This window comes from Streptomyces fumanus (assembly GCF_014655295.1).
GTDB classification, from domain to species: Bacteria; Actinomycetota; Actinomycetes; order Streptomycetales; family Streptomycetaceae; genus Streptomyces; species Streptomyces fumanus.
In genome coordinates this window covers 1-57,671 of sequence record NZ_BNBI01000020.1, presented here as the reverse complement: position 1 = coordinate 57,671, position 57,671 = coordinate 1, and the positions used below count along the sequence as shown (strand labels likewise).

Annotated in this window: 51 protein-coding genes (1 of these 51 running past the window's edge); 34 read left to right on the top strand and 17 right to left on the bottom strand. The window is 72.6% G+C overall.

The features are described 5' to 3' along the window. Positions 1-527 carry the 3' portion of a class I SAM-dependent methyltransferase gene (locus IE316_RS32535; protein ID WP_190208145.1) on the top strand. 154 nt of this gene lie to the left of the window's left edge, so 527 of the gene's 681 nt are visible here — the last part of the coding sequence; the start codon falls outside the window, past its left edge; it ends in the stop codon at positions 525-527. A 60-nt stretch (positions 528-587) separates the two neighbouring features. Here the strand turns inward: IE316_RS32535 and IE316_RS32530 are convergent, their stop codons facing one another. Further along, positions 588-2,462 (bottom strand): CocE/NonD family hydrolase, encoded by a 1,875-nt coding sequence (locus IE316_RS32530; protein WP_229910645.1) that lies wholly within the window; start codon positions 2,460-2,462, stop codon positions 588-590. Positions 2,463-2,958: 496 nt separating this feature from the next. Further along, positions 2,959-3,597 (bottom strand): RNA-binding S4 domain-containing protein, encoded by a 639-nt coding sequence (locus IE316_RS32525; RefSeq protein ID WP_229910644.1) that lies wholly within the window; start codon positions 3,595-3,597, stop codon positions 2,959-2,961. A 54-nt stretch (positions 3,598-3,651) separates the two neighbouring features. On the opposite strand from IE316_RS32525, the gene IE316_RS32520 reads away from it, so the two are divergent. The 7 genes from IE316_RS32520 (at position 3,652) to IE316_RS32490 (ending at position 11,199) form a co-directional block, all read left to right on the top strand. After that, positions 3,652-4,467 (top strand): uracil-DNA glycosylase, encoded by an 816-nt coding sequence (locus IE316_RS32520; protein ID WP_190208143.1) that lies wholly within the window; start codon positions 3,652-3,654, stop codon positions 4,465-4,467. Between the two features lie 9 nt (positions 4,468-4,476). Next, positions 4,477-5,445 carry a prolyl aminopeptidase gene (gene pip / locus IE316_RS32515; protein ID WP_190208142.1) on the top strand — a complete coding sequence of 323 codons (969 nt, stop codon included), beginning with the start codon at positions 4,477-4,479 and terminating at the stop codon, positions 5,443-5,445. Positions 5,446-5,536: 91 nt separating this feature from the next. Beyond that, positions 5,537-6,316 carry a nucleotidyltransferase domain-containing protein gene (locus IE316_RS32510; RefSeq protein ID WP_190208141.1) on the top strand — a complete coding sequence of 260 codons (780 nt, stop codon included), beginning with the start codon at positions 5,537-5,539 and terminating at the stop codon, positions 6,314-6,316. Between the two features lie 247 nt (positions 6,317-6,563). Continuing rightward, positions 6,564-8,432: an FUSC family protein gene (locus IE316_RS32505; RefSeq protein ID WP_229910643.1), complete on the top strand. Its 1,869-nt coding sequence runs from the start codon at positions 6,564-6,566 to the stop codon at positions 8,430-8,432. A 223-nt stretch (positions 8,433-8,655) separates the two neighbouring features. Next, entirely contained in the window at positions 8,656-10,014 is a 1,359-nt protein-coding gene (locus IE316_RS32500; protein WP_190208139.1) for an amidohydrolase, read from the top strand. 141 nt (positions 10,015-10,155) lie between these two features. After that, positions 10,156-10,845, top strand: a complete 690-nt coding sequence (locus IE316_RS32495) for a DUF899 domain-containing protein (RefSeq protein ID WP_190208138.1) — start codon at positions 10,156-10,158, stop codon at positions 10,843-10,845. Between the two features lie 168 nt (positions 10,846-11,013). Continuing rightward, the gene (locus IE316_RS32490) at positions 11,014-11,199 is read left to right on the top strand and encodes a DUF8839 family protein (RefSeq protein ID WP_190208137.1); all 186 of its coding nucleotides are present in this window, start codon (positions 11,014-11,016) and stop codon (positions 11,197-11,199) included. 26 nt (positions 11,200-11,225) lie between these two features. Here IE316_RS32490 and IE316_RS32485 read toward each other — a convergent pair whose 3' ends face one another. Continuing rightward, entirely contained in the window at positions 11,226-11,666 is a 441-nt protein-coding gene (locus tag IE316_RS32485; protein WP_190208136.1) for a hypothetical protein, read from the bottom strand. After that, a complete protein-coding gene (locus IE316_RS32480; protein WP_373311378.1) occupies positions 11,657-12,472 on the bottom strand; it encodes an ATP-binding protein in 816 nt (271 codons plus the stop codon). Before IE316_RS32480 ends, IE316_RS32485 begins: the two co-directional genes overlap by 10 nt. A 261-nt stretch (positions 12,473-12,733) precedes the next feature. Between IE316_RS32480 and IE316_RS32475 the strand changes: the two genes are divergently transcribed. The 3 genes from IE316_RS32475 to IE316_RS32465 all read left to right on the top strand — a co-directional run bounded on the left by IE316_RS32475 (position 12,734) and on the right by IE316_RS32465 (position 14,805). Further along, positions 12,734-13,594 carry a Sco1979 family transcriptional regulator gene (locus IE316_RS32475; RefSeq protein ID WP_190208134.1) on the top strand — a complete coding sequence of 287 codons (861 nt, stop codon included), beginning with the start codon at positions 12,734-12,736 and terminating at the stop codon, positions 13,592-13,594. After that, positions 13,595-13,870: a DUF397 domain-containing protein gene (locus IE316_RS32470; protein ID WP_190208133.1), complete on the top strand. Its 276-nt coding sequence runs from the start codon at positions 13,595-13,597 to the stop codon at positions 13,868-13,870. It begins immediately after the preceding gene. 131 nt (positions 13,871-14,001) lie between these two features. Beyond that, positions 14,002-14,805, top strand: coding sequence for an SAM-dependent methyltransferase (locus IE316_RS32465; protein ID WP_190208132.1), 804 nt, complete (start codon positions 14,002-14,004; stop codon positions 14,803-14,805). Positions 14,806-14,952: 147 nt separating this feature from the next. On the opposite strand, the gene IE316_RS32460 is transcribed toward IE316_RS32465, so the two are convergent. Beyond that, positions 14,953-16,443: a glutamate synthase subunit beta gene (locus tag IE316_RS32460; protein WP_190208131.1), complete on the bottom strand. Its 1,491-nt coding sequence runs from the start codon at positions 16,441-16,443 to the stop codon at positions 14,953-14,955. Between the two features lie 308 nt (positions 16,444-16,751). Between IE316_RS32460 and IE316_RS32455 the strand changes: the two genes are divergently transcribed. After that, positions 16,752-17,384 (top strand): nucleoside/nucleotide kinase family protein, encoded by a 633-nt coding sequence (locus tag IE316_RS32455; protein ID WP_190208130.1) that lies wholly within the window; start codon positions 16,752-16,754, stop codon positions 17,382-17,384. Positions 17,385-17,406: 22 nt separating this feature from the next. Here IE316_RS32455 and IE316_RS32450 read toward each other — a convergent pair whose 3' ends face one another. Further along, the gene (locus tag IE316_RS32450) at positions 17,407-18,534 is read right to left on the bottom strand and encodes a magnesium and cobalt transport protein CorA (RefSeq protein WP_190208129.1); all 1,128 of its coding nucleotides are present in this window, start codon (positions 18,532-18,534) and stop codon (positions 17,407-17,409) included. 244 nt (positions 18,535-18,778) lie between these two features. On the opposite strand from IE316_RS32450, the gene IE316_RS32445 reads away from it, so the two are divergent. After that, positions 18,779-19,573 (top strand): methyltransferase domain-containing protein, encoded by a 795-nt coding sequence (locus tag IE316_RS32445; protein WP_190208128.1) that lies wholly within the window; start codon positions 18,779-18,781, stop codon positions 19,571-19,573. A 185-nt stretch (positions 19,574-19,758) separates the two neighbouring features. On the opposite strand, the gene IE316_RS32440 is transcribed toward IE316_RS32445, so the two are convergent. Both IE316_RS32440 and IE316_RS32435 read right to left on the bottom strand, forming a co-directional pair. After that, positions 19,759-20,727: a carbohydrate kinase family protein gene (locus IE316_RS32440; RefSeq protein ID WP_229910642.1), complete on the bottom strand. Its 969-nt coding sequence runs from the start codon at positions 20,725-20,727 to the stop codon at positions 19,759-19,761. After that, positions 20,724-21,632, bottom strand: coding sequence for a pseudouridine-5'-phosphate glycosidase (locus IE316_RS32435; protein WP_190208127.1), 909 nt, complete (start codon positions 21,630-21,632; stop codon positions 20,724-20,726). Before IE316_RS32435 ends, IE316_RS32440 begins: the two co-directional genes overlap by 4 nt. A 99-nt stretch (positions 21,633-21,731) precedes the next feature. Here IE316_RS32435 and IE316_RS32430 point away from each other — a divergent pair, with 99 nt between their 5' ends. Next, the gene (locus IE316_RS32430; RefSeq protein ID WP_190208126.1) at positions 21,732-22,160 is read left to right on the top strand and encodes a VOC family protein; all 429 of its coding nucleotides are present in this window, start codon (positions 21,732-21,734) and stop codon (positions 22,158-22,160) included. Positions 22,161-22,192: 32 nt separating this feature from the next. On the opposite strand, the gene IE316_RS32425 is transcribed toward IE316_RS32430, so the two are convergent. Both IE316_RS32425 and IE316_RS32420 read right to left on the bottom strand, forming a co-directional pair. After that, positions 22,193-22,747, bottom strand: a complete 555-nt coding sequence (locus tag IE316_RS32425; protein WP_190208125.1) for a methylated-DNA--[protein]-cysteine S-methyltransferase — start codon at positions 22,745-22,747, stop codon at positions 22,193-22,195. Between the two features lie 149 nt (positions 22,748-22,896). Next, the gene (locus tag IE316_RS32420) at positions 22,897-23,784 is read right to left on the bottom strand and encodes a glycerophosphodiester phosphodiesterase (RefSeq protein ID WP_190208124.1); all 888 of its coding nucleotides are present in this window, start codon (positions 23,782-23,784) and stop codon (positions 22,897-22,899) included. A gap of 279 nt (positions 23,785-24,063) precedes the next feature. Between IE316_RS32420 and IE316_RS32415 the strand changes: the two genes are divergently transcribed. From IE316_RS32415 to IE316_RS32395, 5 genes are all read left to right on the top strand, one after another. Further along, a complete protein-coding gene (locus IE316_RS32415) occupies positions 24,064-24,933 on the top strand; it encodes an MHYT domain-containing protein (protein WP_190208123.1) in 870 nt (289 codons plus the stop codon). Positions 24,934-24,973: 40 nt separating this feature from the next. Further along, positions 24,974-27,121: an excinuclease ABC subunit UvrB gene (gene uvrB, locus IE316_RS32410; RefSeq protein ID WP_190208122.1), complete on the top strand. Its 2,148-nt coding sequence runs from the start codon at positions 24,974-24,976 to the stop codon at positions 27,119-27,121. A 142-nt stretch (positions 27,122-27,263) separates the two neighbouring features. Continuing rightward, on the top strand, positions 27,264-27,842 hold the full coding sequence (locus tag IE316_RS32405) for a TerD family protein (RefSeq protein WP_190208121.1): 579 nt from the start codon (positions 27,264-27,266) through the stop codon (positions 27,840-27,842). A gap of 61 nt (positions 27,843-27,903) precedes the next feature. Next, positions 27,904-29,949, top strand: a complete 2,046-nt coding sequence (locus tag IE316_RS32400) for a TerD family protein (RefSeq protein ID WP_190208120.1) — start codon at positions 27,904-27,906, stop codon at positions 29,947-29,949. A 285-nt stretch (positions 29,950-30,234) separates the two neighbouring features. Beyond that, the gene (locus tag IE316_RS32395; RefSeq protein WP_190208119.1) at positions 30,235-31,224 is read left to right on the top strand and encodes a TerC/Alx family metal homeostasis membrane protein; all 990 of its coding nucleotides are present in this window, start codon (positions 30,235-30,237) and stop codon (positions 31,222-31,224) included. A 145-nt stretch (positions 31,225-31,369) separates the two neighbouring features. Here IE316_RS32395 and IE316_RS32390 read toward each other — a convergent pair whose 3' ends face one another. Beyond that, a complete protein-coding gene (locus IE316_RS32390) occupies positions 31,370-32,644 on the bottom strand; it encodes an MFS transporter (protein ID WP_190208205.1) in 1,275 nt (424 codons plus the stop codon). A 201-nt stretch (positions 32,645-32,845) separates the two neighbouring features. Between IE316_RS32390 and aroQ the strand changes: the two genes are divergently transcribed. Then, positions 32,846-33,319, top strand: a complete 474-nt coding sequence (gene aroQ / locus IE316_RS32385; RefSeq protein WP_190208118.1) for a type II 3-dehydroquinate dehydratase — start codon at positions 32,846-32,848, stop codon at positions 33,317-33,319. A gap of 75 nt (positions 33,320-33,394) precedes the next feature. Here the strand turns inward: aroQ and IE316_RS32380 are convergent, their stop codons facing one another. Then, complete coding sequence (locus IE316_RS32380) at positions 33,395-34,051, bottom strand: MBL fold metallo-hydrolase (RefSeq protein ID WP_190208117.1); 657 nt, start codon at positions 34,049-34,051, stop codon at positions 33,395-33,397. A 53-nt stretch (positions 34,052-34,104) separates the two neighbouring features. Beyond that, positions 34,105-34,791, bottom strand: coding sequence for a maleylpyruvate isomerase family mycothiol-dependent enzyme (locus IE316_RS32375; RefSeq protein ID WP_190208116.1), 687 nt, complete (start codon positions 34,789-34,791; stop codon positions 34,105-34,107). Between the two features lie 224 nt (positions 34,792-35,015). Here IE316_RS32375 and uvrA point away from each other — a divergent pair, with 224 nt between their 5' ends. Then, positions 35,016-38,093 (top strand): excinuclease ABC subunit UvrA, encoded by a 3,078-nt coding sequence (uvrA, locus tag IE316_RS32370; protein ID WP_190208115.1) that lies wholly within the window; start codon positions 35,016-35,018, stop codon positions 38,091-38,093. Positions 38,094-38,160: 67 nt separating this feature from the next. Here uvrA and IE316_RS32365 read toward each other — a convergent pair whose 3' ends face one another. Then, positions 38,161-38,745 (bottom strand): YceI family protein, encoded by a 585-nt coding sequence (locus IE316_RS32365; RefSeq protein WP_190208114.1) that lies wholly within the window; start codon positions 38,743-38,745, stop codon positions 38,161-38,163. A 101-nt stretch (positions 38,746-38,846) separates the two neighbouring features. Here IE316_RS32365 and IE316_RS32360 point away from each other — a divergent pair, with 101 nt between their 5' ends. Continuing rightward, a complete protein-coding gene (locus IE316_RS32360) occupies positions 38,847-39,713 on the top strand; it encodes a helix-turn-helix domain-containing protein (protein WP_190208113.1) in 867 nt (288 codons plus the stop codon). A 4-nt stretch (positions 39,714-39,717) separates the two neighbouring features. Here the strand turns inward: IE316_RS32360 and IE316_RS32355 are convergent, their stop codons facing one another. Both IE316_RS32355 and IE316_RS32350 read right to left on the bottom strand, forming a co-directional pair. Further along, positions 39,718-40,626, bottom strand: a complete 909-nt coding sequence (locus IE316_RS32355) for a carbohydrate kinase family protein (protein WP_190208112.1) — start codon at positions 40,624-40,626, stop codon at positions 39,718-39,720. Beyond that, complete coding sequence (locus tag IE316_RS32350) at positions 40,607-41,770, bottom strand: LacI family DNA-binding transcriptional regulator (protein ID WP_190208111.1); 1,164 nt, start codon at positions 41,768-41,770, stop codon at positions 40,607-40,609. The genes IE316_RS32355 and IE316_RS32350 overlap by 20 nt, the downstream gene beginning before the upstream one ends. A 275-nt stretch (positions 41,771-42,045) precedes the next feature. Between IE316_RS32350 and IE316_RS32345 the strand changes: the two genes are divergently transcribed. Then, positions 42,046-42,474 (top strand): Rieske (2Fe-2S) protein, encoded by a 429-nt coding sequence (locus IE316_RS32345; protein WP_190208110.1) that lies wholly within the window; start codon positions 42,046-42,048, stop codon positions 42,472-42,474. A 69-nt stretch (positions 42,475-42,543) separates the two neighbouring features. On the opposite strand, the gene IE316_RS32340 is transcribed toward IE316_RS32345, so the two are convergent. Further along, positions 42,544-43,527, bottom strand: coding sequence for a hypothetical protein (locus IE316_RS32340; protein ID WP_190208109.1), 984 nt, complete (start codon positions 43,525-43,527; stop codon positions 42,544-42,546). A 301-nt stretch (positions 43,528-43,828) separates the two neighbouring features. On the opposite strand from IE316_RS32340, the gene uvrC reads away from it, so the two are divergent. The 11 genes from uvrC to IE316_RS32285 form a co-directional block, all read left to right on the top strand. Further along, positions 43,829-45,994, top strand: coding sequence for an excinuclease ABC subunit UvrC (gene uvrC, locus IE316_RS32335; protein WP_190208108.1), 2,166 nt, complete (start codon positions 43,829-43,831; stop codon positions 45,992-45,994). After that, positions 45,991-47,160: an RNase adapter RapZ gene (gene rapZ, locus IE316_RS32330; RefSeq protein ID WP_190208107.1), complete on the top strand. Its 1,170-nt coding sequence runs from the start codon at positions 45,991-45,993 to the stop codon at positions 47,158-47,160. Before uvrC ends, rapZ begins: the two co-directional genes overlap by 4 nt. Next, positions 47,157-48,224, top strand: coding sequence for a gluconeogenesis factor YvcK family protein (locus IE316_RS32325; RefSeq protein WP_190208106.1), 1,068 nt, complete (start codon positions 47,157-47,159; stop codon positions 48,222-48,224). Before rapZ ends, IE316_RS32325 begins: the two co-directional genes overlap by 4 nt. Then, positions 48,215-49,204, top strand: coding sequence for a DNA-binding protein WhiA (whiA, locus tag IE316_RS32320; RefSeq protein WP_190208105.1), 990 nt, complete (start codon positions 48,215-48,217; stop codon positions 49,202-49,204). The genes IE316_RS32325 and whiA overlap by 10 nt, the downstream gene beginning before the upstream one ends. 382 nt (positions 49,205-49,586) lie before the next feature. Beyond that, positions 49,587-52,541, top strand: a complete 2,955-nt coding sequence (locus IE316_RS32315; RefSeq protein ID WP_190208104.1) for a M14 family metallopeptidase — start codon at positions 49,587-49,589, stop codon at positions 52,539-52,541. Between the two features lie 225 nt (positions 52,542-52,766). Next, positions 52,767-53,774: a type I glyceraldehyde-3-phosphate dehydrogenase gene (gene gap, locus IE316_RS32310; protein WP_190208103.1), complete on the top strand. Its 1,008-nt coding sequence runs from the start codon at positions 52,767-52,769 to the stop codon at positions 53,772-53,774. A 124-nt stretch (positions 53,775-53,898) separates the two neighbouring features. Beyond that, positions 53,899-55,110 carry a phosphoglycerate kinase gene (locus tag IE316_RS32305; protein ID WP_190208102.1) on the top strand — a complete coding sequence of 404 codons (1,212 nt, stop codon included), beginning with the start codon at positions 53,899-53,901 and terminating at the stop codon, positions 55,108-55,110. Between the two features lie 6 nt (positions 55,111-55,116). Further along, positions 55,117-55,893 (top strand): triose-phosphate isomerase, encoded by a 777-nt coding sequence (gene tpiA, locus IE316_RS32300; RefSeq protein WP_190208101.1) that lies wholly within the window; start codon positions 55,117-55,119, stop codon positions 55,891-55,893. A gap of 113 nt (positions 55,894-56,006) precedes the next feature. Continuing rightward, positions 56,007-56,237 (top strand): preprotein translocase subunit SecG, encoded by a 231-nt coding sequence (gene secG, locus IE316_RS32295; RefSeq protein ID WP_190208204.1) that lies wholly within the window; start codon positions 56,007-56,009, stop codon positions 56,235-56,237. A gap of 206 nt (positions 56,238-56,443) precedes the next feature. Then, positions 56,444-56,779 (top strand): RNA polymerase-binding protein RbpA, encoded by a 336-nt coding sequence (locus IE316_RS32290; RefSeq protein WP_190208100.1) that lies wholly within the window; start codon positions 56,444-56,446, stop codon positions 56,777-56,779. 141 nt (positions 56,780-56,920) lie between these two features. Continuing rightward, the coding region (locus tag IE316_RS32285; RefSeq protein WP_506005156.1) for a phosphoglucose isomerase-related protein at positions 56,921-57,671 on the top strand (751 nt) is incomplete at its 3' end.

The following is a 57,671-nucleotide window of genomic DNA, read 5'->3' as shown; positions in this document are numbered from 1 at the left end:
TGGGCCGCGTGACCCACCCGCTGCTGGAGCGGGGATTCACGGTCACCGCGGTCGACGAGTCCCCGGAGATGCTGGAGCGGGTCCGAGGGGCGCGGACGATATGCGCCCCGATCGAGGACCTGGACCTGGGCGAGCGGTTCGACGTGGTGATGCTGGCGTCGTTCCTGGTGCACACCGCCGACGCCGAGGTGCGGCGCGGCCTGCTGCGCGCCTGTGTCCGGCACGTCGCCGAGGACGGCTGTGTGCTGATCCAGCGGGAGGGGGAGGACTACCACCGCGACCTGCCGCGCGAGCGCGTGGACCCCAGCGGCTTCACCGTGCGCATCGCCTCCTCCGAACCGGTCGGGGACGGAGTCCACTCGGTGCGCGCGGAGTACGAGTTCCCCGACGCGGTCTGGACGCAGACCTTCCGTGCCCGGCCGCTGACCCGGGAGCAGTTCGAGACGGCCCTCGCCGAGGCGGGCCTGCGGGTGGACCGCTATCTGACGGAGGACCGGATATGGGTACGGGCCGTGCCCGCGGCCTGAGCCACGGGCACGGCGGAGAACGGGATCAGGCCGGAGTCCGGCCCGGAGGCGGAGCCGGGGTCACAGGCGCCGACCGGGGACCACGGTGAACGAACCGCGACCGGGCGGCAGTTGCACGGTGTACTGGCTCAGGTAGGTGTCCAGGAACGGCGAGCGCGCACCCTGCGTGGGGATGTCGTCGGCCGGGTCGTCCAGGTCCAGGGCGAGCCGTGCGTTCTTGACGGTGATGGTCTCGCCGGAGGGCGTGTCACGCCACGAACCGGTCTGGATGGACCCGATCTCCACGGCCAGCACATGCCCGGCCGCCAGCGTCCAGTCGGTCGACTTCAGGTCGACGGTCAACCGGCCCGAGTCCACCAGGGACACCTGCTCGTCGAACATGACGGCGGTGCCGTCCGGGGCGACGTCGTACAGCTTGAGCATGATGTTGCCCTCGCCCCTGGCGGTCAGCGACACCTGCGGAGTGCCCGTGACGCGTACGGACTTCTTGACCGGCTTGGACCACACGAAGAAGCTCGACGTGACATCACCGGCCCGCTGGCGCTTCGCCTGCGCCTCGGCCAGTCCCTTCGGGGCGGTCGGTTCCGTCCTCGGCGCGTTCTCCATGTCCCACTTGCCGGACGGCTGGGGGGACGCCTTGGGCGCGGGCCGGCCCGACGCGGTCAGCGCCGCCCGGGCGGACGCGCCGCCGTCGTCCACGTAGGAGCCGTTGCCCAGCGGCAGGGTGACGGAGCGTTCGACGACCGGCCAGGTCCGCTGGGCGCGCCAGGCGCCGGTGTTGTCCTCGACGGCGTAGGCCGGGTAGCGCACGGACGGCTTGACGCCCTTGAGGTACTGGTCGAAGAAGGAGAGCGTCTCGGCGTACCAGCCCTCGCGGCCCATGGCCAGCCGGCCGTCACTCACGCGGTCACCGCCGCGGACGTGGTCCCACTGGCCGAGCCAGCCGCGCTCGGGGCCGTGGTGGTTGTCGAGGTACTCCTCCATCTCCTCGGGCTTGGTGTTGTTCTCGATGAAGCCCTGGGTGACGAAGAGCGGGGTGTCGCTGCCCTTCGCCATCCTCGCCAGATCACGGGAGGTCCAGTGCTCGTCCCACTGGTCGGATATTCGGTAGCCGGCCGCGTTCTCGGTGAGGCACTCCGGGTGGGCGTCCTCATAGCGGGCGTTGGCCCGGTAGCGGGGGTCGTCGTCCGCCAGGGGGTCCAGGGTGGCGATGCCGTTGTAGGCGTTGGCGGTGCCGGTCACGTTGGGGCGGGGCACACCGTTGGAGTAGATGTACTGGTACATGTCCCAGACGGGTTCCTGGGCGACGACGGCCTTCAGCGCGCGCTGGTCCAGGTTGTTGCCGATGAGACCGGTCACGGCGTCGTACGACTTGCCGTACATGCCCACCGCGCCGGTGGACCAGGGCTGCTTGGCCGCCCAGTCGATCGCGGCCTTCACATCGGCCTGCTCGCCGGGGCCGGCCCAGTCCAGGCAGCCGGTGGAGCCGCCGAAGCCGCGCAGGTCCACCATGACGAAGGCATAGCCCTCGTCGAACAGGTCGGCGCCCTCGATGAAGTCCTGGAAGCGGGCCGAGGGGCCGGTGTGCGTGAAGCCCTCGGGACCGGTCTGCCCGGTGTGCGAGAAGTAGGGGCCGACCGACAGGATGACCGGCACCTTCTTGTGCTTGGGCAGGGACTCGGGCAGCAGGACGTCGGCGTGGAGTTCGGTGCCGGAGCCGTCGGAGGACGGGAAGTAGTGCTGGGTCCAGACCGAGCCCTCGGGGACGCGGTCGTTCTCGTCGTGAGTGACCGGATCGGCCGCGGCGGTGGCCGGTGACGCCGCCCCGCCGGACGCCGCGGTGGCGGGGCCGGCGAGTCCGGTGAGTCCGGCGGTCAGGGCGAAGGTGGCGACGAGCGCCGAGGCGGCCCGGACGGCCGTACGACGTGCTCTCACATGCTCCTCCTTGGGTGATGGATGGAGGTGGTGCGGTGCCGCGTGGCGGTGCGCGTGAGGTACGGGCATACCGGCGGCACGGGTGGTGCGGTGCAGGTCTAGCAGCGATTCCGGCTCACGTCGACGGTGCGGTGGCCATCTCCCGTGAGCGGCAAGGGGGTTGGACGGGGACATCACGGCATGAGTCGGACCCGGGCGGGGCGGCCGGGGAACGCCGTGATCATCTTTGAGGGGGTGTGTCGCCGGGGTGTGTCCGGGGGGTTACCGGTGGGGGTGATCGGTCATGTCCGCGGCCAGGACGGCTCGTTGGCCGCCTGGTTGCCCAGTTGCTTGCTGTGCTGGGCCCTTGCGGGGCCGGTCCTGCGGTCCTGTCGGTCCTGCGGTCCTGTCGGTCCTGCCGGTCCTGCCGGTCCTGCCGGTTCCGTCGGGCATGACGTGCCAGCCGCGCGTGAGAGGGCGGTAGAGGAGCGGAAGGGGCAGGGCGGCGGGTGGCAGGTCAGTGGCCGCCGGGGCGGCTCTTGAGGCTGTTCAGGGCGCGCAGGCGTTCCAGTTCCCGCCGGTCGCGCTTGGTGGGCCGGCCGGCGCCGCGGTCGCGGATCCCGGCGGGGGCGACGGCCTCGCGGGGCGGGGGCGGCGGGGAGTTGTCGATGTAGCACTGGGTGGCGACGGGGGCGCCGACGCGCTTGCGGATCAGCCGCTTCACGACGACGACGCGTTCCCGGCCCTCCTGCCGCAGCCGTACTTCGTCGCCGATGCGCAGGGAGTAGGCGGGCTTGACCCGCTCGCCGTTCACCCGGACATGCCCGCCCCGGCAGGCGGTCGCGCCGACGGAGCGCGTCTTGACCAGGCGGACGGCCCAGATCCAACTGTCGACGCGGACCGTCTCACCGTTCTTCGGCCCCGCCGCCTCGGCGGCGGCGATGGCGGCGGCGACCTTCGGGTCGACGGGAGCGGACGCGGGGGAGCCGCTGGCACCGGAGGCGGTGGTTCCGGCGGCGGCGGCTTCGGAACCACCGCTTCCGGCACCGGCACCGGCACCGGTCGCCGTGTCGGGCCGGTCGTCGGCCGTCGCCTCGGTGGAGCCCGGCAGGCGGGGTGCCGCGTCGTTCCTGTCCTCGTCACGCTCGGATGCCATGCCCCGACCTTAACCGCCCGGCCGCCGCGGATGCCCGGGTTCTACCGTGGAGGCATGGACACCAGCGGCCTCACCGTTCTCGACCAGCGCGTTTCGGAGTGCCGGGCCTGTCCCCGGCTGGTCGCCTGGCGGGAAGAGGTCGCCCGTACCAAGCGCGCGGCCTTCGCCGACTGGACGTACTGGGGACGCCCGGTGCCCGGTTTCGGGCCGCCGGACGCCCGGCTGCTGATCGTCGGCCTCGCCCCCGCGGCCCACGGCGGGAACCGTACGGGACGGATGTTCACCGGCGACCGCTCCGGTGACGTCCTGTACCAGGCCCTGTACGACGTGGGCCTCGCCTCGCAGCCGACCGCGGTCGCCGCCGACGACGGACTCGAACTGTTCGGCGTCCGCGTCACCTCCCCGGTGCACTGCGCCCCGCCCGCCAACAAGCCCACCCCCGGCGAACGGGACACCTGCCGCCCCTGGCTGGTGCGGGAACTGCGACTGCTGCGGCCGACCCTGCGGGCCGCGGTGGTCCTGGGCGCCTTCGGCTGGCAGGCCGCGCTGCCCGCGTTCGCCGAAGCGGACTGGAACGTGCCCCGGCCGCGCCCCAGGTTCGCCCACGGCACACGGATCACCCTCGACAGCACCGGCGGCGGCGACCGACTCGACCTCTTCGGCTGCTTCCACGTCAGCCAGCGCAACACCTTCACCGGCCGGCTCACCCCCGCGATGCTGCGCGAGGTGCTGACCGAGGCGGCCCGGACAGCGGGCCTGCCCACCACCGGGGGCCCGCAGCCGGTCGGGGGCCCGCAGCCGGTCGGGGGCCCGCGACCGGCCGGGGGCCCGGGTGAAAACGGGGCGACGCAAGCGCCCGGCGCGGGTTAGCGTGCTCCGATGGATCACCGTCCGGAGATCGAACCGTACGACCACGGCATGCTCGACGTGGGCGATGGCAACCGGATCTACTGGGAGACCAGCGGCAACCCGCGCGGCAAACCCGCCGTCGTGCTGCACGGCGGGCCGGGCTCGAGTTCCAGTCCGGCCCTGCGGCGCTACTTCGACCCGGCCGCGTACCGGATCGTGCTGTTCGACCAGCGCGGATGCGGCCGTTCGACACCGTCGGCCGCCCGCCACGACACCGACATGAGCGTCAACACGACCGCCCACCTCATCGCCGACCTGGAACTGCTGCGGCGGCACCTCGGCATCGAACGGTGGCTGGTCTGGGGCGTGTCCTGGGGTTCCGTGCTCGGGCTGCGGTACGCGCAGACGCACCCCGACGCGGTGACGGAACTGGTGCTCGCGGCGGTCGCGACCGGCTCGAACCCCGAGGTCACGCTGATGACCAAGGGACTGGGCAAGCTCTTCCCGGCCGCGTTCGAGGAGTTCCTCGCCCTGGTTCCCGAAGAGGAACGGGACGGCAACCTCGCCGCCGCCTACAACCGGCTGCTGGAATCCCCCGACCAGCGGGTGCGGGAGCGCGCGGCACGTGCCTGGACCGACTGGGAGACCGCGATGGCCTCCGCCCCGCCGCGTTCGATCCCGCGCTACGAGGACCCGGTCTTCCGCATGGGGTTCGCCCGCACGGTGACCCACTACTGGGGCAACGACCACTTCCTGGGCGACGGCAACGACGAGGGAGTCGTCCTGCGCGACGCCCCGCTGCTCGCCGGTCTCCCCGGCACCCTCGTCCAGGGCGTCCTCGACCCCGGCAACCTCCTCGGCACCGTCTGGCGGCTCCACCACGCCTGGCCCGCGAGCGAACTGCTCCTCGTGGACGACGTCGGTCACAACGCGGGCGCCCCGGGCATGGCCGAGCTGCTGCGCGCGGCGACGGACCGGTACGCCGCCGACGGACGGTAGTGCGCCCTCGCGCCCGGATCACCAGGTCACCGGACCACCCGGACCACCCGGACCACCCGGACCACCCGGACCACCGGAAGGAGCCCACCCCGTGCCCGGCCTCCCCGACGAGAAGTTCCTCGACCTCGTCGCCGACCGGCTCGCCGCCCTGCCCACCGTCCGGGCGGTCACCCTCGGCGGCTCCCGGGCCCAGGGCACCCACCGGCCCGACAGCGACTGGGACATGGCCCTCTACTACCGAGGCGCCTTCGACCCGGCCGGCCTCCGCGCCCTCGGCTGGGAGGGCGAGGTCTCCGGGGTCGGCGACTGGGGCGGCGGCGTGTTCAACGGGGGCGCCTGGCTGACCGTCGACGGACGGCGCGTCGACGTGCACTACCGCGACCTCGACGTGGTGGAGCACGAGCTGACGGAGGCCGGGGCGGGGCGGTTCCGCGTCGAACCTCTGATGTTCCACCTGGCGGGCATCCCGACGTACCTGGTCGTCGCCGAACTGGCGATCAACCGGGTGCTCCGCGGCGACCTGCCGCGTCCCGCCTACCCCGAGCCCCTGCGCCGTACCGCCCCCGCTCACTGGTGGGGCACGGCCGAGGCCACCCTCGCCTACGCCAAGGCGGGCCACGCCCCCAAGGGCGCCCTCGCCCAGGTCGCGGGGGCGATCGCGCTGGCCGCGACCCAGGCGGCCCACGCGGTACTGGCGGCCCGCGGGGAGTGGGTCACCAACGAGAAGGGCCTGGTCGGGCGGGCCGGGCTCGATGGGGTCGACGGGATCGTGGCGGGCCTCACGCCGGAGCCGGACGCCCTGGCGGATGCGGTCGAGCGGGCGGCGGCGTTCCTCGGACACGCGGTCGAAGCGGCCCGGCAGGGAACGTAACGCGAGCAGAAGACCGTCCCGCGCACCGGCGGGCCCGGCACCGGATCCGGGAGCGAGCCCAGCGGGAACGAAACACCGCCGAGCAGGAATGAAACGGCGATTTCCGGTCATGTGTCACATGCCCGAAACGGAATCGTATCCTCCTCCACAAGAACACCCCGTACCGTGGAAGGTACCCACCCAGCCCGGCCACCGTCGCCCGAAGGCTCGCCCCCGCCCTCGACCGGACGACAGGAGCCCCCGTACTGTGACCCACCGCGTTCGTCCCGCCACCCCCCTCGCGCTTCCGCCGTGGCTCGCCCATGCCCTGCGGGCCCAGCGCGGTCCCGTGCCCTGGAGCGCGGTCACCCGCGGGGCGCTGGCGGGAGGACCGCTGCTGATCGCCGCCCTGGCGGCCGGACACGTCTCCCTGGGCGTCGTCGCCGTGATCGCCGCCATGCTGGCCGGGATCAACGACCGGCCGGGCAGCCGGCGGGCCTCCGTGCGCCGCATCGGCGTGCCCGCGCTCGCCGGGGCGGCCGGACTGCTGACCGGCACCTACGCCGGGGAGCACCTCGGCGCCGTCGCCCTGACCCTCGTACTGACCGTCCTGGGACTCCTCGCCGGCGCCGTCAGCGCCGTCGGGCCGGTGGCGTCCGGGGTGGGCACCCAGGTGCTGGTCACCGCCGCCGTGGGGGCCGGGATGCCGCTGCCGGACACCGGGTGGTCGCGCACCCTGGCGTTCCTCGCCGGAGCGGGCTGGCTGCTCGCGCTGCGGCTGGCGCTGCCCACGCCCGGCCGGCTGACCGGCGACTTCCGCTTCGACGGGGAACGCGCGGCCGTCGCCGAGGTGTACGACGCGGTGGCCGCGCTCCTCGACGCCACCGGCACCCGGCACGCCGTCGCCCGCCGCGCCGCGCTCACCGCCGCGCTCGACCAGGCGCAGGACGCGCTCGCGGGCCCCCGGCTGCGCCGTTACGCCTCCTCGGCGGCCGAGCGCCGGCTGCACGCGCAGTACGCCGCCGCGCTGCCGCTCGCCGAGGCCGCGACCGCGCTGGCCTGGGCCGGGGAACCCGTCCCCGCGCGCGCGGCGGAGGGCCCCCGCCGCCTCGCCGCCGCCGTGCGCGGCGCGAACCACACCGGCCCGCTGCCCGCCCCGGCCCGGTCCGCGCCGGGGCTGCGCGCCCTGGACGACGCCCTGTTGCGGGCCGCCGAGGCGTTCGACGGCGGCGAGGGCGGTGACCTGCACACCCGCAGGCGGTCACCGCGTTCCGTGGCGCGTACCGTGATCGGCGCCGCCGGGCGGGAGTACGGGCTGCGCGTCGGCCTCTGCTTCGGGGCCGGCGCGGCCGTCGCCCAGGCGCTGCACCACACCCAGTGGTACGGGCAGCACCAGCACTGGTACTGGCTGCCCGCGACCGCCGTCTTCCTGGTCAAGCCCGACCTCGGGCCGCTCGCCTCCCGGGTGCTGTGCCGGGCCGCCGGTACGGTCCTCGGCGCGCTGGTCTTCGCCGCGTTCGCCGCCGTGCTGCCCCGTCCGGAGGGGCTGGTCGCGCTCGTCGTCCTCGCCGGTGCGCTGATCCCCGTAGCCGCCCGGCACTTCGCCGCGCAGACGGCCGTCGTCACCGTGCTCGTCCTCGCCCTCGTCATGGTCGGCGGCGAACCCCAGGCGTCCGTCGGCCGTATCGGCGAGACCCTGCTGGCCTGCGCGATCGTGCTGGTCGTCGGCCATCTGCCGGTGCCGGGGCAGCGTGGCGGCGGCGTCCGCGCCCGGCTCACCGCGGCGGGCGACGCCGCGCACGCCTACCTCGCCCATGTGCTCAGCGGCTCCACGGACCGCGCCACCCGCTGGACCCTGCGCCGCGAGGCGTACCGCACGCTCGCCGAGGCCCGCGCCGCCATCGCCCTGGCCACCGCGGAGCTCCCCGCCCTCGCCCGGCACGCCGAGGGCGCCGACGAGATCGCCGCCACCCTCGAACGGCTCGTCGACACCACCACCGCCTGCGCCGTACACCTCGACCACACCGGCCGCCTCACCCCCGAGCACCTCGAACGGCTCGCCGAGCTGCGCGACCGGCTGGCCGACCGATCCGACCGCGCGGCAGTACGCCTCCCGGACCTGCCACTCGCCGGGTGACGCCCCGGTCCCGGGTACACGTCCTGGTCCCGCGTCCCGGGTACACGTCCTGGTCCCGCGTCCCGGCGCACGTCCCGGGTACACGTCCTATCGCGTCCCGGCCCGCGTTCTGGGCCCCCACGTCCTGGTCCCGCGTCCCGGTACGGGCGCCGGGGCGGACCCGCGCGCGGTACGGCCCGGCCCGGCCCTCCCGCGCCCCGCCCCGGCGTCGTACGTTGACCCCATGACGCCCGTCGCAGACGCCGCCGACCTCGTCGTGACCGGATGTGCCGTGCTCGTCCACGACGAGGAGGAGCGGATCGGTTTCCGGCAGGACGCGGCCGTCGTCGTCCGCGGTGGCCGCATCGACGCCGTCACCTCCGCCGACGCCGTGACCGGCCTCGCCGCCGCCGAGCGGATCGACGCCCGCGGCCAGGTCGCCCTCCCCGGCCTGATCAACTGCCACACGCACGCCCCGATGGCCGCCCTGCGCGGGCTCGCCGAGGACCTGCCCACCGAGGAGTGGTTCAACGAGGTCGTCTGGCCCGTCGAGGCCAACCTGACCGAACGGGACGTGACGCTCGGCGCCCGGCTGGCCTGCGCCGAGATGATCCGGGCCGGCGTGACCTGCTTCGCCGACCACTACTTCGCCATGGACGCGGTCGCCGCCGTCGTGGCCGAGTGCGGGATGCGGGCGCTGCTGGGCGAGGCGTACTTCTCCTCGCAGGGCGCACGGGGACGGCAGCGCTCCCTGGAGTTCGCGCTGGCGCACCGGGGTGCGGCCGGCGGCCGGATCACCACCGCCCTCGCCCCGCACGCCCCCTACACCGTCACCGACGCCGACCTCGCCGCCACCGCCGGACTGGCCCGCGCGCACGGACTGCCCGTGCACCTGCACGCCGCCGAGAACCGCGACCAGACCGACGCCAGCCTCGCCCGGCACGGCGTCACCCCGATCGAGGTCCTGGACCGCACCGGCATCCTCGGCGCCGACGTGCTCATCGCGCACGGCACCGGCATCACCGAGCGCGACCTGCCGGTGCTGGCCCGGGCGGTCGGCCGGGTCGCCGTCGCCACCGCGCCCCGGGGCTATCTGAAGTTCGCCTGGCCCACCACCACGCCGGTGCGCGCGCTGCGCGAGATCGGCGTACCCGTGGGACTGGCCACGGACGGCGCCGCCTCCAACAACTCCCTGGACGTGTGGGAGTCGATGGCGCTGACCGCCCTGATCCAGAAGTCCACCGAGGGCGACCCCCGCTGGCTCACCGCCCGCCAGGCACTGCACCACGCCACGCTGCAGAGCGCCCGCGCGGTGGGGCTGGGCGGGACGGTCGGCAGCATCGCGCCGGGGCGGCGGGCCGACCTGATCCTCGTCGACCTCACCGGACCGCACACCCGGCCCGTGCACGACCTGGCCGCCACCCTGGTGCACAGCGCCCGCTCCTCCGACGTGCGCACGACGATCGTCGAGGGCCGGGTCCTGATGCGGGACCGGGAGCTGCTCACCCTCGACGTCCCCGGGACCGTGGCCGAACTGGAGCGGCGGCTGCCCGCCCTGACCGACCGCGGACACGGCCGGCGCGTCCAGACGTACGACACCTGAGACCCGTGAACGCGGAGGCGCGTCCCTTCAGCGGAACGCGCCTCCTCAGTGGTGGTCCGGAAAGAAAACCTCGGATCGGCGATGAGTTCCGCTCCCGCCGGCGGTCACCACCCCGACGGACCGCTGCACAGGAGGAGCCCCATGTCCCTTCCCGAGGTCGTCTCGCGCGAGGAGTGGCGCGCGGCACGGCAGGCCCTGCTGGTCAAGGAGAAGGCGGCCACGCGCGCGCGTGACGCGCTCAACGCGGAGCGGCGCGGGCTGCCGATGGTGGAGATCGACAAGGAGTACGTCTTCGAGGGCGGCGACGGGAAGGCGTCCCTGCCCGACCTGTTCGAGGGGCGGCAGCAGCTCGTCGTCTACCACTTCATGTTCGCCCCCGAGTGGGAGGCCGGCTGCCGGAGCTGCTCGGCGTTCCTGGACCAGATCGGGCACCTGGCCCACCTCAGGGCGCGCGGCACGGCGTTCGCGGCCGTCTCCCGGGCCCCGTACCAGAAGATCCTGCCGTTCAAGGCGCGGATGGGCTGGACGGTGCCCTGGTACTCGTCGTACGTCAGCGACTTCAACGCCGACTTCGAGGTGACCCTCGAACACGAGGGGCACCTGATCGAACGACCCGGCCTGAGCTGTTTCCTGCGGGACCGCGACCGCGTCTTCCACACCTACTCGACGTACGAGCGCGGCCTGGACTGCCTCGGCTCGACCACCAGCCTGCTGGATCTGACCGCCCTCGGCCGGCAGGAGGCGTGGGAGGAACCGAAGGGACGCGCGTCGGCTCTCGGGGCGCCCGCGGGCAGCGAGGGCGTCCGCTACCACGACGAGTACGAGGACTGACGGCGCGCGTCCGGCGCGCAAAACGACCGAAACGGCCGGAAGGCCGCGATGGTGCTCACCCTTTGCGGTGAACGAGTGCCAACTAGATCTCAGTACCGTCACTTCGTACGCCGTTCACCCCATCGTTGGCGTTTAACTCTATGAGCGCGACAAAGACGGAGGTGCAGGGTGAACGGGCGAACGGTGCTCGAACGCTTCCCGGCCGGAGGCCCACGCGGGTCCTGGCCGGCGGAGGAGTTCGCTCACGCGCGGCGTGCCGAGGGCCTGCCCGCGGAGGTCGTGATGGATCTCGCGACCGACATGTTCCTGGTGATCGTCCGCGGTGGCGGCGACGCCTCCGACGCCGTCGCCTGAGCCGTACGGCCCGGCGGTGCCGCGGGCTACGCGCTGATCGGGCGCGACCAGGTCGGCGTGGTGCCCGTCAGCCGGCACAGCGCCAGATAGAGGGGGATCGGCGGGGTGTACGGAACCGTACCGTCCGGCCGGTGGATCAGGCCGGGCGCCTCGGGGGAGTCGGGCACCACCGCGCCCGTGGCGTACCGCGCCGGGGCGGGCCACTCCATGGCGTAGTCGGAGTCCGAGGGCACGATCCACCACCAGTGCGCCTCGTCGGCGTAGACGCACCCCACGCGCGGCAGCCGGGGGAGCACCTGCTGGCCGAGCAGCGCGGGCACCGCCACCGCGTCGCAGCCCAGCGGGGCGCTCATGCCGTCCGGTACGGCGAGCCGGCGCGGTGTCGCCGCGGCCCGCACCCCCCGTTGCAGCCGGACCATCGTGTCCAGGTTCAGTACCCGGGCACCGGACACTGCCCTCACAGCCATGCGTCCCCCGTCATGTGGCGTGCCTGTCGTGTCTGCTGTGTCTGCCCGCGCGGCTGGTCATGCCGCGCGGACCGCGACCGGTTCTCGCCGCCGGAGTCTTCCCCGGGGCGGTCGCCGGAACCCTTGCCCGGGCCGTTGCCCGCACCGTCGCCCGGGCCGTCCCCGGCAGGGACCCGCTTGGGCCGTGCCCCCCAGCCCAGGTCGCCGTGCGGCTCGCCGGCGACGTACGGCTCGTCGGCGACGTACGGCTCGCCGGTGTCCTGCGCTCCGTCGGTGTCCTGCGCTCCGTCGGTGTCCTGCGATCCGTCGGTGTCCTGCGGTCCGTCGGCCCGGCGTGGCAGCTCGGCCCAGACCAGCAGGCCGGGGCCGTGCTCCTGCGCGCCCCAGGAGTGGCACAGGGCGTCGACGAGCAGCAGTCCCCTCCCGTGCTCCTCCTCGGGCTGGTCCCGGGACGACGGATGCGGCTGGCCGGGCGCGCAGCCCTCGTCGCGCACGGCTATGCGCACCAGGTCGGCGCCGTCCCGCAGCTCGCACACTATGTGTCTGCTCGCGGTGTGCACGACGGCGTTGGTGACCAGCTCGGAGACGACCAGGGCGGCCGTGTCGCAGGTGTCCTCGCACACCGCCCAGTTGGTCAGCCGGGCGCGGGTCAGACGTCTGGCCTGGGCGGGAGAACCCGGGTGGGCGGCCAGCTCGAAGCGGAACCTGCGCTCGGCAGCGGCCTTGGCGGGGGCGGCTTCCGTAGCGGCGCCGAGGCCGGGGCGGCCCGTGGCGGCGTCTGTTCCTAAAGGCGCGGACGGAATCACGCTTGCCACTATCGCCCCGCCGTGAACACTTGGCAAGTGTCACTCTGAAAATTGCAGAGTGCGGTGTGACGCTTTGGACTGACGTGGCACACTGCTCGCAACGGCATGTCGAGCGGCGCCAGTTCAGGGCGGCGGAGGTCTGCGCCGACCTTCGAAAACGTCTTCGAATGGCGCCGCCGGGCTGTCCGCGCACGGTCGCGGCCGGCCCGGCGGCGCCACGGCCGCCGTACGCGACAGAGGGCTCTTCTTGGAGGTGGAACGGTGAGCGAACCGCGGTCCGCGCCGACGGTCGGCCAGGTCGTCCTCGGCCGGCGCCTGCTGGACCTGCGGGAACGCGCCGGGATGAAGCGCGAGGAAGCGGCCCGCATCCTCCGCGTCGCCCCCGCCACCGTCCGCCGCATGGAGATGGCCGAGGTCGGGCTGAAGATCCCCTACCTCCAGTTGCTGCTCAAGGCGTACGGCGTCTCCGACGAGGAGGCCGAGGCGTTCGTCCAGTTGGCCGAGGAGGCCAACAAACCCGGCTGGTGGCAGCGGTTCCACGACATCCTGCCGGGCTGGTTCTCCATGTACGTCAGCCTGGAGGGGGCCGCGTCCCTCATCCGCTCCTACGAACCGCACTTCGTCCCCGGGCTGCTCCAGACCGAGGACTACGCCCGCGGGGTGCTGGAGTCCGGCGCCATCGGCCAGACCCGCCCCGACGACATCGAGCGGCACGTCGCCCTGCGCATGCAGCGCCAGGAACTCCTCACCCGCAAGGACGCCCCCCGGCTGTGGGTGGTCATGGACGAGACCGTGCTGCGCCGCCCGGTCGGCGGTCCGGAGGTGATGCGGGCCCAGATCGACAGACTGCTCGAAGCCACGAAGCTGCCCAACGTCACGCTGCAGGTCGTCCCGTTCGCCAACGGGCCGCACCCCGGCACGTACGGGCCCTTCGTGCTGTTCCGATTCGCCGTGCCGGAACTCCCGGACATGGTCTACAGCGAGTACCTGACCGGCGCCGTCTACCTGGACGCGCGCTCCGAGGTGGCGACCCACCTCGAGGTCATGGACCGCATGGCGGCGCAAGCCGCTACGGCACATCGCACGAAGGAGATCCTCCGGGATCTCCGCAAGGAGCTGTGAATGGATCGCATCACGTCCCAGCCCAAGCCGCGGATCCGCAGCGAGCGGATCTACAACGGCATGCCCGCGCGTGAGCTGGGCAGCGAGGGCTGGCACAAGCCGTGGAGCGGCGGCAACGGCGGCAACTGCCTGGAGGCGATGAAACTCGCCGACGGCCGGATCGCCGTCCGGCAGTCCACCGACCCCGACGGGCCCGCGCTGATCTACACCTCCGACGAGATGACGGCCTTCATTCAAGGGGCCAAGGCGGGAGAGGCGGACTTCCTGCTCTCCTGACCCCTGCGCACGGCTTGCTTTTTACGCCCTTTGCCCCTGTCACTCCCCTTCCCTGTCGGCCTCTTCCGCATCGGCACCGACATGAACCCGTTCACCTACCGCAGCACAGACTTAGCCCTCTGGAGTCCGTCATGACCGGACAGCACCCCGTCGAGATCGACACGACCAGGCCCCATCCCGCACGGATGTACGACTGGTACCTCGGCGGCAAGGACAACTACCCCGTCGACGAGGAGATGGGCCGGCAGATGCTCGCCCTCGACCCGAGGGTGCCGGTGATGGCCCGGGTCAACCGCGCGTTCATGCAGCGGGCCACGCGCTGGCTGGCCGGGCAGGGCGTGCGGCAGTTCCTGGACATCGGTACGGGCATACCCACCGAGCCCAACCTGCACCAGGTCGCCCAGGAGATCGCGCCCGACGCCCGCGTCGTCTACTGCGACAACGACCCCATCGTGCTGGCCCACGCGGCGGCCCTGCTGCGCGGCACGCCCGAGGGGGCCACCGAGTACCTCCAGGCCGACGTGCGCGAGCCGGACGCCATCCTGGAGGGCGCCAGTAAGGTCCTGGACCTCGGCAGGCCGGTGGCGCTGTCCCTCGTCGCCCTGCTGCACTTCGTCTCCGACGAGGACGGCGCGCACGACCTGGTGCGCCGGCTGCTGGCCGCGCTGCCCTCCGGCAGTCACCTGGTGGTCACCCACGCGACCGCCGACTTCACGCCGGAGGAGTCGCGGGCGGCCACCGCCAAGCTCAAGGCCGCCGGGGTCACGCTGGCCCTGCGCTCCCGGGACGAGTTCGCCCGCTTCTTCGACGGACTGGAACTGATCGAGCCCGGCATCGAGGTCCCCCACCGGTGGCACCCCGAACTGGGCGAGCCGGTCCCCGGACAGGACGACGGGGTCATCCCGGGGTACGGGGCGGTGGCCCGCAAGCCGTGACGGCCGGGGGCGGCGGGGACGGCGGGGGCGGGTGTGCGGCCCCCTGGACGGCTCCCGCCGGCCGGGGGCGTGCGGTGCCGCGGGCTCAGCGGGGTGCGGCGCCGCTTCCGGGGACCGTCCGATCCGGCCCGGTCCTCGTCATCCGGCTCAGACCGTCATCGGGCGGTCGTACGGTCCGATCGGCGCCGGCAGGGGTGAGGGGACGCCGGTCAGATGGGCGTCGACGGCCGCCGCCACCGCACGCCCCTCCGCGATCGCCCACACGATGAGCGACTGCCCGCGCGCCGCGTCCCCGGCGGCGAACACACCGGGCACGTTCGTCGCGAACCCCGCGTCCCGCGCGATCGTGCCACGCGGCTCCAGCTCCACCCCCAACTGATCGGCCAGCCCGTCCGCCCGGTCCGGCCCCGAGAAACCGAGGGCCAGCAGCACCAGATCGGCGGGGAGCGTCCGCTCGGTGCCCGGCAGCGGACGGCGCCGGGCGTCCACACCGGTCAGGTGCAGCGACCGCACATGCCCCGCCGCGTCACCGGTCAGACGGAGCGTGGACGCCGCGAACAGCCGCGCGTCCGCGTCCGCCGCCGGCGCGGACCGCAGATCACGCGCCTCCTCGTGCGCCGCCGACAGCCGGTACACCCTCGGATACGTCGGCCAGGGCTCGCCCTCCTCGTCACGCGCCGTGCCCGGCTGCGCGTAGATGTCCAACTGGGTGACCGACGCGGCACCCTCCCGCACCGCCGTGCCCAGACAGTCCGCCCCCGTGTCCCCGCCGCCCACGATGACCACGTGCCGCCCGGCGGCGCTCAGCGGGGACGCCTCCAGGTCTCCCTCGCGCACCCGGTTGGCCAGCGGCAGATACTCCATCGCCTGGTGGACCCCGGCCAACTCCCGTCCCGGCACCTCCAGTTCCCGCCACGCCGTCGCCCCCGTGGCGATCACCACGGCGTCGTATCGGCTCCGCAGCTCCCCGGCGTCGATGTCCCGGCCGACCGCCGTGGCGGGACGGAACCTCGTCCCCTCGGCCCGCATCTGCTTGATGCGCCGATCCAGATGGCGCTTCTCCATCTTGAACTCGGGGATGCCGTACCGCAGCAGCCCGCCTATCCGGTCGTCCCTCTCGTACACGGCGACCGTGTGCCCCGCCCGGGTGAGCTGCTGCGCCGCGGCGAGCCCCGCGGGCCCCGACCCGATCACCGCCACCGTCCTGCCCGACAGCCGCTCCGGCGGGCGCGGTGCGGTGTACCCCTCCTCCCACGCCCGGTCGGCGATGGCGCACTCGACGTTCTTGATGGTGACCGCCGGCTGGTTGATCGCCAGCACACAGCCCGCCTCGCACGGCGCCGGACACAGCCGGCCCGTGAACTCCGGGAAGTTGTTCGTGGCGTGCAGCCGGTCGCTCGCCCGGCGCCAGTCGTCCCGGGCGACCAGTTCGTTCCACTCGGGGATCAGGTTCCCCAGCGGACACGCCTCGTGGCAGAACGGAACCCCGCAGTCCATACAGCGGGCGGCCTGTCCGCCGATGATCGGCAGCAGCGCCCCGGGGACAGCCACCTCCCGCCAGTCGCGGACCCGCTCCTCGACCGGCCTGCGCGGCCAGTCCTCGCGGGGAGTGGTCAGGAATCCCTTGGGGTCGGCCATGGCCGTCTTCCTTGCGTGCGAGGGTGGCAGGCCGTGCGCCGTCGGCGGCCCTCCTCCAGCCACGATACGTTCGGCCCGCCCACCCCGCAGAGCGGCGGAGGCCCGCCTGCCCGGCCCACAGGAACCCCATCACCACCGGCACCGCCGACCCGAAGTACAGCCCCTCGATCATCTCCCGTCGACTCCCGTCCTTCGTCAACTGCCGCCATCCGCACCGCCGACCCCGCCACTCCCTCCCCTCACACCACACGCTCCCGTCGCGGAGGGTGCCCGACCCGCCGGGCCGGTGCCTGGCGCATCATGGCCCTGTGCGATGGGAAGCGATCACCTGGGACCGGCTCGGCGACCGGCTCGCCGAGCGACTGCTCGACCTCAAGCCGGCCGACGGCAGCCCCTGGCCGCGCATCGCCTTCGACGGAGCCCCCGCCGCCCGCCCCGGCGACCTGGCCGAGCGCGTCGCCGAGACGCTCCGTGTCCTCGGCCGCCCCTCCCTGGTCGTCGGCACGGCGGGCTTCCTGCGCCCGGCCTCGGTCCGGTTGCAGTACGGGCACCAGGACCTCGACGCCTACTACGACGGCTGGTACGACACCGGCGCCCTGTGGCGCGAGGTCTTCGGCCCCCTCGAACCGGGCGGCGACGGACGCGTCCTGCCCGACCTGTGGGACCCCGTCACCGACCGCGCCACCCGCAGCCCCTACACGACCCTGCCGCCCGGCGGCTTCCTGCTCCTGCACGGCCCCCTTCTCCTGCGCCACTGGTTCCCCTTCGACCTGAGCGTCCACTTCCTCCTCACCCCGGGCGCCCTGCGCCGCCGCACCCCCGAGGCCGAGCAGTGGACGCTGCCTGCCTTCGAGCGCTACACGGACGAGACCGACCCCGCCGGCACCGCGGACGTCCTGGTGCGTGCCGACGACCCACGGCATCCCGCCTGGAACGGCTGACCGCCCCACCGCCCCCGGTCGCCTACAGCCAGCCGTTGCGCCGGAAACCCCGGTACAGCACCACGCAGGCGACGGATATCACGCCGAGGACCAGGGGGTATCCGTACTGCCACGCCAGCTCGGGCATGTGCTCGAAGTTCATGCCGTACACCCCGCAGACCATGGTCGGCACGGCCACGATCGCCGCCCAGGCGGTGATCTTCCGCATGTCCTCGTTCTGCGCGACGGTGACCTGCGCCAGGTGTGCCTGGAGGATGGAGTTGAGCAGTTCGTCGAAGGCGGCGATCTGCTCCGTGGCCCGCAGCAGGTGGTCGGAGACATCACGGAAGTAGGCCCGTATCTCCGGGGCGACCGCCCGGATCGGCCGGGTGGCCAGCTCCTCCAGCGGCCGGCCGAGCGGCACCACCGCCCGTTTCAGCTCCAGCAGTTCACGCTTGAGCTGGTAGATCCGCCCCGGGTCGACCCGCGCGCCGTCCTCCGCGAAGACGGCCGTCTCCACCTGGTCGATGTCGCTCTGCGCTTCGTCGATGACGGTCAGGAAGTCGTCGACCACATGGTCCGCGATCGCGTGCAGCACCGCCGACGGTCCCTTGGCGAGCTGTTCCGGCTCGGACTCCAGCTCCTCCCGCAGCGGACCCAGCGAGCCGTGCCGCCCGTGCCGTACGGTCACCAGGAAGTCCTCGCCGACGAAGGCCATGATCTCACCGGTGTTCACCACCTCGCTGGTGGCGGTCAGCTCCTCGTGCTCCACATAGCAGACCGTCTTGAACACGGCGAAGAGCGTGTCGCCGTACGGCTCCAGCTTCGGGCGCTGGTGGGCCTCGACGGCGTCCTCGACCGCCAGCGGGTGCAGATCGAACAGCTCGGCGATGTCCGTGAACTCCTCCTTCGTCGGCTCGTGCAGACCCAGCCAGACGAAGCCGTCACCGCGCTTGCGCACCCGCTGCACGGCGTCGACCAGATCACCGCCCTCCGGCGTGCGGACACCGTCCCGGTACGTCACGCAGTTCACCACCGAGGAGCCCAGCGGGGAACGCGCGGGATGGCTCAGGTCGACGCGCGGGCGCCGCCGGGCCAGCCTCGCGACTCTGCGGAGGCCGCTCGCCCTGCCGAGGCTCGTGACCTTCCGCAGATTCCCTGCCATGGACATGTGGATCTCCTCGCGTTGATCCCCTCGCGCCGCGCTTTCTGCGCCCTGGCGCGCCAGTTTGCCAGCTTCGGGCAGGTCGTGTGCGGGCCTGTGGGTACGGCGGATTCCGTTTTGTTCCCGGCTGTGGACAGCCGTCGGCAGCCGATGGGGGAGTGGGCGCGGGCGGCCGGCGAGAGGCCGTGCGGGACCTCGCTTCGGAGCGTCGACCACTTCGGACAAGCCGGGCAACTGGGATGATCGGTGCATGACGCGAACCGACGGAGATCTTCTCGACAATCGGCGGACCGAGCCGGCGGAGCGCCTCGACGCCTTCGCCGCCCTGTACGACCCCACCACGTTCCGGCACCTCGCGGCCCTCGGCGTCGGCCCCGGCTGGCGCTGCTGGGAGGTCGGGCCCGGCGGCACCTCGGTGATCTCGTGGCTGGCCAAGAAGGTGGGGCCCACCGGAAAGGTCGTCGCGACGGACCTCGACACCGCGCGGCTCGCCCCGGTCGCCCGCCCACCGGTGGAGGTGCGCAGACATGACGTGACCACACAGGAGCCGCCGGGGGAGGGTTTCGACCTCGTGCACGCCCGCCTCGTCGTGGTCCGGGTACCGGAACGGGAGCGGGCGCTGCGGTCGATGGTCGAGTCCCTGCGTCCCGGTGGGCGGCTGCTGGTCGAGGACGCCGACCTCGCGCTCCAGCCGCTGCTCTGCCCCGACGAGCACGGCCCCGAACAGCAGTTGGCGAACCGCCTGCGGTACGCCTTCCGCCAACTCACCACCCGTCGGGGCGCCGACGTGGCCCACGGCCGCCAACTGCCGCGCCTGCTGCGGGAGGCCGGATTGCACCGCGTGGAGGCGGACGCCCACTTCCCGGTGACCTCGCCCGCCTGCGCCGCCCTGGAGACCGCCACGATCCGCCAGGTCCGCGACCAGCTCGTCCGGGCCGGACTCGCCACCGACCAGGACATCGACCGCCACCTCGCCAACGTCGCGTCCGGCTCCATGGACCTGGCCACGGCCCCGATGATCTCGGCCTGGGGCCGCAAGGCGTAAGCGACGGACCGGGAGGACGGCCCCGCACCACAGCACCGCCTCCGCCCCCGCCACCGCACCGCCCGGTGACCCGAGGCACGGAGCCGGTCGCCGCGGTCACGGCCGACCAGGTCAGTGAGCCGGTCGCCGCTGCCGCAGACGACTCAGATCACGGAGCCGGTAGCCGCGGCCACGGCCGATTCGGGTCACGGGCCCCCTCGCGCCCGCGAAACAGAATCCCCCTTGTCCCGCCCCGGTCCCACCCCCGCCCCGGGCGGCCTGCCGCCCGGCCGCTGCACCACCAGCGCGCCCGCCCGGCATCCCTCCGCGGTCGCCTCCTCCGGTGCGGCGCCGGCCAGCAGGGCGGCGAGGAACGCGCCGGTGAAGGCGTCACCGGCGCCCGTGGTGTCCCGGGGAACCGCCGGTACGGCGGGCACCCGGGCGCACACGGAACCGCCGCGCGCCACCAGCGCGCCGTCCGCTCCCTGCTTGGCGACCACCAGCGGCAGTCGCCGGCTCAGTGCCGCCGCCGCGCCGGCCGCGTCGGTCAGCCCGGTGAGCAGGCATGCCTCGGCACGGCTGGGCAGCAGGACGTCGACACCCTCGACGAGCGCCAGGAAGCGGTCCGCGCCCAGCTCCGTCAGGAACCCGGCCGACGCCGGATCCAGACTCACCGGCACCCCACGCGCGCGTGCCGCCTCCAGGGCGACCGCCACCAGCGCCCGGCCGGACGCGGAGAACAGGAGGTACCCCGACAGATGCAGCCGGGCCACGCCGTCGAGCAACGCGTCCGACCAGTCACCGGGCCCCAGCCGCAGCGACGCCCCGCTGTCCGTCAGGAACGTCCGCTCGGCCGCCGCCTCCGAGTCGACCAGGCAGATCACCGTCCCCGTCGGCGTCTCCTCGTCCACGACCAGACGGGGCCGCACCCCGGCCGCCAGCAGCTCCCGCTCGTGCCAGGCCGCCGCGTCCCTACCGACCCGTCCGACCAGCCGTACGTCACCGCAGCCCCGGTGCGCCGCCCAGCACGCCACATTGGCACCCGCCCCGCCCGGCAGCTTCCGGATCGACGCGGCCGTGTCCGTCCCGGCGGCCAGCGGTCCGCGATGCCGGGCCACGATGTCCGTGACGACGTCACCGACGACCAGCAGCGCACCGTGCGCCCCCGCCGTCACCCCCGGGCCCAGGCGGTCGCCACCCGCGCCGCCAGTCGTACGTTGCCGCGCACCGCTGCCAGGTTGGCGTTCAGTGAGGCCCCGTCGGTGTGCCGCACCAGGTGGTCCAGCAGGAACGGGGTGACCGCCTGACCGGTGACGCCCTCCCGCGCGCACGCGTGCAGCGCGTCGGCCAGTACGCGCGCGTGCAGCTCCGGGTCGAGCTGCTCCTCCTCGGGTACGGGGTTGGCGACGACCAGCGCCGACTCCGGCGCCCCGAGCGCGTCCTGAGCCCGCATCACCTCGGCCACCTGCTCGGGCGTGCGCAGCGTCCAGTCCACCGGATGTCCCGAGTCGGACAGGTAGAAGCCGGGGAACCGGTCCGTGCCGTACCCGGCCACGGCGACGCCCAGCGTCTCCAACCGCTGCAAGGTCGCCGGCACGTCCAGGATCGACTTCACCCCGGCGCACACCACGGTGATCCTGGTCCGCGCCAGCAGACCGAGGTCGGCGGACTCGTCCTGGGTCGCCGTCCACTCCCGGTGCACCCCGCCGAGCCCGCCGGTGGCGAACACCCGGATGCCCGCGCGGGCCGCCAGCAGGGCGGTCGCCGACACCGTGGTCGCCCCGATCGCGCCCGAGGCCACCGCGAGCGGCAGGTCCCGGTGCCCCAGCTTGCGCACGCCGTCCGCATCGGCGATCCGCTCCAACTGCTCCTCGTCCAGCCCGACCCGGGGCCGGCCGTCCAGCACGGCGATCGTCGCCGGAACGGCCCCCTCCCGCCGTACCGCCTGCTCCAGCTCCCGTGCCACCTGGAGGTTGCGCGGGCGGGGCAGCCCGTGCGCGATGATCGTGGACTCCAGGGCCACCACGGGCCGACGCGAGGCGAGCGCCTCCCGCACCTCTTCCGACACCACCAGCACCACGGGTATGCCTCCTGTCCGTCGGTTCTCCTTCATCCCTGGCGGCCGCCGCACCGGACCAAACCCTTGCGGCACGCGGAGCACGGCACCAGCCTGGTGACCATGACGGACAACACGGCACGTCTCGACCACGTCGTCCTCTGGGTGCGCGATCCGATCGCCGCGGCCGGCTTCTACGAGAAGGCCCTGGGCATGGAGCCGCTCAGGCTCACCGAGTTCGCGGCGGGCACCGTGGCGTTCCCCTCCGTACGGCTCAACGAGGAGACCATCTTCGACCTGGCGCCGCTCACTCTGGCGGAGCGCATGAGGATGCTGCCCGGCGCCGCGGAGAGCGCCGGCCACCCCGTCAACCACGTCTGCCTGTCACTGCCCGCCGACGCCTTCGAGGCCCTGCGCGGCCGCCTGGAGGAGCAGGGAGTCCCCGTGTCGGAGCTCGTCCACGACTCCTACGGCGCCCGGGGCATGGCCAGACGTGCCTTCTACTTCACCGATCCGGACGGCAACGTCTTCGAGGCCCGGCACTACGACTGACGCCCGGGACACGGCCGGAGGCACCCAGCGGATCAGAACAGCGGCTCGGGCAGCACGCCCTCCAGGGCGAGCAGCTTCCGCTTGGTCTCCAGTCCGCCCCCGAACCCGCCGATGCCGCCGTCGCTCTCCACGACCCGGTGGCACGGCACCACCACGGGCAGCGGATTGGCACCCATCGCCACCCCCACCGCCTGGGCCGCGCCCGGCTGGCCCGCCCGCCCGGCGAGGTCGCCGTAGCCGACGACCGAACCGTAGGGCACCTCGGCCGCCAGCTTCCGCAGCACCGCACGGTTGAAGCCGGAGATCAGCGACCAGTCCAGCGGCAGGTCGAAGTCCCGCCGCTCCCCGGCGAAGTACGCGTCGACCTGCCGTATCGCCTCCGCCAGCAGCGGGGAGCCGGGCGCCTCGACGGGCTCGGTGCCCAGCCGGGAGGCGAGCCGCTCCAGGGCCCGGTCCCGCACCGGTCCGGAGGCGTGGAACACGACGTTGACCAGGCCGTCGCGGGTCGCGGCCAGCAGCAGCGGACCGATGCCGGTGGCGACGACCGTCCACCCGACTCGCTGCTCGTACTGCCCATGGCTGTCCATGCGCCCCACCGTACGGCCCCCCACTGACAACGCCGCACGAGCGGCCCCGGACCGCGCCCGCCCGCTCATTTCCCGGCGGCGCGGCCCCGGACCGCGCCTGCCCGCTCTTCTCCCGGCGGCGCGGCCCTGCACCGCGCCCCGCCCGCTCACTACCGGGCGGCGGCGTTCTCGCCGAGCGTCGCCGCCCGGACCACGTCCGGCTTGTTGGTGATGATGCCGTCCACGCCGTACCCGGCGGCCCGCCGGGCGCCGACCGCGTCGTCGACCGTCCAGGTGAAGATCTCCAGCGGCTTGCCGTGCGGCCCGGTGAAGGCATGGACGGCGGACACGTAGCCCACCGAGAGCGACGCGTAGGAGACGTTGATCTGATCGGCGAACCCGGCGTAGGCGGGCAGGCGCGACATCGGCGGCGTGCCCAGGAGCCCGGTCTTCACGGCCGGCTTCAGCTCGTGCACGGTCCGCACGCTGTCCGCGTCGAAGCTCTGCACCACCAGCCGGTCGGACAGGTGCCGCCGGTCCAGCCAGCCCTCGTTGCCGAGCACCTTGAGCGTGTCGCGTTCGATGCCGGGATACAGCTCCGGGCTCTTGATCTCCAGCAGCAGCTTCTGACGGTGCCGCTCGATCCGGTGCACGTACTCCTTCAACGTCGGCACGCGCGTGCCCGCCCAGGAGGGACCGAACCAGCTCCCGGCGTCCAGGCGGGCGATCTCGGCGGCGGTGAAGTCCTTCACCTTCCACGGCGCCCGGTCCGGGAAGACCTCCTCGGCGTCGGTCGTCCGCCGCAGGGTGTCGTCGTGGACGACGACCAGCTCGCCGTCCCTGGTGCGCTGGACGTCGTTCTCCACCCAGTGGATGCCCAGCTCGGCCGCCTTGTCGACGGCGGGCAGGGTGTTCTCCGGGGCGTACGCCGAAGCGCCCCGGTGGGCGATGACGGCCGGTCGCTCCCCGTCGTGGGCCCGGGCCGCCGAGGCCGGACCCAGCAGGGCGGCGGCGCCCAGGAGCGCGGTGGTCGTGGCGACAACTGCGCGCGCGTGCATACGTACTCCTCGCGTCGACCGATCACGGACAGTTCAACTGTGACAGCAGAGCGTCAAGAACGACCGGGTGTGGAATCGACGCAGACAGACGGGGGACTCTCAACTCCGCACACCGGGGGCGCACAACTGGGGCAGATCGGTGATTCTTTGTCGGAGAATCGTTCGACCATTCCGGTGGGAGTCATACTTTCTGCTCTCGACCCTGATCGCTCGGGCGGTTCTGGGAGGGGCGCGTACCGGGGGATCCAGGGACACAAGAGGGCGGAAAGGCAGCCGCGCATGCAAGGCACGGTCGACGGATTCAGCTACGGACTCGTCACACCCCTGGTGGCCTACCTCATGGCCTGTCTGGGCGGCGCCCTCGGGCTGCGCTGCACCACCAGGTCGGTACTGCTGGCCCGCTCCTGGCGGCCGGGCTGGCTGGCGCTCGGGTCCGCGGCGATCGGCTCGGGCGTCTGGACCATGCACTTCATCGCCATGATGGGGTTTGCGGTCGAGGGCACGCCGATCCGCTACGACAAGCCGCTGACCTTCGCGAGCCTGGCCATCGCCATCGTCATGGTGGGCGTGGGGATCTTCATCGTCGGCTACCGGGGCGCCAGGGGCACGGCCCTGTTCACCGGCGGCACCATCACCGGACTCGGCATCGCCTCGATGCACTACCTGGGCATGGCCGGTCTGCGCCTCGACGGCGACCTGCGGTACAACACCGTCACCGTGGGTGTGTCCGTCGTCATAGCGATGGCCGCGGCCACCGCCGCCCTGTGGGCCGCCGGGCAGGTGCGCGGCCTCCTGTGGAGCGTGGGCGCGAGCCTGGTCATGGGGCTCGCCGTGGCCGGTATGCACTACACGGGCATGGCCGCGCTCGACGTCCACCTGCACGACACCGCCGGACCGGTCGCGGGGGAGCCGCCGGCCGCGCTGCTCGCGCCCATGCTCGTGGGCCCGCTCGCCTTCCTCGTCCTCACGGGCGTCGTCGTCATGTCCGACCCGCTGCTGATCATGGGCCGGCCCGCCGCCCGCCGCGCCGAGCCCCGACCGGGCGCCACCGCCCGCCCCGCGATCACCCACCAGGTCCGCCACCCGTACCCGCCGGGGACCCACCGCACCCTGGTGCGGGCCCGCTCCCGCACCCCGCAGAACCGCTGACCCCGGCCCGTTGTCAGTGGGGGGTCGTACGGTGGATGGCATGCGGCCCGTTTCCCACATTGAACGCACGGTGGCGCCCTTCGAGGTCGTCAGCCCCTACCAGCCGAGCGGCGACCAGCCGACGGCCATCGCCGACCTCGCCCGGCGCATCGAAGCAGGCGAGAAGGACGTCGTCCTGCTCGGCGCCACCGGCACCGGCAAGTCCGCCACCACCGCGTGGATGATCGAGAAGCTCCAGCGCCCCACCCTGGTGATGGCACCGAACAAGACCCTGGCCGCCCAGTTGGCGAACGAGTTCCGCGAGCTGCTGCCGAACAACGCCGTCGAGTACTTCGTCTCGTACTACGACTACTACCAGCCCGAGGCGTACGTCCCGCAGTCGGACACCTACATCGAGAAGGACTCCTCGATCAACGAGGAGGTCGAGCGGCTGCGCCACTCCGCGACCAACTCGCTGCTCACCCGCCGTGACGTCGTCGTGGTCGCCTCGGTCTCCTGCATCTACGGTCTCGGTACGCCCCAGGAGTACGTGGACCGCATGGTCCCGCTCCGGGTCGGCGACGAGATCGACCGCGACGAGCTGCTGCGCCGCTTCGTGGACATCCAGTACACGCGCAACGACCTGGCGTTCACCCGCGGCACCTTCCGGGTCCGCGGCGACACCATCGAGATCTTCCCGGTCTACGAGGAGCTCGCCGTCCGCATCGAGATGTTCGGCGACGAGATCGAGGCCCTCTCCACCCTCCACCCCGTCACCGGCGAGATCATCAGCGACGACGACCACCTCTACGTCTTCCCGGCCTCCCACTACGTCGCCGGCCCCGAGCGCATGGAGCGGGCCGTCAACGACATCGAGAAGGAGCTGGTCGACCGCCTCGCCGAGCTGGAGAAGCAGGGCAAGCTCCTGGAGGCCCAGCGCCTGCGGATGCGTACCACGTACGACATCGAGATGCTCCGCCAGATCGGCACCTGCTCGGGCGTGGAGAACTACTCGATGCACTTCGACGGCCGCCTGCCCGGCTCCCCGCCGAACACCCTGCTCGACTACTTCCCGGACGACTTCCTCCTGGTCATCGACGAGTCGCACGTCACCGTGCCGCAGATCGGCGCCATGTACGAGGGCGACGCCTCCCGCAAGCGCACCCTGGTCGACCACGGCTTCCGGCTGCCCTCCGCGCTGGACAACCGCCCGCTGAAGTGGGAGGAGTTCCAGGAGCGCATCGGGCAGACCGTCTATCTGTCGGCCACCCCCGGGCAGTACGAGCTGTCCCGCTCGGACGGCGTCGTCGAGCAGATCATCCGCCCCACGGGCCTGGTCGACCCCGAGGTCGTGGTCAAGCCCACCGAGGGCCAGATCGACGACCTGGTGCACGAGATCCGCAAGCGCACCGAGAAGGACGAGCGCGTCCTGGTCACCACGCTCACCAAGAAGATGGCCGAGGACCTCACCGACTACTTCCTGGAACTGGGCATCCAGGTCCGCTACCTGCACAGCGACGTCGACACCCTGCGCCGCGTCGAGCTGCTGCGCGAGCTGCGCACCGGCGACTACGACGTCCTGGTCGGCATCAACCTCCTCCGTGAGGGCCTCGACCTGCCCGAGGTCTCCCTGGTGGCGATCCTCGACGCCGACAAGGAGGGCTTCCTGCGCTCCGGGACCTCCCTGATCCAGACCATCGGCCGCGCGGCGCGCAACGTCTCCGGCCAGGTCCACATGTACGCCGACAAGATCACCCCGGCGATGGCGAAGGCCATCGACGAGACCAACCGCCGCCGGGAGAAGCAGGTCGCCTACAACAAGGCCCACGGCATCGACCCGCAGCCGCTCCGCAAGAAGATCAACGACATCGTCGCGCAGATCGCCCGCGAGGACATCGACACCGAGCAGTTGCTCGGGTCCGGGTACCGCGGCCAGGGCAAGGACGGCAAGGGGGCCAAGGCGCCCGTGCCCGCCCTCGGCAAGGCGGCGGCCGGGACCAAGGGCGGCAAGGCCGCCAAGGGCAAGGCCAAGGAGACCGCCGTCACCGACCGCCCGGCGGCCGAGCTGGCGGAGCAGATCGAGGAGATGACCGCACGCATGCGTGCCGCCGCCGCGGACCTCCAGTTCGAGATCGCGGCCCGGCTGCGCGACGAGGTCTCCGAGATGAAGAAGGAGCTGCGGCAGATGCGGGAGGCCGGCCTGGCCTGACGGCACGCGCGGGGCACGCGCAGTGTTGCAAGACCGACACAATGCGTGGATCGGGCTACGGCACTGTCAGTGCCCCTGCGTAGGGTTCTCGACAACCGCGGGCGCCGCGGCAACAGGGGAAGCTCAAGAGGGGAATCAGCGCGTGACCGTCAACATGACCAAGGGTCAGGCCATCAGCCTGCAGAAGAACGACGGCGGCAGCCTGACGTCGGTGCGCATGGGTCTCGGCTGGCAGGCGGCTCCCCGGCGCGGCCTGTTCGGCTCGCGCACCCGGGAGATCGACCTGGACGCCTCCGCCGTGCTGTTCGCGGACAAGCAGCCGGTCGACGTCGTCTTCTTCCGCCACCTGGTGAGCGACGACGGCTCCGTGCGGCACACCGGTGACAACCTCGTCGGCGGCGTCGGCCAGGGCGGCGACGACGAGGCGATCCTCGTCGACCTCCAGCGCGTCCCGGTCCACATCGACCAGATCGTCTTCACCGTCAACTCCTTCACGGGCCAGACCTTCCAGGAAGTGCAGAACGCGTTCTGCCGCCTGGTCGACGAGACCAACGGCCAGGAACTCGCCCGCTACACGCTGGCCGGCGGCGGCCAGTACACGGCCCAGATCATGGCGAAGGTGCACCGGTCGGGCGCGGGCTGGGCCCTGACCGCCCTCGGTTCCCCGGCCAACGGCCGCACCTTCCAGGACCTGATGCCCGCCATCCTGCCGGTCCTGTAAGGCGTACACGGGGGAGCGGCACCCGGCGCGGGGACCACGAGCGACACAGGGGGAGAACGCGATGACGGCCGAGCTGGTGCGGGGGCAGAACCACCCGCTCTCCCAGGCCCGACTGGAGGTCAGGATCTCGGCGGGCACGCCCGTCGTGGCCGCGGCCACCTTCGGCGACGCCGACGGCCGGATCGGCGGCGCCGACCGGGTCGCCCACCCGGGCGGGCCCGTCCTGCCCGGCCTGGAGGTCTCCCGGCAGGCCGCCGCCGACCACCGCCTCGCGGTGGACCTGGACGCCGTGCCCGACGCGGTGCACCGGGTCAGCGTGCTGCTGGCGCTGCCCGCCCCCGGCCGGACGGGCCCGGTCCGCTTCGGCGCGGTCGCCGCCCCCTTCGTCGCCGTCACCGGCCTCGACGGCAGCGAGATCGCCAGCTTCACCATGACCGGCCTGGACGCCGAGACCGCCGTCATCGCCCTGGAGCTGTACCGCAGGCAGGGCGCCTGGAAGGTGCGGGCCGTCGGCCAGGGCTACGCGGGCGGCCTCGCCGAGCTGCTGACCGACCAGGGACTGGCCGACGCCCACGGCCTCGCCGCGAGTGTTCACGAAGCCGTGGCCCGGGGTCGGGCCGACGCGGTGCCGGCGCCCCCGCCCCGCCCGGCGGACGGGGACCGCTCCCGGCCGACCGCCGCCCCCGCGCTCGGCCCCGACCACGGTGACACCGCGGCCCAGGGCGCCCCGGGGCCCGTACCCTCCCCGCCGGCCTACGGCCCCCAGACCCCCGGCACACCGGGGCAGTCCCCGACCGGACCCCAGCAGCCCCCGCCCCCGTTCCCGGGCGGACCGGGCCCGGAGGACGCCACGCTCGCCCAGCCGCCCGCGCCCGCCCCCGGCGGCCCGGTCGACTACAGCCACCCCCGCCGCCAGACCACGGCCCCGCCGCCGCCCCCACCGACCGTGCCTCCCGCCGAGCCCGGGCAGCCCGCCCGGCCCGTCGCCGGTGACGCGACCGGCTGGTCCATGGAGGAGCGGCTCTACAACCAGGTGTGGGGCATGTTCGAGGACCTGGCCCGCACCATGGCCGCGTACCGCAGCGCGGTCGACTTCGCCGACTCGCGCCTGGAGAAGGAACTCGACCAGGTCCTGTCCGACCCGCGCAGCCGGATCGGCGGACACGGCGACGCCGCCCGCGAGACCGCCCGGGAGCGGTACGACTCGCTCGTCGCCCAGGCCAGACAGGTGCTCGACCGGGACCTCACCCAGCTCGCCGCCGAGTCCGACGTGGTGGAACCCGCCCTGCCGCTGGCGTACGCGCGCTGGGACCATCCCGTCTGGCACGACTACCGGGTGCCGATGGAGATTCCCATGGCGGTCCGCCTGGGCGACCTCCACCTGCCCGAGGCCGACGGGGTGCGCATCCCGATGCTGGTCCGGCTGCCGCTGGAGCGCGGCCTGTGGATCGACAGCGGACGCGCCCCCTCGCTCGACGGCTCCTTCGGTGACGCGCACGAGCTGCGCGGCCTGGCCCTGGAGGCGGCCGTGGCGCACGCGGCCCGGCTGCTCGCCGTCCACCCGGCCGGCGAGTTCACCGTGCACGTCATCGACCCGGCCGGAGCGGGCGCCCGGGAGCTGACGCCGCTCGTCCGCAGCGGGGTACTGGCCACCCCGCCCGCCGCCGGGGCCGCGGGCGTCGCGGACGTCCTCTCCCGGCTCACCCAGCGCGTCGACCTGGTGCAGATGGCGCTGCGCGGCGGTGCCGCCGACGCGCTGCCACCCGAATTCGACACCTCCCAGCACCTGCTGATCGTCAACGACTTCCCGCACGGCTTCGACGACCGCGCCGTCAACCAGCTCCGGTACCTCGCGGACGAAGGGCCGTCCGTCGGGGTCCACCTGATGATGGTCGCCGACCGCGAGGAGTCCGCCGAGTACGGCCCGCTGCTCGACCCGCTGTGGCGGGCGCTGCTGCGCCTCACTCCGGTGGCCGACGACCACCTCGCCGACCCCTGGGTCGGCCACGCGTGGACGTACGAGCCTCCACTGGTGCCGTCCGGCAGCCAGGTGCTCCAGCGGGTCCTCACCGAGGTCGCCACCGCCCGCCGGACCTGGGGCAGGTAACCCCTCCCACCGCTTGCCCAAGGACTCGTAAAAGGCTCCGACCAGCGCCTTTGGGTCTTTCTTTGCCAGCCTCTTTACCAATCCTTGGTGATTGGGGTACTGTTTTCCGTACGGAGGGGAGTACTCCCTATCTGCTGCGGCGTACCCGTCAATACGGATCTGGCCAGATCCCGGGGCGTCGGCCCAGGGTTCCCGGGCGCCTCGCGCGCCCCGGGCGCCCCGGGTGGAAGAGACCTCCGGTAGCGACGACGCTGACATCTGCCGTTACGTACTGCCGGAGGCGCAGTGGAAGTTTCCACGACCCTATGGGTTCTGACCATCCTGGGCCTTGCCGCCCTGATCGCGGTCGATTTCTTCATCGGCCGCAAGCCCCACGACGTGTCGATCAAGGAAGCCGGCATCTGGACGGGTGTCTGGATCGCCCTGGCCGGCCTCTTCGGGCTCGGACTGCTCCTCTTCGGCGGCGGCCAGCCCGCCGGCGAGTTCTTCGCGGGCTTCATCACCGAGAAGTCGCTGAGCGTCGACAACCTGTTCGTCTTCGTCCTGATCATGGCGAAGTTCGCGGTCCCCTCGCAGTACCAGCAGCGGGTGCTCCTCATCGGTGTCCTGATAGCCCTGGTCCTCCGGGCCGTCTTCATCGCCGCCGGTGCCGCGATCATCGCCAGCTTCTCGTGGGTCTTCTACCTCTTCGGCGCCTTCCTGATCTACACCGCCTGGAAGCTCATCCAGGAGGCCAGGGCCGACGAGGAGGACGAGGAGTACGAGGAGAACAAGCTCCTCAAGGCCGCCGAGCGCCGCTTCGGTGTCGCCGACCGCTACCACGGCACCAAGCTGTGGATCCGGCAGAACGGCAAGCGGGTCATGACCCCGATGCTGGTCGTGATGCTCGCGATCGGTACCACCGACGTCCTCTTCGCCTTGGACTCGATCCCCGCGATCTTCGGCCTGACCCAGGACCCGTACATCGTGTTCACGGCGAACGCGTTCGCCCTGATGGGTCTGCGGCAGCTCTACTTCCTCATCGGCGGACTGCTGAGGAAGCTGGTCCACCTCTCCTACGGCCTGTCGATCATCCTGGGCTTCATCGGCGTCAAGCTCGTGCTGCACGCGCTCCACGAGTCCGGCGTCCACGTCCCGGAGATCAGCATCCCGGTCTCGCTCGGCGTGATCTGCGCGGTCCTGATCGTCACCACGATCACCAGCCTCATGGCCTCCAAGAAGCAGGCGGCGGCCGCCCGGGACGAAGGGGCCGAGAAGGACAGCGTCGACGTCTGACGCCGTCCCCCCGACGGGAGGAACCGTCAGCCCCCGGGAGCGGTCCATGGCGTCCGGCCGAGGACCGCTCCCAGCGGCCGCCCCCCTTCCAGGTTCGTCCGGCGGGCCCCGGGCCCGTCCGGCGGCCTCCCCGGACCCGTCGCCGTCACACCGAGGCCGCTCCCACCGCCGCCCCGGCCGGCGCCGGGCGGGTCTCCGGGAGCAGCGCGAAGCAGCCGAGACTGAGCAGCGCCACCGCCGTCAGATACGCCGCCACGCCCCACGGCACCCGGCCGCCCTGCTCGGCCAGCGCCGTGGCCACGATCGGGGTGAGGGCGCCCCCGAGGACCCCGCCGAGGTTGTAGCCGACCGCGGCGCCGGTGCAGCGCACCCGGGGCTCGTACAGCTCCGGGAGATAGGCGGCGATCACCGCGAACATCGTGATGAAGGCGAGCATCGCCCCCAGGAAGCCCAGGAACATCGGCAGCGGCTCACCGGTCGCCAGCAGCGCCACCATCGGGAACATCCACACCGCCGCCGCCGCGCACCCGGCGAGGCACAACGGCCGCCGCCCGTAACGGTCGCCCAGCAGCGCCACCACCGGCGTCAGCGTCCCCTGCACCACCACCGCGGCCATCACACAGGCCAGCATCACGACCCGGTCCACCCCGAGCCGTTCCGTCCCGTACGCCAGGGACCAGGTCGACACGGCGTAGAAGAGGGCGTACCCGACCGCGAGCGCCCCGGCGGTCAGCAGCACCAGCCGCCAGTGGTCCCGCACCACCTCGGCGAGCGGCACCCGCGCGCGGTCGCCGAGCTCCAGGAAGCGGGGACTCTCGGCGAGCGAGGACCGCAGCCACAGCCCGACCAGCGCCAGCACACTCGCCGCCCAGAACGGCACCCGCCACCCCCACTGCGCGAACCGCGCGTCGGACAGCGCCGACGACAGCGCCAGCACCACCCCGTTGGCCAGCAGGAACCCCAGCGCCGGGCCGACCTGCGGAAAGCTCGACCAGAGCGCGCGCCGCTGGGCCGGGGCGTGCTCCGCGGTCAGCAGCACCGCGCCGCCCCACTCCCCGCCGAGCCCCAGCCCCTGCAGGAACCGCAGCCCCACGAGCAGCAGGGGCGCGGCCACCCCGATCGTCCCGTACGCCGGCAGGCAGCCGACCGCGACCGTCGAGGCCCCGGTCAGCAGCAGCGAGGCCAGCAGGACCGGCCGCCGCCCGTGGCGGTCCCCGATGTGCCCGAACAGCACCGACCCCAGCGGCCGGGCCACGAAACCGACCCCGAAGGTGGCGAACGCGGCCAGCGTGCCCGCCAGCGGGGAGAACGTCGGGAAGAACAGCGGGCCGAACACCAGGGCGGCCGCGGTGCCGTACACGAAGAAGTCGTAGAACTCGATCGCCGTGCCGGCGAGTGCGGCGGCGGCGATCCGCGGCATGGAGGGCGCCCTCACGGCGCGTACAGCGTGCATGCCGCGACAACCACGCTCGATCACCGTCGGTTACGGGGCGCGCGAGGAGCGCGCGGGGCAGTGGTGCGCCGGTGCCGGGCGCCGGAAGCCGGGCCGGCACGCCGTGATAGACCGGGGGGCCCAGCGGCGGTCCCGACGGGCCGCCCCCGCCGACGGACCGGAGGAACCGTGCCCCGCACCCTGGCCAACGCCCCGATCATGATCCTCAACGGCCCCAACCTGAACCTGCTCGGCCAGCGCCAGCCGGAGATCTACGGCTCCGACACCCTGGCCGACGTCGAGGCCCGGTGCGTCGAGGCGGCCGCCGCGCACGGCGGCACGGTGGACTTCCGCCAGTCCAACCACGAGGGCGAACTGGTCGACTGGATCCACGAGGCCCGGCTCAACCACTGCGGGATCGTGATCAACCCGGCCGCCTACTCGCACACGTCCGTCGCGATCCTGGATGCGCTCAACACCTGTGACGGACTGCCCGTGGTGGAGGTGCACATCTCCAACATCCACCAGCGCGAGGCGTTCCGGCACCACTCGTACGTCTCGCAGCGCGCCGACGGGGTCATCGCGGGGTGCGGAGTGCAGGGGTACGTGTTCGGCGTGGAGCGCATCGCGGCGCTCGCGGGGGCGGCGCGCGCCGAGGCGTGAGCGCCGGCGCCCGCCGTCACCGGGCCTCGTCCACGCTGTCCGGCGCCCCGCGCGATCACCCCGGCCGGCCCGCGGTCACCAGCCGCGCGCGTGCCACTCCGGCAGGTGGGGTCGTTCGGCGCCCAGCGTGGTGTCGTTGCCGTGGCCGGGGTAGACCCACGTCTCGTCCGGGAGCGGCTCGAAGATCTTCGTCTCGACGTCGTGGATCAGGCTGGCGAACGCCTCCGGGTCCTTGCGTGTGTTGCCCACGCCCCCGGGGAAGAGGCAGTCCCCGGTGAACACGTGCGGATGGCCGTGCGGGTCGTCGTAGATCAGGACGATGGAGCCCGGGGTGTGCCCGACGAGGTGGCGGGCGGTGAGCCGTACCCGGCCGACGCGGACGGTGTCGCCGTCGTCGAGCGGGACGTCGGTGGGCACCGGGATGCCCTCGGCGTCGTACCGCCCGGCGTAGGTGCGGGCGCCGGTGGCGGCGACCACCTCGGCCAGCGCCTGCCAGTGGTCGGCGTGCCGGTGGGTGGTGACGACGGACCCGATGCCGTCGTCACCGATCGTGCCCAGCAGTACGTGCGCGTCGGCGGCGGCGTCGATCAGCAACTGCTCGTCGGTGGCCCGGCAGCGCAGCAGATAGGCGTTGTTGTCCATCGGACCGACCGCGATCTTGGTGATCATCAGGTCCTTCAGCTCATGCACGTCGGCGGGGCCGCCGACCCGCACCTCTCCGCTGTACGTCATGACCGCCAGCCTATCGGCGCACCGGCCGCGCGGCGGACCACCGGGGCGGTGCCCTACAGCGGGGGCAGAGCCGGGAGCGCGCCGCCCGTCACCGTGAGGGCCGAGCCGTCGCGGCGGCCGGCGAGCCAGCCGAGCAGGTCCGGCCGCTCACCCGTGACGGTGACCTCGGGCCCGTCGGCGTCCCGGCCGGTGCGCCATGCGCGCGTGCCGTCCGTGATCCGCGTCGGCGGTACCTCCGGGTGCCCCGCGAACCGCGCGGCGAGGACGCCGATCTCGCGCTCCGTGAAGGGGGCCGGCAGATCCTCCAGCTCGTACCCGATGCCCAGGTCGACGTGGTGCAGCTCGACCTCGATCCACCGCCGGAACGGGATCGCGGAGGCGGAGTCGGTGATCCCGTTGCGCAGGGTGACCGTGCGGGACCAGTCCGGGAGGGCGGCCGCCGCCCGCTGGAAACGGGCGTCGCTCTCGCGCACGTCGTCGAGGTGGACGGCCAGGGCGCGCGGGGCGTCCCGCTCGATGTCCGCGTCCCGGGCCTCCTCGGAGGCGTACATGGGCCGCCCCTCGAGGACGTTCACGAGCGCGTCGGCGTTGCGGGCGAGGTGGGCGAGGACATGGCCGCGGGTCCAGCCCGGCAGTCGTGACTGCTTCGTCACGGCGGTGTCGTCCAGTTTCCCGGCAGCGGTGAGCAGCCGCTCGGTAGCGTCGCGTACAGACGCCAGGTCAGGTGCGTGATCCGTCATGCGCCTGACCCTAGTGCGGGCGACACCTTCGGGTGAAGATGACGGACTCTGCCCGTAAATCGAATGCGCGTGCTATATGGTCGGGAGCGGCGTCGGGCATGCTGGAGAGCCGGGGTTTGTTGACAACCCGTGAATCCGACCGGCGTTGTCAGTGGCTCCCCCTAGTCTGAGAAGGACGGGGGCCCCGCCCCTGTCACTTCTCTCAAAGAAAGGTGCGGACCGGCGTGGCCGACCGTCTCATCGTCCGTGGCGCGCGCGAGCACAACCTCAAGAACGTCTCGCTCGACCTGCCTCGCGACTCGCTCATCGTCTTCACGGGCCTGTCCGGGTCGGGCAAGTCCTCCCTGGCCTTCGACACGATCTTCGCCGAGGGCCAGCGGCGCTACGTGGAGTCGCTCTCCTCCTACGCCCGGCAGTTCCTCGGCCAGATGGACAAGCCGGACGTCGACTTCATCGAGGGCCTCTCCCCGGCGGTCTCCATCGACCAGAAGTCGACCTCGCGCAACCCGCGCTCCACGGTCGGCACCATCACCGAGGTCTACGACTACCTGCGGCTGCTCTTCGCGCGCATCGGCAAGCCGCACTGCCCGGAGTGCGGCCGGCCGATCTCCCGCCAGTCCCCGCAGGCCATCGTGGACCGGGTCCTGGAGCTGCCCGAGGGCAGCCGCTTCCAGGTGCTCTCGCCGCTGGTGCGCGAGCGCAAGGGCGAGTTCGTCGACCTGTTCGCCGACCTCCAGACCAAGGGCTACTCCCGCGCGCGGGTGGACGGCGAGACCGTCCAGCTCTCCAACCCGCCCACCCTGAAGAAGCAGGAGAAGCACACCATCGAGGTGGTCATCGACCGCCTCACGGTGAAGGAGTCCGCCAAGCGCCGGCTCACCGACTCCGTGGAGACCGCCCTCGGCCTGTCCGGCGGCATGGTCGTGCTCGACTTCGTCGACCTCCCGGAGGACGACCCCGAGCGCGAGCGCATGTACTCCGAGCACCTGTACTGCCCGTACGACGACCTGTCCTTCGAGGAGCTGGAGCCCCGCTCCTTCTCCTTCAACTCGCCCTTCGGCGCCTGCCCCGACTGCACCGGCATCGGCACCCGCATGGAGGTCGACCCCGACCTCATCGTCCCGGACCCCGACAAGTCCCTCGACGAAGGCGCCATCCACCCGTGGTCGCACGGCCACACCAAGGACTACTTCGACCGCCTGATCGGCGCCCTCGCGGACGCCCTGGGCTTCCGTACGGACATCCCCTTCGCGGGCCTGCCGCAGCGCGCCAAGAAGGCCCTGCTGTACGGCCACAAGACCCAGGTCGAGGTCCGCTACCGCAACCGCTACGGGCGCGAGCGCCGGTACACCACGGCCTTCGAGGGCGCCGTGCCGTTCGTCAAGCGGCGGCACTCCGACGCCGAGAGCGACGCCGGCCGGGAGCGCTTCGAGGGCTATATGCGCGAGGTGCCCTGCCCCACCTGTGAGGGCACCCGCCTCAAGCCGCTCATCCTCGCGGTCACGGTCATGGGCAAGTCCATCGCCGAGGTCTCCGCGATGTCCATCAGCGACTGCGCGGACTTCCTGGGCGAGCTGAAGCTCACCGACCGCGACAAGAAGATCGCCGAGCGCGTGCTCAAGGAGGTCAACGAGCGGCTGCGGTTCCTGGTCGACGTCGGCCTGGACTACCTCTCGCTGAACCGGGCGGCCGGCACCCTCTCCGGCGGCGAGGCCCAGCGCATCCGCCTGGCCACCCAGATCGGCTCCGGACTCGTCGGCGTCCTGTACGTGCTCGACGAGCCGTCCATCGGCCTGCACCAGCGCGACAACCACCGGCTGATCGAGACCCTCGTCCGCCTCCGCGACATGGGCAACACGCTCATCGTGGTCGAGCACGACGAGGACACCATCAAGACCGCCGACTGGGTGGTCGACATCGGCCCCGGCGCCGGCGAGCACGGCGGCAAGGTCGTCCACAGCGGCTCCTTCAAGGAACTGCTGGACAACACCGAGTCGCAGACCGGCCTGTACCTGTCCGGCAGGAAGGCCATCCCGCTGCCCGAGGTCCGGCGCCCCCGCGACCCGTCCCGGCAGCTCACCGTGCACGGCGCCCGGGAGAACAACCTCCAGGACATCGACGTCTCGTTCCCGCTGGGCGTCTTCACGGCCGTCACCGGCGTCTCCGGCTCCGGCAAGTCGACCCTGGTCAACGACATCCTGTACACCCACCTCGCCCGCGAGCTGAACGGCGCCCGCAACGTGCCCGGGCGGCACACGCGTGTGGAGGGCGACGACCTGGTCGACAAGGTCGTCCACGTCGACCAGTCGCCCATCGGCCGCACCCCGCGGTCGAACCCGGCGACGTACACCGGTGTCTTCGACCACATCCGCAAGCTGTTCGCCGAGACCACCGAGGCGAAGGTCCGGGGCTACCTGCCGGGCCGGTTCTCCTTCAACGTCAAGGGCGGCCGCTGCGAGAACTGCGCGGGCGACGGCACCATCAAGATCGAGATGAACTTCCTGCCGGACGTCTACGTCCCGTGCGAGGTCTGCCACGGCGCCCGGTACAACCGGGAGACCCTGGAGGTCCACTACAAGGGCAAGTCCATCGCCGAGGTGCTGAACATGCCGATCGAGGAGGCCACCGAGTTCTTCGAGGCGGTCCCCGCGATCTCCCGGCACCTGCGCACCCTCAAGGACGTCGGCCTCGGCTACGTCCGGCTCGGCCAGTCCGCGACCACCCTGTCCGGCGGTGAGGCACAGCGCGTCAAGCTCGCCAGCGAGCTGCAGCGCCGATCCACCGGGCGCACGGTCTACGTCCTGGACGAGCCGACCACCGGCCTGCACTTCGAGGACATCAGCAAGCTGCTGACCGTCCTGTCCGGCCTGGTCGACAAGGGCAACTCGGTCATCGTCATCGAGCACAACCTCGACGTGATCAAGACCGCCGACTGGATCATCGACATGGGCCCCGAGGGCGGCGCCGGCGGTGGCCTGGTCGTCGCCGAGGGCACGCCCGAGCAGGTCGCGGCGGTCCCGGCCAGCCACACCGGCAAGTTCCTGCGCGACGTCCTCGGCGCCGACCGGATCAGCGACGCGGCCCCCGTCAAGGCCCCGCGCAAGACGGCGGCGAAGAAGGCGGCGCCCAGGAAGACGGCCGCGAAGAAGACGACCGCCGCCAAGACGGCCACCAAGACGGCGGCCACCAAGACGGCGGCCACCAAGACGGCGGCCACCAAGACGGCGGCCACCAAGACGGCGGCCACCAAGACGGCGGCCAAGGCGCCCGCCAAGAAGGCGACCGGCACCCGCACGTCCTGACCGCGCCGACGACGCTCCGTGCCCGCACGTCACCACGTGCGGCACGGAGCGTCGCCGTATCCGCGCGCTACGCGGCCTTCGGCTCCACGAACTGCATGTCGAGCTGGATCTTCACCACGTCCCCGAGCAGCCCGGGAGCGAAGTCGAGACCGAAGTCGCCGCGCCGGATCTCACCCCTCGCCTCGAACCCGGCGTGCCGGCCCGCGCCCTCCACCGGCAGCTCCGCGAGCCCGCCGAACTCCACCGCGAGCGGCACCGGCCGCGTCACCCCGCCGATCGTCAGCTCACCCTCCAGGGTCCAGTCCGCGCCCTCACCCGACACCCGCGTCGAGCGGTACGTCATGGTGGGGCGCTTCTCGACGTCCAGCAGGTCGGAGGCGCGCACATGGGCGTCCCGGTCGGCGTTCCCGGTGTCGATGGAGGCCAGGTCGATCGTGGCCGACACCCGGACGTCCTCGGCGGTCTCACCGACGTACAGGTCTGCCTCGACCTTGTCGAAACGTCCGCGCACCTTGGCGATGCCCAGGTGGCGGATGGTGAAGTTCACGGCGGAGTGCAGCGGGTCCAGCTCCCAGCGGCCCGACGGCAGAGGCAGGGCGGCGGAAGCGACGGCACGGGCCGGACCGGCGGCGGTGGCGGAATCATTCGTCATGCCCACCACCCTGCGCGCTGCGCGCCCGGCCAGGGAGACCGGCTTGAGCGTGGTAGTGACAGGGACACCCTCCGGCGCCCGCGCGTTGGTACGTTCGCACGGTGAGCGACAACGAGCTGGGCACCTTCCTGCGCGGTCGACGCGAAGCCGTCACCCCCGCCGAGGCCGGGCTGCCCACCGGCCCCCGCCGCCGCACCCCCGGTCTGCGCCGCGCCGAACTGGCCACCCTGGCCGGCATCAGCGTCGAGTACCTCACCCGGCTCGAACAGGGACGCGACCGCAACCCGTCCGCGCAGGTCCTCGGCGCCCTCGCCGACGCGCTGCACCTGTCCCTCGCCGACCGGCTGCTGCTGCGCCGGCTGACCCGGGAAGCGGACTGCGGCGAGGACCCCCTGGTCTGCGCCGCGGCCCCGCCGCTCAGCAGCGCCGCCCGCCCCACCGTGCGCGCCGTCCTGGACCGCCTGGACCCGACCCCCGCCGTCGCCCTCAACTGGATCGGCGACGTCCTCGCCCGCAACAGGGCGTACGAACGCCTGGTCGGCCCGGTCGGAATGCTCGACGCCGAGCGGCCCAACCTGCTCCGGTACCTGTTCACCGACGCACGCTCCCGCACCGCGTTCCCCGACTGGGGGCAGGTGGCCGACGACCTGGTCGCCCAGTTGCGGCACGACGTACCGCTGCGGGACCCGTACGTCGCCGAACTGGCCGACGAGCTGACGGTGACGGCCGGGGCGGAGTTCGCCGACCGGTTCGCCGACCTCTCCCTGACGCCGCGACGCGTCGGCAACAGGCGTATCGAACACCCCGAGGCCGGGGCGCTGCGCCTGCTGCACGAGACGCTCGCGCTGCCCGAGGACGGCCAGCGGATCGTCGTCCACCTGCCCGCGGACGACGCCACGGCCGCCGCCCTCGACCGCCTCGCCGGCCGCCGCCCGGGCGGTCTGCGGGCCGTACCGGCGGCCGGCTGAACCGCTAGTCCTCCAGTTCGGCGGCGTACGGCGGTTCCGCGCCCGCGCGGGAGCAGGTGACGGCCGCGGCCCGCGCCGCGAAGCGCAGCAGCTCCGTCCAGCCGTCCCGGCCGAGCGCGCCCAGCCCCCGCTCGCTGAGCGCGTCCCGGACGGCGAGACCGTGCAGCAGCGCCGCGTTGACGGTGTCACCCGCGCCGATGGTGTCGACGACCTCCACCCGCTCGCCCGGCACCGCGTACTCGCCGCCGTCCCGGGTGAAGGCGGTCAGCCCGGCACCGCCCCGGGTGACCACGACCGCCGCCGGCCCCGCCGCCAGCCACTCCCGCGGCGTGCCGCCCAGCCACTCCGCGTCCTCGGCGGACAGCTTCAGCAACGACACCGACGGCAGCCAGCTCTTGAACCGCGCCCGGTAGGCGTCCGGATCGGCGATCAGACCCGCCCGGATGTTCGGGTCCAGCGCCGTGAACACCCCGCGCGCCGCCGCGTCGCGCATCAGTTCCTCGTACGCGCTCGCGCCCGGCTCCAGCACCAGCGAACACGTGCCGAAGGAGACCGCCCGGGTGTCCGGCGGCAGCGCGGCGGGCGTGCCGAACAGCCGGTCCGCCGTGCCCTCCACGTAGAAGGAGTACGCGGCCGAACCGTCCGCGCCGACCGTGGCGACGGCGAGCGTCGTGGGCTCCGCCCCGCGCTGCACCGCCGACACGTCCACGCCGGTACGGCGCAGCCGGTCCAGCAGCGCCTCCCCGAACGCGTCGTACGACACCCGGGAGCAGAAGGCGGTGGCGGAGCCGAGGCGGCCCAGCGCGACGGCCGTGTTGTACGGCCCGCCGCCGAGCGCCGGGACCAGGGCGGCCAGCGCGCCGGTGCCCTGCGGTACCAGGTCGATCAGTGCCTCACCGGCGACGACGATCACGGGCGGTCCTCTCTGTCGGGTCGGGGGGTGGGGTGGTGCTGGGTGTCCGGGGTGGCTTCGGTGGGCTGAGTGATGCGTGAGGTTCGGGTGTCCGGGCCGGGTGGTGGGTGGTGGCCGGGGGCGGCGTGTCCTCGGGGCAGCCGCAGGAGGCGCGGTGCACGAAGGCGCAGGGCAGGCGTACGGTCCGGGCGGGGCGGTCCGGTTCCGCCAGCCGGTCCAGGAGGAGCCGGACGGCCTGGGCGCCGAGTTCCCAACTGGGCTGGGCCACGGCGGTGAGCCGGGGGGAGAAGAGGTCCGCCCAGTCGAAGTCGTCGAAACAGCACAGCGCCATGTCGCCGGGCACGGACAGCCCGCGGTCCCGCAGGGCGCGCAGCGCGCCGATGGTCATCGCGTTGTTGGCCGTGACCAGCGCGGACGGCGGCACCGCCAGGGACAGCAGCTCGGCCGTGGCCCGTTCCGCGCCGGCCGCCTCGGAGTCGCCGTGCACCAGCAGCCGCTCGTCGTACGGCAGACCGGCCGCCGCGAGGCCGTGCCGGTAGCCGGTGATCCGCTCGCGTGTGGTGCTGAGTCCGGGCCGGCCGGCGACCAGCCCGATCCGCCGGTGTCCGAGCCCGGCGAGATGTGTGACCAGCCGGGTCGTCGGCTCGGCGCCCGCCGCGCAGACCTGGTCGATGTGCGGGGCGTCGCCGTCGGGGACGTCGACCGTGCGGTCCAGGAACACGGTCGGTACGCGGTGCCGCCGCAGGTAGGCGACGAGTGCGCGCGGGTCGGCCGAGGGTGCCACGATCATGCCGTCGACACGGCGCTCGTGCAGGAGCTGGACGACCTGCCGCTCATGGCCGGGGTCGTCGTGCGGGTCGGCGATGAGCAGGCTGTAACCCCCTTCCAGGGCGGCGGTCTCGACGCCCTGGAGTATGTCGGTGAAGTACGGGTTGCTGACCGCAGAGACGGCGAGCCCGATGGACCGGGTCCGGGCGGTCACCAGGGAACGGGCGAGGGTGTTCGGGGTGTAGCCCAGTTCCTCGATCGCGTCCAGGACCGCCTGGCGGGTGTGGGGCAGGACGGGCCGGGTGTCGTTGAGGACGTGCGAGACGGTGGCGACGGAGACGCCGGCGCTTCGCGCCACATCGGCCATGGTCGGCATCGGCGGGTTCTTTCTTGTGGGTCGATGGCGGGACGGTATCGCATTCGGTGGGGCGCGTAAACGCTTGCGTAATCGTTTACGCATTCGCTTGCGCACGCGCTTGCGCATGCGGTTGCGTAATCGTTTGCGTAGGCGCTTGCGCGAGCGCTTACGCGCCCCATCCAGAGCCCCTCACCCGGAGCCCCTCATCCAGAGCCCCACCCCGCCCAGCTCCCCACCACCCCCCTCGATATCGTCGACACGACCGACCCACCCCCTCCGACCTGGGAGCCCCCATGCCCGCCCGTCCTGCCGTCCCGAGCCGTCGTACCCTCCTGCGCTCGGCGGCCGTCGTCCCCGTCGCCGGACTGGGGGCGGCCGCGTGCGGGCCGGACGGCGGGGGAGGCGCGGCAGCGGCGCCGACCGCGCCGGTGGACCTGGGGGCGGAGAAGGAGGTCGCGGAGGGGAGCGCGAAGCTGTACCGGGACCACAATGTCGTGGTCAGCCGGGGGCGGGACGGTTCCCTGAAGGCGTACAGCACGGTCTGTACGCATGCCGGGTGTGCCATCAACAAGCTGGAGGGGACCCGGCTGGTCTGTCCCTGTCACGGCAGCGAGTTCGATGCCCGGACCGGTGAGGTGCTGCATGCCCCGGCCACCGTGCCGCTGGAGGAGCTGTCCGTCGAGGCGAAGGGCGGCAGGATCGTCGCCGGGCCGGCCGCCTGACGCCCCGCCACCCGCAGCCTGCGCGTTTCCCGGGACTGGCGTCCGGCCCTCCGGGAGTCGGCGTCCAGGTCAGGTCCAGTCCCAGCCGATGCCGACGATGCCCGGCCTTACGCGGGGTTCCACGAGGTGGACGCAGTGGTGGGGGCCGCTGAGGGTGAGGGTCTGGCGGCTGCCGCGCGGGGTGGCGGCCGACTGCTGGGTGAAGCGGTGGCAGCGCACCGGTCGGGCCGCCGCGTCGAACCGGACCTGGAGGGCGTACTGCCCGCCCGCCCCGTCGAACCTCCGGGCGTACTCGTGCGACACGCCTGCCGTGCCGTCCACGACGCCGTACCGGAAGAGGTAGGTCTCGCCGGCCCGCAGTCGGACGTCGAAGAGCAGCTCGGCGACCAGGACGCCGGTGTCGTGGTGCCGGCGGACGCGTCCGGTGCGGCAGTTCTCCAGGGCCTGGACGGTCATGCGCTCCGGTACGCACCCCGGGTCGCCGTGGTGGACGGCGAGGAAGCGGTCGACGCCGTCGCGGCGGGCGCGGACGATGTGGTGCTCCTCGCGGCCGGCCAGTTCGCGGCGGGGTCCGATGCGGACCTGTTCGTGGTGGCCGAGGGTGAGCAGCCCGCCGTCCGTCTGCTGGCCCAGCTCGGCCAGCAGCCGGTCCACGGTGCCGGTGACCGTCACGCGCGCGTGGTGCCGCCGGGCCGCGAACTGCTGCCCCCGCTGCCCCGCCGGGCCCGCCGTACCCGCCACGCCCGCCGGGCCGGTACCGGTCTCGCCGAGCAGCCGGAGCAGTGACTGGGCCGGCAACTGGAGGATCTCCTCCAGCGCCCGTACGGCCCGCAGCGACTCGGGGCGCTGCGGGCGCCGGGCGCCCTGCTGCCAGTAGCTCAGGCTGGTGACGCCCACCTTCACCCCGCGGCGCGACAGGTGGTGCTGCACGCGTTGCAGCGGCAGCCCCCGCGCGGCTATCGCGGTGCGCAGCGCGACGTGGAAGGGCCCACCGCGCAGAACGGAGTCCAGTTCGGCGCCGGCGGTGTCCGCGTGCTGTGTGGCGTGCGGCATGCAGGGGCTCCTCTGTGAAGGCTCGTCCCGGCGGTTCGGACCGCCGGGGCGCGGATCGGCAGGGGCCGCCCCCGGTGCGGCGCGGCGGAGTCCGCACATCCGTACGCCGCTTCGGGCCCCCGGTCCTCCCGCATTGAAGCGTGTCGGCCAGGTCCCGACAACACTCGGGGCCCGCCGGGCGCGCGCTCCTGGCCGAGACCGCACCGTCCGCCGGAGCGGGGCGCCGGGCCTGATCGGCGGTCCGCGGCACGTCGTCCACGGGCCCGCCGGACTGTCGGTGCTCGCCAGTAGGGTGTGAGACATGGCCGACCCCTCCAGCTACCGCCCCAGTCCGGGACAGATCCCGGACTCGCCGGGGGTGTACAGGTTCCGCGACGAGCACCGCCGGGTGATCTACGTCGGAAAGGCGAAGAGCCTGCGCCAGCGCCTGGCCAACTACTTCCAGGACCTGGCGAACCTGCACCCCCGCACCCGCTCCATGGTCACCACGGCGGCGTCCGTGGAGTGGACGGTGGTGTCCACGGAGGTGGAGGCGCTCCAGCTCGAGTACTCCTGGATCAAGGAGTACGACCCGCGGTTCAACGTGAAGTACCGCGACGACAAGAGCTACCCGTACCTCGCGGTGACGATGAACGAGGAGTTCCCGCGGGTGCAGGTGATGCGCGGCCACAAGAAGAAGGGCGTGCGCTACTTCGGCCCGTACGCGCACGCGTGGGCGATCCGGGACACGGTCGACCTCCTGTTGCGTGTCTTCCCGGTCCGCACCTGCTCGGCCGGCGTCTTCAAGAACGCGGCCCGGACCGGCCGCCCCTGCCTGCTCGGCTACATCGGCAAGTGCTCCGCGCCCTGCGTCGGCCGGATCTCGCCCGACGACCACTGGGACCTGGCCGACGAGTTCTGCGACTTCATGGCCGGCCGCACGGGCACCTACCTGCGCCGCCTGGAGAAGCAGATGGCCGAGGCGGCCGAGGAGATGGAGTACGAGCGGGCGGCCCGGCTGCGCGACGACATCGAGGCCCTGAAGAAGGCCATGGAGAAGAACGCGGTCGTGCTCGCCGACGCGACCGACGCCGACCTGATCGCCGTCGCCGAGGACGAGCTGGAGGCGGCGGTCCAGATCTTCCACGTGCGCGGCGGACGGGTGCGCGGTCAGCGCGGCTGGGTCACCGACAAGGTCGAGGAGATCACCACCGGCGCCCTCGTGGAGCACGCGCTCCAGCAGTTGTACGGCGAGGAGACCGGTGACGCCGTCCCCAAGGAGGTCCTGGTCCCGGCGCTGCCCGACCCGGTGGAGCCGGTCCAGCAGTGGCTCACCGACCGCCGCGGGTCGGGCGTGTCGCTGCGGATCCCGCAGCGCGGCGACAAGAAGGCGCTGATGGAGACCGTGCAGCGCAACGCCCAGCAGGCGCTGGTGCTGCACAAGACCAAGCGTGCCTCGGACCTGACCACGCGCTCGCGCGCGCTGGAGGAGATCGCCGAGGCGCTCGGTCTGGACAGCGCGCCGTTGCGCATCGAGTGCTACGACATCTCCCACCTCCAGGGGGACGACGTCGTGGCCTCCATGGTCGTCTTCGAGGACGGACTCGCCCGCAAGAGCGAGTACCGGCGGTTCCAGATCAAGGGGTTCGCCGGGCAGGACGACGTCCGGTCCATGCACGAGGTGATCACCCGCCGCTTCCGCCGCTACCTCGCCGAGAAGGAGCGCACCGGCGAGTGGACGGACGGCCCGCGCTCCCCGCAGGCACAGCCCCCGCTCCCGGACGGCGCCCCCCAGGCGGCCCCGCACGCGGACGCGGCCCCGGCGCCGGACCTGTCACCTGCCCCGGACCCGGACGCCGGCCTGCCGCTCGACAGCAGTCTCAAGGACGAGGACGGCCGCCCCAAGCGCTTCGCCTACCCGCCGCAGCTCGTCGTCGTCGACGGCGGGCAGCCGCAGGTGGCCGCGGCCCAGCGCGCCCTGGACGAGCTGGGCATCGACGACATCGCGGTGTGCGGTCTGGCCAAGCGCCTGGAGGAGGTCTGGCTGCCCGGCGAGGACGACCCGGTGGTGCTGCCCCGCACCAGCGAGGGCCTGTACCTGCTCCAGCGCGTCCGCGACGAGGCCCACCGCTTCGCGATCACCTATCAGCGGGCCAAGCGCGCCAAGCGTTTCCGCGCCAGTCCCCTGGACGACGTCCCGGGGCTGGGTGAGACCCGTAAACAGGCTCTGATCAAGCACTTCGGTTCGCTGAAGAAGCTGCGCGCGGCGACCGTCGACGAGATCCGCGAGGTACCCGGCATAGGCCGCAAGACGGCCGAGACGGTCGCCGCGGCGCTCGCCCAGGCGGCCCCGGCCGCGCCCGCCGTGAACACGGCGACCGGCGAGATCATGGAAGACGACGAAGGGGCGCCCGAAACGACGGCGGACGCCCCGGGGGAGCCCGTGACCACGGGCGCCCCGGACGAACGACGGGGGCAGGAGACATGACCGAGCACGAGACACGGCCCACCACCGCGCGAGAACACGCCGCGGGCACGACCGCGCGAGAACAGGCCGCGGGCACGACCGGGCGGGAGCACGCCCCGGGCATCACCGCGCGAGAGGAAGCCGCGGGCACGGCCGGCCAGGGCACGGCCGGCGAGGGCACGGCCGGCCAGGGCGACGCCGCGCGGGAGGCCGGACCGGACCGGCAGGACGACGGAGCACAGGTGAGTACGGGCAAGGAAGGCACCGGCAAGGAAGGTACGGGCAAGGAAGGTACGGGGAAGGACAAGGGCGGTGTGCCCGAGGCGGCCATCCCCGAGCTGGTGATCATCTCCGGCATGTCGGGGGCCGGGCGGTCGACGGCCGCCAAGTGTCTGGAGGACCTCGGCTGGTTCGTCGTGGACAACCTGCCGCCCGCGCTGATCCCCACCATGGTGGAGCTGGGCGCCCGCTCGCAGGGCAACGTGGCCAGGATCGCGGTCGTCGTCGACGTCCGGGGCCGCCGCTTCTTCGACAACCTGCGCGAATCCCTGGCCGACCTCGACGCCCGCGGGGTCACCCGGCGGATCGTCTTCCTGGAGTCCTCCGACGAGGCCCTGGTGCGCCGCTTCGAGTCGGTGCGCCGCCCGCACCCCCTCCAGGGCGACGGCCGCATCGTCGACGGCATCGCCGCCGAGCGGGAGCTGCTGCGCGAGCTGCGCGGCGACGCCGACCTGGTGATCGACACCTCCAGCCTCAACGTGCACGAGCTGCGCGCCAAGATGGACGCCCAGTTCGCCGGCGAGGAGGAGCCGGAGCTGCGGGCCACCGTCATGTCGTTCGGCTTCAAGTACGGGCTGCCGGTCGACGCCGACCTGGTGGCGGACATGCGCTTCCTGCCCAACCCGCACTGGGTCCCGGAGCTGCGCCCGTTCACCGGCCTGAACGAGGAGGTGTCGGCGTACGTCCTGAACCAGCCCGGGGCGAAGGAGTTCCTCGACCGCTATGCCGAACTGCTCCAGCTCGTCGCCGCGGGCTACCGTCGGGAGGGCAAGCGCTACGTGACCATCGCCGTCGGCTGCACCGGCGGCAAGCACCGCTCCGTCGCCATGTCGGAGAAGCTCGCCGCCCGGCTCGCGGCCGAGGGTGTGGAGACGGTGGTCGTGCACCGGGACATGGGACGGGAATGACAGGACGTACTCCGCGGCTGAGCAGGCTGCGCCGGGCGGTGTCCGAGGGACGCGGCAGCCGGCCCGTAGAGGCGCGCGGCGGCAGGCCGCGCCGCCGCGGCGCCCAGCCCAAGGTCGTCGCCCTCGGCGGCGGCATGGGCCTGTCCGCCTCGCTCGCCGCGCTGCGCCGGATCACCGGCGACCTCACCGCCGTCGTCACCGTGGCCGACGACGGCGGCTCCAGCGGGCGCCTCCGCGACGAGCTGGGGGTACTGCCCCCCGGCGACCTGCGCAAGGCGCTGGCCGCGCTCTGCGGCGACGACGACTGGGGCCAGACCTGGGCCAGGGTCATCCAGCACCGCTTCCAGTCCCAGGGCGACCTGCACGAGCACGCGGTCGGCAATCTGCTGATCGTCGCCCTGTGGGAGCAGCTCGGCGACCATGTGCAGGCCCTGGACCTGGTCGGCAAGCTGCTCGGCGCGCACGGGCGGGTGCTGCCCATGTCCGCGGTGCCGCTGGAGCTGCAGGCCCTGGTCAAGGGCCACGACCCGGAGCGGCCGGGGGACGTCGACACCGTGCGCGGGCAGGCGACGGTGGCGCTCACGCCCGGCGAGGTGCAGTCGGTGCACCTGGTGCCGGCCGACCCGCCGGCCGTCCCGGAGGCGGTCGCGGCGGTCCTCGACGCCGACTGGGTGGTCCTCGGCCCCGGCTCCTGGTTCTCCTCCGTCATCCCGCACCTGCTGGTCCCCGATCTGCTGGACGCGCTCACCGCGACGAAGGCCCGCCGGGTGCTCTCGCTGAACCTCGCCCCGCAGCCCGGAGAAACCGAGGGCTTCTCCCCGCAGCGTCATTTGGAGGTTTTGGGGCGACACGCCCCTAAACTCGCCCTGGACGTGGTGCTGGCCGACGAGGCCGCCGTGCCCGACCGGGACTCGCTCACCGACGCCGCCAAGCGGTTCGGCGCCGCGGTCGAGCTGGCGCCGGTGGCCCGGACCGACGGGACCCCGAGGCACGACCCGGAGCTGCTGGCCGCCGCGTACGACCGTATTTTTCGGATGCATGGAAGGATCGGCCCATGGCGATGACGGCAGCGGTGAAGGACGAGGTCTCGCGACTTCCCGTCACCCGTACCTGCTGCAGGAAGGCGGAGGTCTCCGCCATTCTGCGGTTCGCCGGCGGCCTCCACCTGGTGAGCGGACGCATCGTGATCGAGGCGGAGCTGGACACCACCAGTGCCGCCCGGCGGCTCAAGCGGGACATCCTGGAGATCTTCGGCCACAGCTCGGAGCTGATCGTGATGGCGCCGGGCGGACTGCGCCGCGGTTCGCGTTACGTGGTCCGGGTCGTCGCGGGCGGTGATCAACTGGCCCGGCAGACCGGTCTGGTCGACGGCCGGGGCCGGCCCATCCGCGGTCTGCCCCCGCAGGTGGTCTCGGGGGCCACCTGCGACGCCGAGGCCGCCTGGCGCGGGGCCTTCCTGGCGCACGGCTCGCTGACCGAGCCCGGCCGTTCCTCCTCGCTGGAGGTGACCTGCCCGGGGCCGGAGGCCGCGCTCGCGCTGGTCGGCGCCGCCCGTCGGCTGTCGATCGCCGCGAAGGCCCGCGAGGTGCGCGGGGTGGACCGGGTCGTGGTCCGCGACGGCGACGCGATCGGCGCGCTGCTCACCCGGCTCGGCGCCCATGACTCCGTACTGGCCTGGGAGGAGCGGCGGATGCGGCGCGAGGTCCGCGCCACCGCCAACCGCCTGGCCAACTTCGACGACGCCAACCTGCGCCGGTCCGCCCGCGCCGCCGTCGCGGCGGGCGCCCGGGTGCAGCGCGCCCTGGAGATCCTCGGCGACGACGTCCCCGAGCACCTCGCGGCGGCCGGCCGGCTCCGCATGGAGCACAAGCAGGCGTCCCTGGAGGAGCTGGGCGCGCTGGCCGACCCGCCGCTGACCAAGGACGCCGTCGCCGGCCGTATCCGCCGGCTGCTGGCCATGGCCGACAAGCGCGCCGCCGACCTCGGCATCCCGGGCACGGAGGCGAACCTCTCCGAGGAACTGGCCGACAACCTCGCGGGCTGACGGGCCCGCCCCCGGGGTACGGCGTCGCGGCCGGCCCGCCCGTCCCCGGGGTCCGGCATCCCGCCCGATCCACCCGCCCACCCGCCCCCGCCACGGCGTCGCGGGTTGCCAAGCCCCCCAGCGCCCGGCCCTCACAGGCCGTCCCCGGGGACACACCCCGCCCCCGCCACCGCGTCGCAGGCCACCCCGCCCCCCCCGGCGCCCGGCCCGTCACAGGCCCCCCGGGGGACACACCCTCCACCCCGACCGCCGCCACCCACCCCCCACCCGAGTGGCAGCCCCCGTCACTCCCCGTGTCGCAGCCCGCCTCTTGACTCGATCATGGAGTGTCATGAGCCTGGCAATCTGTTCGCCGCCGTGGCGGACCACGCTAGGGGGGTTCATGAGACGCAGAGCGAGATCGATCCTCGCTGCCGGCACGCTCCTGCTCGGCGGAGCCGGCTTCGCACCCGTCGCCCAAGCGCAGTCCGGGGCCACCGCGGCCCAGGACGCGGACGAGGTGAAGGTCTTCCGCGCCGAGGTCACCCAGCGGCAGGTACCCCTGCTGCTCGCCGCCGGCCAGGACGGGCACGAACTCGGCGAGCAGGTGCCCGCCAAGGGCACCGCCACCGTCGAGGTGTACCTCACCGACCAGCAGGCCGATGACCTGGAGAAGAAGGGCGTCGACCTCACCGAGCACACCCTGTCCGCCCGCGCCGAGCGGCGCGTCGAGGCCGCCGCCGACGGCGTCTTCCGGCCGTACAGCGGCAGCGGCGGGCTGAAGGAGGAACTCCTCCGGACCGCCCAGCGGAACCCCGGCCTGACCAAGGTCGTCTCCATCGGCAAGACCGTCAACGGGCAGGACATCCTCGCGCTGAAGCTCACCAAGGGCGCGAAGCACACCGAGGACGGCTCCAAGCCGGCCGTCCTGTACGCGTCCAACCAGCACGCGCGCGAGTGGATCACCCCGGAGATGACCCGGCGGCTGATGCACCACTACCTGGACAACTACCGCACCGACCGGCGGATCAAGAAGATCGTCGACAGCACCGAACTGTGGTTCCTGCTGTCGGCCAACCCTGACGGCTACGACTACACCTTCCAGGACACCGACCACCGCCTGTGGCGCAAGAACCTGCGGGACGTCAACGGCGACGGCGCCATCGGCACCGGCGACGGCGTCGACCTCAACCGCAACTTCGCCTACAAGTGGGGCTACGACGACGAGGGCTCGTCCCCCAACCCCACCAGCCAGACCTACCGCGGCTCCGGCCCGAACTCCGAGCCCGAGACCAAGGCGCTGGACGCCTTCGAGAAGCGGATCGGCTTCACGTACGGCATCAACTACCACTCCGCCGCCGAACTGCTGCTCTACGGCGTCGGCTGGCAGGTGGCCACCGACACCCCGGACGACGTGCTGTACCGGGCGCTGGCCGGCACCCCCGGCGACTCGGCGATCCCCGGCTACCGCCCGCAGGTCTCCTCGGAGCTGTACACCACCAACGGCGAGGCGGACGGCCACGCCGCCAACGTCAACGGCATGGCGATGTTCACCCCCGAGATGTCGACCTGCCAGACCGCCTCGGACCTCGACCCGGACGACGAGTGGAACGCGGGCGACTGCCAGTCCGTCTTCAACTTCCCGGACGACGAGAAGCTGATCCAGCAGGAGTTCGAGAAGAACATCCCGTTCGCCCTCTCCGTCGCCGAGACCGCGCCGCATCCCGACCGGCCGTCCTCCGCGGTCGGCCTGGACGCCCCCGACTTCACCCCGAAGACGTTCACCACCTCCTACGCCCGCGGCGCCGACCAGGAGGTCGCCGTCGTCGCCCGCAAGGCGGTGCGCCACAAGGAGCTGAAGTACCGCGTCAACGGCGGCCGGACGCACGACACGTCACTGCGCCCCTGGAAGGGCGGCGAGACCTACGGCGGCGAGGACAACCTCTACTTCGACGAGTACCGGGCGAAGGTGCGGCACGCCGACCCGGGCGACAAGGTCCAGGTCTGGTTCACCGGCGAGGACCGGCGGGGCAGGCGGGTCTCCAGCGACCGCTTCACCTACACCGTCGCCGAACGGCCGCGCGCCGACGTCCTGGTGGTCGCCGAGGAAGGTGCCAAGGCCACGCAGGCACAGACGTACGTGAACGCCCTCAGGGCGGCCGGTCACCGGGCGGCCGTGTGGGACGTCGCCGTCCAGGGCGCGCCCGACGCGCTCGGCGTCCTCGCCCACTTCGGCACCGTCGTGCACTACACCGGCGCGGCCACCCCCGGCAACGCCACCCAGCTCCAGTTGCGCGCCTACCTCAACGAGGGCGGCAAGCTGGTCGAGGCGGGCGAGCAGGCCGGCGGCAGCGTCGACCTCGGCGACGGCAACCTCTCCGACGACTTCAGCCAGTACTACCTGGGCGCCTACACCCGCACCTCCACCCCCGGGGCCACCGCGTTCACCGGCTCCGGACGGCTGGCCGGCACCGGCGGCACGCTCGGCACCGCCCCCGGCAACCCGCTGGACCAGGCCGGCACCTACAGCGTCACCTCCGACGAGCTGCCGGTCGCGCAGTACCCGCAGTTCGCCAGCGAGGGCGCCGGGCGGTTCGCCGGCACGGTCAATCCGTACGGGCCCTACGCGGGTTCGTACATGGCCGCCGCCGTGCACACCGACGACGCCTACAAGCGGCTCAGCCGCACCGTGGACCTGACCGGCGTCACCGCGGCCCAGCGCCCGGCGTTCACCACCCGGCTGCTGTGGAACACCGAGCGCGGCTACGACCACGTCCTGGTGGAGGCCCGCACCGCGGGCGGCGACGACTGGACGACCCTGCCCGAGGCGGGCGGCGCCACCAGCACCGCCGTCCCCGCGGAGTGCTCGGCCGGCTACTACCTGGACGAGCACCCCTGGCTGGAGCACTACCTGACCCCCGGTGACGACGGCTGCGCCGCCACCGGCACCAGCGGCTCCTGGAACAGCCTCACCGGGGCCTCCGACGGCTGGCAGCAGGTCTCCTTCGACCTGAGCGCGTACGCCGGGAAGAACGTGGAGATCTCCCTCAGCTACGTCACCGACCCCGGCACCGGCGGGCGCGGCGTCCTCGCCGACGAGGCGTCCGTGGTCGTCGGCGGCACCGCCACCGAGACCGAGGGCTTCGAGACCTCCCTCGGCCCCTGGCGCGTCGCCGGACCCCCCGCGGGCAGCCCGGCCGTGCTGAGGGACTGGACGCGCACCGGAGCGCTGTTCCAGACGTACGGGGCGGTCACCACCGACGACACCGTGCTGCTGGGCTTCGGCCTGGAGCACCTCACCTCCGCCGCCGACCGGACGGCATTGATCCGCAAGGCGCTGGGAACCCTGGACGAGTGACATCGCCGGTCAACAGGGAGTGACACCCCGTAGCGAAATCGGGTGGTCTTTCCCTGGTGTCTCCAGGTGGTCCGTACCCCTACCGACGGGTACGGACCACCTGGCCGTGTACGGCCCTCTCGATGTCACCCCCGACGCCTCGGGGAGGTAGGGTCGTATGCGGTCGGGGACATCCCATACAGCTCGCCGGCATTCGAGCCGGCGTACCAACGAGGAGATCGGTTCGTGACGATCCGCGTAGGCATCAACGGCTTTGGCCGCATCGGTCGTAACTACTTCCGCGCGCTGCTGGAGCAGGGTGCAGACATCGAGATCGTGGCTGTCAACGACCTGGGTGACACCGCGACCACCGCTCACCTGCTGAAGTACGACACCATCCTCGGGCGCCTCAAGCAGGAGGTCTCCCACACCGAGGACACCATCACCGTCGGCGGCAAGACCATCAAGGTCCTCGCCGAGCGCAACCCCGCCGACATCCCCTGGGGCGAGCTGGGCGTCGACATCGTCATCGAGTCGACCGGCATCTTCACCAAGAAGGCCGACGCCGAGAAGCACATCGCGGGCGGCGCCAAGAAGGTCCTCATCTCGGCCCCGGCCAAGGACGAGGACGTCACCATCGTGATGGGCGTCAACCAGGACACGTACGACCCGGCGAACCACCACGTCATCTCCAACGCCTCCTGCACCACCAACTGTGTGGCGCCGATGGCCAAGGTGCTCGACGAGAACTTCGGCATCGTCAAGGGCCTGATGACGACGGTGCACGCGTACACCAACGACCAGCGCATCCTGGACTTCCCGCACAAGGACCTGCGCCGCGCCCGGGCCGCCGCCGAGAACATCATCCCGACCACCACCGGCGCCGCCAAGGCGACCGCCCTGGTGCTCCCGCAGCTCAAGGGCAAGCTCGACGGCATGGCCATGCGCGTCCCGGTCCCGACCGGCTCGGTCACCGACCTGGTCATCGAGCTCTCCCGCGAGGTCACCAAGGAAGAGGTCAACGCCGCCTTCCAGAAGGCCGCCGAGGGCGAGCTGAAGGGCATCCTGGAGTACACCGAGGACCCGATCGTCTCCTCGGACATCGTCAACGCCCCGGCGTCCTGCACCTTCGACTCCTCCCTGACCATGGTCCAGGAGGGCAAGAACGTGAAGGTCATCGGCTGGTACGACAACGAGTGGGGTTACTCCAACCGCCTCGTCGACCTCACGGTCTTCGTCGGCAACCAGCTCTGACCGACGGCATGCGGCCCCAGGGCTCGGACGGCACCCGCGCGTGTGCCGTCCGAGCCCTGAGTCGCGTCCGGCACGACCAGCCCTCGTAGGATCACGAGCGTTCCAGAGTCCCAGGAGTCCCTGCATGAAGACGATCGACGAACTGCTCTCCGAAGGCGTCGCGGGCAAGCGCGTCTTCGTCCGCGCCGACCTCAACGTCCCGCTGGACGGCACCACCATCACCGACGACGGCCGCATCCGCGCGGTGCTGCCCACCGTCAAGGCCCTGGCCGGAGCGGGCGCGCGGGTGGTCGTCGCCTCGCACCTGGGCCGCCCCAAGGGCGCCCCGGACCCCGCCTTCTCCCTCGCCCCCGCCGCCGCCCGCCTCGGTGAGCTGCTCGGCGCCGACGTCGCCTTCGCCGAGGACACCGTCGGCCCCTCCGCCGAGTCGGTCGTCGCCGCTCTCGCCGACGGCGGCGTCGCGGTCGTCGAGAACCTGCGCTTCAACGCCGGCGAGACCGCCAAGGACGACGCCGAGCGCGCCGCCTTCGCCGACAAGCTGGCCGGCCTCGCGGACGTCTACGTCGGCGACGGCTTCGGCGCCGTGCACCGCAAGCACGCCTCGGTCTTCGACCTGCCGAAGAGGCTCCCGCACTACGCCGGTTACCTCATCGCCACCGAGGTCGGCGTCCTGAAGAAGCTCACCGACGACGTCCAGCGCCCCTACGTGGTCGCGCTCGGCGGCGCCAAGGTCTCCGACAAGCTCGCCGTCATCGACCAGTTGCTCGGCAAGGCCGACCGGCTGCTCATCGGCGGCGGCATGGCCTACACCTTCCTCAAGGCCAAGGGCCACGAGGTCGGCATCTCCCTCCTCCAGGAGGACCAGATCCCGGCCGTCAAGGAGTACATCGAGCGCGCCGAGAAGAGCGGCGTCGAGCTGGTCCTCCCGGTCGACGTGCTGGTTGCCACCGAGTTCCCGGACCTGAAGACCAAGGCCCCGGCCCACCCCGCCACCGTCGCCGCGGACGCCATCCCCGCCGACCAGGAGGGCCTGGACATCGGCCCCGAGACCCGCAAGCTGTACGCCTCGAAGCTCGCCGACGCGGCCACCGTCTTCTGGAACGGCCCCATGGGCGTCTTCGAACACCCCGACTACGCCGAGGGCACCAAAGCGGTCGCCCAGGCCCTCGTCGACGCCCCGGGCTTCACCGTGGTCGGCGGCGGCGACTCCGCCGCGGCCGTCCGCACCCTGGGCTTCGACGAGAACGCATTCGGCCACATCTCGACCGGCGGCGGCGCCTCCCTCGAATACCTCGAGGGCAAGACGCTCCCCGGTCTCGCCGCACTGGAGGACTGAACCTCGATGAGCACCCGTACGCCGCTGATGGCGGGCAACTGGAAGATGAACCTCAACCACCTGGAGGCCATCGCCCACGTCCAGAAGCTCGCCTTCGCCCTGGCCGACAAGGACTACGAGGCCGTCGAGGTCGCCGTACTGCCGCCCTTCACCGACCTCCGCTCGGTGCAGACCCTGGTCGACGGGGACAAGCTGCGGATCAAGTACGGCGCCCAGGACATCTCGGCCCACGACGGCGGTGCCTACACCGGCGAGATCTCCGGCCCGATGCTGGCCAAGCTGAAGTGCACCTACGTCGCGGTCGGCCACTCCGAGCGCCGGCAGTACCACGGCGAGACCGACGAGCTGGTCAACGCCAAGGTCAAGGCCGCCTACAAGCACGGCCTGACCCCGATCCTGTGCGTCGGCGAGGAACTGGAGGTCCGCGAGGCGGGCAACCACGTCACCCACACCCTCGCCCAGGTCGAGGGCGGCCTGAAGGACCTCCCGGCCGAGCAGGCCCGTACCGTCGTCATCGCCTACGAGCCGGTGTGGGCCATCGGCACCGGCAAGGTCTGCGGCGCCGAGGACGCCCAGGAGGTCTGCGCGGCGATCCGCGGCAAGCTCGCCGAGCTGTACTCCCAGGAGACCGCCGACCAGATCCGCATCCAGTACGGCGGCTCCGTCAAGTCGGGCAACGTCGCCGAGATCATGGCGCAGGCCGACATCGACGGCGCCCTGGTCGGCGGCGCCTCGCTGGACGCCGACGAGTTCGTCAAGATCGTCCGCTTCCGGGACCAGTAGTCCCGGCGGTGAGTATGCGGTGACGGCGATACGTCGTACCCTGGCGGGGTCCAGCAGTGACTGCTGGGCCCCGTCGTCCGTCAGAATCCGAGGAAGTTGGTCCAGCCGTGGTTATGGGGTTCTCGATCGCCCTGATCGTCTTCAGCCTGCTGCTGATGCTGCTGGTGCTGATGCACAAGGGGAAGGGCGGCGGCCTCTCCGACATGTTCGGTGGCGGTATGCAGTCGTCCGTCGGCGGCTCCTCGGTCGCCGAGCGCAACCTCGACCGGATCACCGTCGTGGTCGGTCTGCTCTGGTTCGCGTGCATCATCGTGCTCGGCCTGCTGATGAAGGCCAACAACTAGCACCCGGTCGATCCGCACTTCCGCACGTAAGGCCCCATGTCCGGTACGCGCCCCCCGGCGCGGCCTATCATGGGGCTTGCGTCTGGAAATGGGGGCGGGTAACTCCAATCACTGGACGCGCGTTGGGCCTTACGTAGACTGAGGCGCTCGCAGCGAAGCGAAACGTCGACTCGCTTCGCGGCACCATCACGCAGGGAGTTACGACCGTGGCAAGTGGCAACGCGATCCGAGGTAGCCGGGTCGGGGCGGGGCCGATGGGCGAGGCCGAGCGCGGCGAGTCCGCGCCGCGCCTGCGCGTCTCCTTCTGGTGTTCCAACGGGCACGAGACGCAGCCGAGCTTCGCCAGCGACGCGCAGGTGCCCGACACGTGGGACTGTCCGCGCTGCGGCTTCCCGGCCGGACAGGACCGGGACAACCCGCCGGACCGACCGCGCACCGAGCCCTACAAGACCCACCTGGCGTATGTGCGTGAGCGCCGCAGCGACGCGGACGGCGAGGCGATCCTCGCCGAGGCGCTCGCCAAACTGCGGGGCGAGATCTGAGAGTTGGCACCGGCCGGGCACTCACGAGGTGCCCGGCCGGAACCGTCTTCCCCCCGGCCCGGCACCGCGCCGGTACGCCCCCTGATCAATTAGGTTGGGACCGGCAGCGCGGACCGGCAGGAAAGAAGGCGGAAGTCAGACATGAACGCAGACGGCCGTACCAGGCTCGACCGGACCCCCGAGTGGACCGCACTGGCCGAGCACCGCGAGGAACTCGGCGAGGTGAGCCTGCGCGAGCTGTTCGGGGCCGACCCCGGACGCGGCACCGGGTACACCCTCCGGGTGGGCGATCTGTACCTCGACTACTCCAAGCACCTGGTCACCGACGAGACCCTGCGGCTGCTGCGCGAGCTGGCCGCCGCCACCGACGTCTTCGGCCTGCGGGACGCCATGTTCCGCGGCGAGCGGATCAACGTCACCGAGGACCGGGCGGTGCTGCACACCGCGCTGCGCGCCCCGGCCGACGCGGTGATCGAGGTCGACGGCGAGAACGTGGTGCCCAAGGTGCACGCCGTCCTCGACAAGATGGCCGGCTTCGCGGACCGGGTCCGCTCGGGCGCGTGGAAGGGCCACACCGGCAAGCGCATCCGCACCGTCGTCAACGTCGGCATCGGCGGCTCCGACCTCGGCCCCGCGATGGCCTACGAGGTGCTGCGCGCCTTCACCGACCGGGACCTCACCGTCCGCTTCGTCTCCAACGTCGACGGCGCCGACCTGCACGAGGCGGTCCGCGACCTGGACCCGGCCGAGACCCTGTTCATCATCGCGTCCAAGACGTTCACGACCATCGAGACCATCACCAACGCCACCTCGGCCCGCTCCTGGCTGCTGGCCGGGCTGGACGGGGACGAGAAGGCGGTCGCCAAGCACTTCGTCGCCCTGTCGACCAACG

What these genes read in the sequence shown, in the direction of transcription:
- IE316_RS32525 (WP_229910644.1), bottom strand. Translation starts at nt 3,597, where the DNA reads ATGGCATCCGAGCGTGACGAGGACAGGAACGACGCGGCACCCCGCCTG.
- IE316_RS32520 (WP_190208143.1), top strand. Translation starts at nt 3,652, where the DNA reads ATGGACACCAGCGGCCTCACCGTTCTCGACCAGCGCGTTTCGGAGTGC.
- pip (WP_190208142.1), top strand. Translation starts at nt 4,477, where the DNA reads ATGGATCACCGTCCGGAGATCGAACCGTACGACCACGGCATGCTCGAC.
- IE316_RS32500 (WP_190208139.1), top strand. Translation starts at nt 8,656, where the DNA reads ATGACGCCCGTCGCAGACGCCGCCGACCTCGTCGTGACCGGATGTGCC.
- IE316_RS32495 (WP_190208138.1), top strand. Translation starts at nt 10,156, where the DNA reads ATGTCCCTTCCCGAGGTCGTCTCGCGCGAGGAGTGGCGCGCGGCACGG.
- IE316_RS32485 (WP_190208136.1), bottom strand. Translation starts at nt 11,666, where the DNA reads ATGGCTGTGAGGGCAGTGTCCGGTGCCCGGGTACTGAACCTGGACACG.
- IE316_RS32470 (WP_190208133.1), top strand. Translation starts at nt 13,595, where the DNA reads ATGGATCGCATCACGTCCCAGCCCAAGCCGCGGATCCGCAGCGAGCGG.
- IE316_RS32465 (WP_190208132.1), top strand. Translation starts at nt 14,002, where the DNA reads ATGACCGGACAGCACCCCGTCGAGATCGACACGACCAGGCCCCATCCC.
- IE316_RS32460 (WP_190208131.1), bottom strand. Translation starts at nt 16,443, where the DNA reads ATGGCCGACCCCAAGGGATTCCTGACCACTCCCCGCGAGGACTGGCCG.
- IE316_RS32450 (WP_190208129.1), bottom strand. Translation starts at nt 18,534, where the DNA reads ATGTCCATGGCAGGGAATCTGCGGAAGGTCACGAGCCTCGGCAGGGCG.
- IE316_RS32445 (WP_190208128.1), top strand. Translation starts at nt 18,779, where the DNA reads ATGACGCGAACCGACGGAGATCTTCTCGACAATCGGCGGACCGAGCCG.
- IE316_RS32430 (WP_190208126.1), top strand. Translation starts at nt 21,732, where the DNA reads ATGACGGACAACACGGCACGTCTCGACCACGTCGTCCTCTGGGTGCGC.
- IE316_RS32425 (WP_190208125.1), bottom strand. Translation starts at nt 22,747, where the DNA reads ATGGACAGCCATGGGCAGTACGAGCAGCGAGTCGGGTGGACGGTCGTC.
- IE316_RS32420 (WP_190208124.1), bottom strand. Translation starts at nt 23,784, where the DNA reads ATGCACGCGCGCGCAGTTGTCGCCACGACCACCGCGCTCCTGGGCGCC.
- IE316_RS32415 (WP_190208123.1), top strand. Translation starts at nt 24,064, where the DNA reads ATGCAAGGCACGGTCGACGGATTCAGCTACGGACTCGTCACACCCCTG.
- uvrB (WP_190208122.1), top strand. Translation starts at nt 24,974, where the DNA reads ATGCGGCCCGTTTCCCACATTGAACGCACGGTGGCGCCCTTCGAGGTC.
- IE316_RS32400 (WP_190208120.1), top strand. Translation starts at nt 27,904, where the DNA reads ATGACGGCCGAGCTGGTGCGGGGGCAGAACCACCCGCTCTCCCAGGCC.
- IE316_RS32390 (WP_190208205.1), bottom strand. Translation starts at nt 32,644, where the DNA reads ATGCCGCGGATCGCCGCCGCCGCACTCGCCGGCACGGCGATCGAGTTC.
- IE316_RS32380 (WP_190208117.1), bottom strand. Translation starts at nt 34,051, where the DNA reads ATGACGTACAGCGGAGAGGTGCGGGTCGGCGGCCCCGCCGACGTGCAT.
- IE316_RS32375 (WP_190208116.1), bottom strand. Translation starts at nt 34,791, where the DNA reads ATGACGGATCACGCACCTGACCTGGCGTCTGTACGCGACGCTACCGAG.
- IE316_RS32365 (WP_190208114.1), bottom strand. Translation starts at nt 38,745, where the DNA reads ATGACGAATGATTCCGCCACCGCCGCCGGTCCGGCCCGTGCCGTCGCT.
- IE316_RS32350 (WP_190208111.1), bottom strand. Translation starts at nt 41,770, where the DNA reads ATGCCGACCATGGCCGATGTGGCGCGAAGCGCCGGCGTCTCCGTCGCC.
- IE316_RS32345 (WP_190208110.1), top strand. Translation starts at nt 42,046, where the DNA reads ATGCCCGCCCGTCCTGCCGTCCCGAGCCGTCGTACCCTCCTGCGCTCG.
- IE316_RS32340 (WP_190208109.1), bottom strand. Translation starts at nt 43,527, where the DNA reads ATGCCGCACGCCACACAGCACGCGGACACCGCCGGCGCCGAACTGGAC.
- uvrC (WP_190208108.1), top strand. Translation starts at nt 43,829, where the DNA reads ATGGCCGACCCCTCCAGCTACCGCCCCAGTCCGGGACAGATCCCGGAC.
- rapZ (WP_190208107.1), top strand. Translation starts at nt 45,991, where the DNA reads ATGACCGAGCACGAGACACGGCCCACCACCGCGCGAGAACACGCCGCG.
- IE316_RS32325 (WP_190208106.1), top strand. Translation starts at nt 47,157, where the DNA reads ATGACAGGACGTACTCCGCGGCTGAGCAGGCTGCGCCGGGCGGTGTCC.
- whiA (WP_190208105.1), top strand. Translation starts at nt 48,215, where the DNA reads ATGGCGATGACGGCAGCGGTGAAGGACGAGGTCTCGCGACTTCCCGTC.
- IE316_RS32315 (WP_190208104.1), top strand. Translation starts at nt 49,587, where the DNA reads ATGAGACGCAGAGCGAGATCGATCCTCGCTGCCGGCACGCTCCTGCTC.
- IE316_RS32305 (WP_190208102.1), top strand. Translation starts at nt 53,899, where the DNA reads ATGAAGACGATCGACGAACTGCTCTCCGAAGGCGTCGCGGGCAAGCGC.
- tpiA (WP_190208101.1), top strand. Translation starts at nt 55,117, where the DNA reads ATGAGCACCCGTACGCCGCTGATGGCGGGCAACTGGAAGATGAACCTC.
- secG (WP_190208204.1), top strand. Translation starts at nt 56,007, where the DNA reads ATGGGGTTCTCGATCGCCCTGATCGTCTTCAGCCTGCTGCTGATGCTG.